At 66.7% G+C, this 57194-nt stretch carries 52 protein-coding genes and 5 tRNA genes (2 of these 57 running past the window's edge); 44 read left to right on the top strand and 13 right to left on the bottom strand.

Translation table 11 applies throughout. The features are described from left to right. The 12 genes from nuoH to ACOGI8_RS16135 all read left to right on the top strand — a co-directional run. A protein-coding gene (nuoH, locus tag ACOGI8_RS16190; protein ID WP_419854814.1) for an NADH-quinone oxidoreductase subunit NuoH crosses the window boundary here: on the top strand, window positions 1-824 show its 3' portion. It extends 229 nt beyond the left edge of the window; 824 of the gene's 1053 nt are visible here — the last part of the coding sequence; its start codon lies off the left edge, out of view; the stop codon is at window positions 822-824. Beyond that, on the top strand, window positions 825-1412 hold the full coding sequence (locus tag ACOGI8_RS16185) for a 4Fe-4S binding protein (protein WP_419854813.1): 588 nt from the start codon (window positions 825-827) through the stop codon (window positions 1410-1412). An 8-nt stretch (window positions 1413-1420) separates the two neighbouring features. Next, window positions 1421-1915 (top strand): NADH-quinone oxidoreductase subunit J, encoded by a 495-nt coding sequence (locus tag ACOGI8_RS16180; protein WP_419854812.1) that lies wholly within the window; start codon window positions 1421-1423, stop codon window positions 1913-1915. Window positions 1916-1931: 16 nt separating this feature from the next. Continuing rightward, a complete protein-coding gene (gene nuoK, locus ACOGI8_RS16175; RefSeq protein WP_419854811.1) occupies window positions 1932-2231 on the top strand; it encodes an NADH-quinone oxidoreductase subunit NuoK in 300 nt (99 codons plus the stop codon). 10 nt (window positions 2232-2241) lie between these two features. Continuing rightward, window positions 2242-4443 (top strand): NADH-quinone oxidoreductase subunit L, encoded by a 2202-nt coding sequence (nuoL, locus tag ACOGI8_RS16170; protein WP_419854810.1) that lies wholly within the window; start codon window positions 2242-2244, stop codon window positions 4441-4443. Window positions 4444-4498: 55 nt separating this feature from the next. Then, entirely contained in the window at window positions 4499-6088 is a 1590-nt protein-coding gene (locus ACOGI8_RS16165; protein WP_419854809.1) for a complex I subunit 4 family protein, read from the top strand. Between the two features lie 61 nt (window positions 6089-6149). Continuing rightward, window positions 6150-7805, top strand: a complete 1656-nt coding sequence (locus tag ACOGI8_RS16160) for an NADH-quinone oxidoreductase subunit N (RefSeq protein ID WP_419854808.1) — start codon at window positions 6150-6152, stop codon at window positions 7803-7805. A 36-nt stretch (window positions 7806-7841) separates the two neighbouring features. Further along, a complete protein-coding gene (locus ACOGI8_RS16155; protein ID WP_419854807.1) occupies window positions 7842-8852 on the top strand; it encodes an SAM-dependent methyltransferase in 1011 nt (336 codons plus the stop codon). 157 nt (window positions 8853-9009) lie between these two features. After that, window positions 9010-11013, top strand: coding sequence for an acetate--CoA ligase (acs, locus tag ACOGI8_RS16150; RefSeq protein WP_419854806.1), 2004 nt, complete (start codon window positions 9010-9012; stop codon window positions 11011-11013). Window positions 11014-11110: 97 nt separating this feature from the next. Continuing rightward, window positions 11111-11560, top strand: coding sequence for a hypothetical protein (locus ACOGI8_RS16145; RefSeq protein WP_419854805.1), 450 nt, complete (start codon window positions 11111-11113; stop codon window positions 11558-11560). A gap of 38 nt (window positions 11561-11598) precedes the next feature. Beyond that, complete coding sequence (locus ACOGI8_RS16140; protein ID WP_419854804.1) at window positions 11599-12708, top strand: hypothetical protein; 1110 nt, start codon at window positions 11599-11601, stop codon at window positions 12706-12708. A 146-nt stretch (window positions 12709-12854) separates the two neighbouring features. Further along, on the top strand, window positions 12855-13709 hold the full coding sequence (locus ACOGI8_RS16135; RefSeq protein ID WP_419854803.1) for a M48 family metalloprotease: 855 nt from the start codon (window positions 12855-12857) through the stop codon (window positions 13707-13709). 51 nt (window positions 13710-13760) lie between these two features. Here ACOGI8_RS16135 and ACOGI8_RS16130 read toward each other — a convergent pair whose 3' ends face one another. Continuing rightward, window positions 13761-14249 carry a YajQ family cyclic di-GMP-binding protein gene (locus ACOGI8_RS16130; protein ID WP_419854802.1) on the bottom strand — a complete coding sequence of 163 codons (489 nt, stop codon included), beginning with the start codon at window positions 14247-14249 and terminating at the stop codon, window positions 13761-13763. Between the two features lie 72 nt (window positions 14250-14321). On the opposite strand from ACOGI8_RS16130, the gene ACOGI8_RS16125 reads away from it, so the two are divergent. Continuing rightward, a tRNA-Tyr gene (locus tag ACOGI8_RS16125) sits at window positions 14322-14406 on the top strand. 19 nt (window positions 14407-14425) lie between these two features. On the opposite strand, the gene ACOGI8_RS16120 is transcribed toward ACOGI8_RS16125, so the two are convergent. After that, window positions 14426-15202: an SDR family NAD(P)-dependent oxidoreductase gene (locus tag ACOGI8_RS16120; protein ID WP_419854801.1), complete on the bottom strand. Its 777-nt coding sequence runs from the start codon at window positions 15200-15202 to the stop codon at window positions 14426-14428. 90 nt (window positions 15203-15292) lie between these two features. Continuing rightward, entirely contained in the window at window positions 15293-15808 is a 516-nt protein-coding gene (locus tag ACOGI8_RS16115; RefSeq protein ID WP_419854800.1) for a MaoC family dehydratase, read from the bottom strand. Window positions 15809-16000: 192 nt separating this feature from the next. Here ACOGI8_RS16115 and ACOGI8_RS16110 point away from each other — a divergent pair, with 192 nt between their 5' ends. The 3 genes from ACOGI8_RS16110 to ACOGI8_RS16100 all read left to right on the top strand — a co-directional run bounded on the left by ACOGI8_RS16110 (window position 16001) and on the right by ACOGI8_RS16100 (window position 17957). After that, entirely contained in the window at window positions 16001-16834 is an 834-nt protein-coding gene (locus ACOGI8_RS16110) for a phytanoyl-CoA dioxygenase family protein (protein ID WP_419854799.1), read from the top strand. Between the two features lie 130 nt (window positions 16835-16964). Beyond that, window positions 16965-17303, top strand: coding sequence for a hypothetical protein (locus ACOGI8_RS16105; RefSeq protein ID WP_419854798.1), 339 nt, complete (start codon window positions 16965-16967; stop codon window positions 17301-17303). 69 nt (window positions 17304-17372) lie between these two features. Further along, on the top strand, window positions 17373-17957 hold the full coding sequence (locus tag ACOGI8_RS16100; RefSeq protein WP_419854797.1) for an SRPBCC family protein: 585 nt from the start codon (window positions 17373-17375) through the stop codon (window positions 17955-17957). Between the two features lie 54 nt (window positions 17958-18011). On the opposite strand, the gene ACOGI8_RS16095 is transcribed toward ACOGI8_RS16100, so the two are convergent. Then, a complete protein-coding gene (locus ACOGI8_RS16095) occupies window positions 18012-19649 on the bottom strand; it encodes a SulP family inorganic anion transporter (RefSeq protein WP_419854796.1) in 1638 nt (545 codons plus the stop codon). Window positions 19650-19946: 297 nt separating this feature from the next. On the opposite strand from ACOGI8_RS16095, the gene ACOGI8_RS16090 reads away from it, so the two are divergent. Then, window positions 19947-20822, top strand: coding sequence for a fibronectin type III domain-containing protein (locus tag ACOGI8_RS16090; protein ID WP_419854795.1), 876 nt, complete (start codon window positions 19947-19949; stop codon window positions 20820-20822). Window positions 20823-21010: 188 nt separating this feature from the next. Here ACOGI8_RS16090 and ACOGI8_RS16085 read toward each other — a convergent pair whose 3' ends face one another. Beyond that, on the bottom strand, window positions 21011-21469 hold the full coding sequence (locus tag ACOGI8_RS16085; protein ID WP_419854794.1) for a hypothetical protein: 459 nt from the start codon (window positions 21467-21469) through the stop codon (window positions 21011-21013). Window positions 21470-21983: 514 nt separating this feature from the next. Between ACOGI8_RS16085 and ACOGI8_RS16080 the strand changes: the two genes are divergently transcribed. From ACOGI8_RS16080 to ACOGI8_RS16060, 5 genes are all read left to right on the top strand, one after another. Beyond that, on the top strand, window positions 21984-22787 hold the full coding sequence (locus tag ACOGI8_RS16080; RefSeq protein ID WP_419854793.1) for a fibronectin type III domain-containing protein: 804 nt from the start codon (window positions 21984-21986) through the stop codon (window positions 22785-22787). Window positions 22788-23006: 219 nt separating this feature from the next. Next, window positions 23007-23255: a ribbon-helix-helix domain-containing protein gene (locus ACOGI8_RS16075; RefSeq protein WP_419853891.1), complete on the top strand. Its 249-nt coding sequence runs from the start codon at window positions 23007-23009 to the stop codon at window positions 23253-23255. Next, window positions 23252-23560, top strand: a complete 309-nt coding sequence (locus ACOGI8_RS16070) for a type II toxin-antitoxin system PemK/MazF family toxin (protein ID WP_419854792.1) — start codon at window positions 23252-23254, stop codon at window positions 23558-23560. The genes ACOGI8_RS16075 and ACOGI8_RS16070 overlap by 4 nt, the downstream gene beginning before the upstream one ends. 237 nt (window positions 23561-23797) lie before the next feature. Further along, on the top strand, window positions 23798-24616 hold the full coding sequence (locus ACOGI8_RS16065) for a fibronectin type III domain-containing protein (protein ID WP_419854791.1): 819 nt from the start codon (window positions 23798-23800) through the stop codon (window positions 24614-24616). Between the two features lie 222 nt (window positions 24617-24838). Then, window positions 24839-25615, top strand: a complete 777-nt coding sequence (locus ACOGI8_RS16060; protein ID WP_419854790.1) for an enoyl-CoA hydratase-related protein — start codon at window positions 24839-24841, stop codon at window positions 25613-25615. Window positions 25616-25749: 134 nt separating this feature from the next. Here ACOGI8_RS16060 and ACOGI8_RS16055 read toward each other — a convergent pair whose 3' ends face one another. Genes ACOGI8_RS16055 through ACOGI8_RS16045 form a run of 3 tightly spaced genes read right to left on the bottom strand, consistent with a single transcriptional unit; the run spans window position 25750 to window position 28762 of the window. Next, the gene (locus ACOGI8_RS16055) at window positions 25750-27135 is read right to left on the bottom strand and encodes an FMN-binding glutamate synthase family protein (protein ID WP_419854789.1); all 1386 of its coding nucleotides are present in this window, start codon (window positions 27133-27135) and stop codon (window positions 25750-25752) included. Next, window positions 27135-27866, bottom strand: coding sequence for a hypothetical protein (locus ACOGI8_RS16050; RefSeq protein ID WP_419854788.1), 732 nt, complete (start codon window positions 27864-27866; stop codon window positions 27135-27137). The genes ACOGI8_RS16055 and ACOGI8_RS16050 overlap by 1 nt, the downstream gene beginning before the upstream one ends. Beyond that, window positions 27863-28762, bottom strand: a complete 900-nt coding sequence (locus ACOGI8_RS16045) for a hypothetical protein (protein WP_419854787.1) — start codon at window positions 28760-28762, stop codon at window positions 27863-27865. Before ACOGI8_RS16045 ends, ACOGI8_RS16050 begins: the two co-directional genes overlap by 4 nt. Before the next feature lie 191 nt (window positions 28763-28953). Here ACOGI8_RS16045 and glnT point away from each other — a divergent pair, with 191 nt between their 5' ends. The 3 genes from glnT to ACOGI8_RS16030 all read left to right on the top strand — a co-directional run bounded on the left by glnT (window position 28954) and on the right by ACOGI8_RS16030 (window position 32345). Further along, window positions 28954-30333 carry a type III glutamate--ammonia ligase gene (gene glnT, locus ACOGI8_RS16040; protein ID WP_419854786.1) on the top strand — a complete coding sequence of 460 codons (1380 nt, stop codon included), beginning with the start codon at window positions 28954-28956 and terminating at the stop codon, window positions 30331-30333. A 12-nt stretch (window positions 30334-30345) separates the two neighbouring features. Next, window positions 30346-30978 carry a cysteine dioxygenase gene (locus ACOGI8_RS16035; protein WP_419854785.1) on the top strand — a complete coding sequence of 211 codons (633 nt, stop codon included), beginning with the start codon at window positions 30346-30348 and terminating at the stop codon, window positions 30976-30978. A gap of 98 nt (window positions 30979-31076) precedes the next feature. Then, complete coding sequence (locus ACOGI8_RS16030) at window positions 31077-32345, top strand: rhodanese-like domain-containing protein (protein WP_419854784.1); 1269 nt, start codon at window positions 31077-31079, stop codon at window positions 32343-32345. Here ACOGI8_RS16030 and ACOGI8_RS16025 read toward each other — a convergent pair. Then, window positions 32342-33220 carry an LLM class F420-dependent oxidoreductase gene (locus ACOGI8_RS16025; protein WP_419854783.1) on the bottom strand — a complete coding sequence of 293 codons (879 nt, stop codon included), beginning with the start codon at window positions 33218-33220 and terminating at the stop codon, window positions 32342-32344. The genes ACOGI8_RS16030 and ACOGI8_RS16025 overlap by 4 nt on opposite strands. Window positions 33221-33426: 206 nt before the next feature. On the opposite strand from ACOGI8_RS16025, the gene ACOGI8_RS16020 reads away from it, so the two are divergent. Then, window positions 33427-34341: a 1,4-dihydroxy-2-naphthoyl-CoA synthase gene (locus ACOGI8_RS16020; protein ID WP_419854782.1), complete on the top strand. Its 915-nt coding sequence runs from the start codon at window positions 33427-33429 to the stop codon at window positions 34339-34341. A 292-nt stretch (window positions 34342-34633) separates the two neighbouring features. Next, the gene (locus ACOGI8_RS16015) at window positions 34634-34825 is read left to right on the top strand and encodes a hypothetical protein (RefSeq protein ID WP_419854781.1); all 192 of its coding nucleotides are present in this window, start codon (window positions 34634-34636) and stop codon (window positions 34823-34825) included. A 77-nt stretch (window positions 34826-34902) separates the two neighbouring features. Here the strand turns inward: ACOGI8_RS16015 and ACOGI8_RS16010 are convergent, their stop codons facing one another. Further along, entirely contained in the window at window positions 34903-36438 is a 1536-nt protein-coding gene (locus tag ACOGI8_RS16010) for an AAA family ATPase (protein ID WP_419854780.1), read from the bottom strand. Between the two features lie 764 nt (window positions 36439-37202). Beyond that, window positions 37203-37715, bottom strand: a complete 513-nt coding sequence (locus ACOGI8_RS16005; protein ID WP_419854779.1) for an N-acetyltransferase family protein — start codon at window positions 37713-37715, stop codon at window positions 37203-37205. A gap of 84 nt (window positions 37716-37799) precedes the next feature. Between ACOGI8_RS16005 and ACOGI8_RS16000 the strand changes: the two genes are divergently transcribed. Together ACOGI8_RS16000 and ACOGI8_RS15995 are read left to right on the top strand one after the other, a co-directional pair. Further along, window positions 37800-37872, top strand: a tRNA-Thr gene (locus tag ACOGI8_RS16000). Window positions 37873-37895: 23 nt separating this feature from the next. Continuing rightward, window positions 37896-37969, top strand: a tRNA-Met gene (locus ACOGI8_RS15995). Between the two features lie 102 nt (window positions 37970-38071). On the opposite strand, the gene ACOGI8_RS15990 is transcribed toward ACOGI8_RS15995, so the two are convergent. Next, on the bottom strand, window positions 38072-38947 hold the full coding sequence (locus tag ACOGI8_RS15990; protein ID WP_419854778.1) for a hypothetical protein: 876 nt from the start codon (window positions 38945-38947) through the stop codon (window positions 38072-38074). 164 nt (window positions 38948-39111) lie between these two features. On the opposite strand from ACOGI8_RS15990, the gene ACOGI8_RS15985 reads away from it, so the two are divergent. From ACOGI8_RS15985 to rpsJ, 15 genes are all read left to right on the top strand, one after another. Then, a tRNA-OTHER gene (locus ACOGI8_RS15985) sits at window positions 39112-39220 on the top strand. Window positions 39221-39344: 124 nt separating this feature from the next. Beyond that, window positions 39345-39418: transfer RNA gene (locus ACOGI8_RS15980), tRNA-Trp, on the top strand. A 100-nt stretch (window positions 39419-39518) separates the two neighbouring features. After that, window positions 39519-39821, top strand: coding sequence for a preprotein translocase subunit SecE (gene secE / locus ACOGI8_RS15975; RefSeq protein WP_419854777.1), 303 nt, complete (start codon window positions 39519-39521; stop codon window positions 39819-39821). A gap of 21 nt (window positions 39822-39842) precedes the next feature. Beyond that, window positions 39843-40613 carry a transcription termination/antitermination protein NusG gene (gene nusG / locus ACOGI8_RS15970; protein ID WP_419854776.1) on the top strand — a complete coding sequence of 257 codons (771 nt, stop codon included), beginning with the start codon at window positions 39843-39845 and terminating at the stop codon, window positions 40611-40613. A gap of 42 nt (window positions 40614-40655) precedes the next feature. Further along, window positions 40656-41111: a 50S ribosomal protein L11 gene (gene rplK / locus ACOGI8_RS15965; protein WP_419854775.1), complete on the top strand. Its 456-nt coding sequence runs from the start codon at window positions 40656-40658 to the stop codon at window positions 41109-41111. A gap of 29 nt (window positions 41112-41140) precedes the next feature. Beyond that, the gene (gene rplA, locus ACOGI8_RS15960) at window positions 41141-41827 is read left to right on the top strand and encodes a 50S ribosomal protein L1 (RefSeq protein ID WP_419854774.1); all 687 of its coding nucleotides are present in this window, start codon (window positions 41141-41143) and stop codon (window positions 41825-41827) included. A 294-nt stretch (window positions 41828-42121) separates the two neighbouring features. Then, on the top strand, window positions 42122-42823 hold the full coding sequence (rplJ, locus tag ACOGI8_RS15955) for a 50S ribosomal protein L10 (protein ID WP_419854773.1): 702 nt from the start codon (window positions 42122-42124) through the stop codon (window positions 42821-42823). Beyond that, on the top strand, window positions 42820-43212 hold the full coding sequence (gene rplL, locus ACOGI8_RS15950; protein WP_419854772.1) for a 50S ribosomal protein L7/L12: 393 nt from the start codon (window positions 42820-42822) through the stop codon (window positions 43210-43212). The genes rplJ and rplL overlap by 4 nt, the downstream gene beginning before the upstream one ends. A gap of 253 nt (window positions 43213-43465) precedes the next feature. After that, entirely contained in the window at window positions 43466-47128 is a 3663-nt protein-coding gene (locus tag ACOGI8_RS15945; RefSeq protein WP_419854771.1) for a DNA-directed RNA polymerase subunit beta, read from the top strand. A 90-nt stretch (window positions 47129-47218) separates the two neighbouring features. Continuing rightward, window positions 47219-51148, top strand: coding sequence for a DNA-directed RNA polymerase subunit beta' (locus tag ACOGI8_RS15940; protein WP_419854770.1), 3930 nt, complete (start codon window positions 47219-47221; stop codon window positions 51146-51148). A gap of 170 nt (window positions 51149-51318) precedes the next feature. Next, entirely contained in the window at window positions 51319-51690 is a 372-nt protein-coding gene (rpsL, locus tag ACOGI8_RS15935; RefSeq protein WP_419837519.1) for a 30S ribosomal protein S12, read from the top strand. A 1-nt stretch (window position 51691) separates the two neighbouring features. Continuing rightward, window positions 51692-52162 (top strand): 30S ribosomal protein S7, encoded by a 471-nt coding sequence (gene rpsG, locus ACOGI8_RS15930; RefSeq protein ID WP_323671072.1) that lies wholly within the window; start codon window positions 51692-51694, stop codon window positions 52160-52162. Window positions 52163-52229: 67 nt separating this feature from the next. Next, window positions 52230-54314, top strand: a complete 2085-nt coding sequence (gene fusA, locus ACOGI8_RS15925) for an elongation factor G (RefSeq protein ID WP_419854769.1) — start codon at window positions 52230-52232, stop codon at window positions 54312-54314. A 187-nt stretch (window positions 54315-54501) separates the two neighbouring features. Beyond that, entirely contained in the window at window positions 54502-55686 is a 1185-nt protein-coding gene (gene tuf, locus ACOGI8_RS15920) for an elongation factor Tu (RefSeq protein ID WP_419854768.1), read from the top strand. 32 nt (window positions 55687-55718) lie between these two features. Next, complete coding sequence (gene rpsJ, locus ACOGI8_RS15915) at window positions 55719-56033, top strand: 30S ribosomal protein S10 (RefSeq protein WP_323671069.1); 315 nt, start codon at window positions 55719-55721, stop codon at window positions 56031-56033. Between the two features lie 49 nt (window positions 56034-56082). On the opposite strand, the gene ACOGI8_RS15910 is transcribed toward rpsJ, so the two are convergent. Then, window positions 56083-57194 carry the final stretch of a hypothetical protein gene (locus ACOGI8_RS15910; RefSeq protein ID WP_419854767.1) on the bottom strand. 1843 nt of this gene lie beyond the right edge of the window, so 1112 of the gene's 2955 nt are visible here — the last part of the coding sequence; its start codon lies off the right edge, out of view; the stop codon is at window positions 56083-56085.

The following is a 57194-nucleotide window of genomic DNA, read 5'->3' as shown; positions in this document are numbered from 1 at the left end:
AGAAGGAAGACATCCACCCCGCCGCCGCCGATCGGCGAGTCTTCCGGGCCGCCCCGGTGGTGGTGCTGGCGTCGTCGTTCCTGCTCTTTGTGGTGCTGCCCACCGGCCCCGACGCGGTGGTGGAGAACCTCGACACGGGGATCTTCTACGCAATGGCGGTCTCGTCGCTGTCGGTGCTGGGCGTGCTGATGGCGGGCTGGGCGTCGGCCAACAAGTACGCCTTGCTCGGCGGCCTGCGGGCGGCTGGCCAGCTCATCGCATACGAGTTGCCGCTGATCCTGGCCGTCATGGGCGTGGTCATCCAGGCCGACTCGCTCAATTTGCAGGAGATCGTGCGTGCCCAGGCCGAGGGCGAGATCTTCGGCTTCGGCCTCATCGGCAACCCGTTCATCCTGACGCAGTTCATCGGCTTTCTGATCTTCATGATCTCCGCCCAGGCCGAGCTGACCCAGACGCCGTTCGACATGCCCGTGGCCGAGACCGAACTCGTCGGCGGCTTCCATGTGGAGTACACGGGCTTCCGCTTCCTGCTGTTCTTCATGGCCGAAGTGGCCACGGCGTTCGCCTTCTCGGCGCTCGCCACCGTGATGTTCCTGGGCGGTTGGTGGATCCCCGGCTTCGACTTCAACGCGCCGGTGCTCAACGTGCTCGGCCCGGTCGTGATGCTCGTGAAGATCCTGGTGGTGGCCTTCATCATCTTCTGGATCCGCTTCACCTACCCCCGCCTGCGTGAAGACCAGCTCCAGAAGTTCGCCTGGAAGGTCCTCATCCCGCTCTCGCTCGCGAACATCGTCGTGACCGGAATCTTCAAGGTGGTGCTGTAGATGCCACAACTTCCCGGACTGCTGAAAGGCCTTGGCGTGACGGCGCGCACCGCGATGCGCACGCTGTTCCCCAAGCGGGGCATGCGCACGCTCATCCCTGCTCCCCAGCAGGGCTCGGTGACCGTGCAGTACCCGCACGAGAAGGAAGCCCCGCCCGATCGGGCACGGGGCGTGATCGCCCTGCACGAGGAGAACTGCACGGCCTGCATGCTGTGCTCGCGTTCGTGCCCCGACTGGTGCATCTACATCGAGGGACACAAGGTGAAGGCCCCGCCCCGGCGGGCCGGCGGTGCGGTGCGCTCGGTCAACGTGGTCGACCGGTTCGACATCGACTACGCGCTGTGCATGTACTGCGGCATCTGCGTGGAGGTGTGCCCGTTCGACGCGCTGTTCTGGTCGCCCGAATACGAGTACTCCGAGCCGCACATCGCAGATCTGCTGCACGACCGGATCCGCCTCAGCGAGTGGATGGAGACCGTGCCGGAGTTTCTCGACTACGAGCCCGGCTCGGAGCAGAAGGTGCGCAAGGTTCCCGAATTCGGCATTGATGACTTCGCGCCCGCGCGCAAGCTCGAGGCGGGGAGCTAGGACGCCCGATGCTTGCGCAGAACATCGCCTTCGGCATCATCGCGGCCATCACCGTGGCGGCCGCGCTGGGGATGGTGACGACGCGCAACATCGTGCACGCAGCCCTGTTCCTGGTGGCTGTGCTGGGCGGTCTCGCAGCCAACTACGTGCTCCTCACCGCCGAATTCATTGCCACCACGCAGGTGCTCGTCTACATCGGCGCCGTGATGGTGCTGTTCCTGTTCGGCATCATGCTGACCCGGGCGCCGATCGGGCGAATACCCCAGATGACCGGGGCCACTTGGCCGGTTGCCGCACTGTCGGCGCTGGCCTTGGGCGGCATCACCGTGTATGCCCTCATCGACCGCTTCGGCACCGACTCGCTGGCCACCGACAACACGGTGTTCCGCACGGCTGACGTGTCCGACTCGGTCTTCTCCCAATACATCATCCCGTTCGAAGCCGTCTCGGTGCTTCTGCTGGCCGCACTGATAGGCGCCGTCGTGCTGGCGCGCAGGGACTGAGGCGGGGGTTGAGTTCATGTTGCTGAACCAGTTCCTGCTGCTCGGTGCCTTGCTGTTTGCCGTCGGCGTCTACGGCGTGCTGGCGCGCCGCAACGGCGTGATGGTGCTGATGTCGATCGAGCTGATGCTGAACGCCGTCAACCTCAACCTGGTGGCGTTCGGGCTGCAGCACGACGTGGTGTCGGGGCAGGTCTTCGCCCTGTTCATCATTGCGGTCGCAGCGGCCGAGGTCGGCGTGGGCCTGGCCATCGTGCTGCTGCTGTATCGCAACCGCAAGTCGATCGCGGTCGACGAGTTCGACCTGATGAAGGGCTGAGCGCGCGCGTATGGACTGGATTCTGGAGAACGCGTTTCTCATCCCGCTGATCCCGGCGGTCTCGTTCCTCGTCATCCTGCTGTTCGGCCGCAGCGTCATCGGCGTCGAGCGGGTCCACAAGGTGGGCATCACCGCCGTGGGCATCGTGTGGGTGCTCTCGATGATCGCGGCGGTCTCGTGGATCACCCGGGTGGAAGACAGCACTGCGTCCAAGTCCGGCGACACCGAGCACGCCCAGATCGCAGTCAACGAGGGGCTGAGCGCTTCAAGCGCCGGCGGGCTTGACGGCGAGCTGCATCTCGCTGCCGAAGACGACGGCCACGGCGGCGACGGACATGGCTACGCCACCACCAAGCCAGTCGAACCCAAGATCGAAGGCTGGTGGTCGAGCGGAGGCGCCAGCTTTGCCATTGGCACATTGGTGGACGGCCAGACGGTGCTGCTGCTGATCGTGGTGACGTCGATCTCGTTGCTGGTGCACATCTATTCCAGCGAGTACGTCAAGGGCGACCGGCGATTCGTCCATTACTACGCCTTCCTGAGCCTGTTCACCGCCTCGATGCTCTTCTTCGTCATGGCCCAGAACCTGGTCCAGATGATCGTGGGCTGGGAGCTGGTGGGCGTGTGCAGCTTCGTGCTGATCGGGCATTGGTGGGAGGAACGCCCCAACACCGACGCGGCCGTGAAGGCCTTCCTGACGAACCGTGTCGGCGACATCGGCCTGCTGGTCGGCGTCATCATCCTGTTCGGCGAGTTCGAAACGTTCAGCATTCACGACATCAACACGGAGATCGGCTTAGCGAGCCAAGGCTCAGGCCCCCACCCGGAGCACTTCGCCCTGCTGATGGCGTCGATCGCGCTGATGGCGGCGGTGTGCTCCAAGTCGGGACAGTTCCCGCTGCACACGTGGCTGCCCGACGCCATGGCCGGGCCCACCCCGGTCTCCGCGCTGATTCATGCCGCGACCATGGTCGTGGCGGGCGTGTTCATGATCGGCCGGCTGTACCCGGTGTTCTTCGAGGGATTCTCCATCGGCACCTCGTCGATCAACCTGATGGCGTTCATCGGCGGCTTCACTGCGCTGATCGGCGCCGGGCTGGCCTTCGCCCAGTGGGACATCAAGAAGGTGCTGGCCTACAGCACCGTCAGCCAGCTCGGCTACATGGTGATGGCGCTGGGCGTGGGCGCCTGGACCGCCGCCATGTTCCACCTGTTCACGCACGCCTTCTTCAAGGCCTGCCTGTTCCTGGGGGCCGGCTCGGTCAGCCACGCCGCCCACCACACCTTCGACATGCGCGAGATGGGCGGCCTGCGCAAGTACATGCCGCACACCTACAAGACGTTCGTGATCGCGACGCTGGCGCTGGCGGGCGTGTTCCCGTTCGCGGGCTTCTGGTCGAAAGACGAGATCCTGCTCGGGGCCTTAGCGGGGCAAGAGAGCTGGTACCCGCTGATGCTGATCTTCGGCTGCGTGGTGGCGCTGCTCACCGCCGCCTACATGACCCGGGTGATCTGGTACACGTTCTGGGGCGAGTACCGGGGCCATGGCCACCCGCACGAGTCGCCCAAGGTGATGACTGTGCCGTTGTGGATCCTGGCGGTCATGGCAGTGGTGGCCGGTGTGTTCAACCTGCCGACGCCGGTGATGAGGGTGTTCGGTCTCGAAGGCTTCGCGCATCTGGTGCAGACCTACGCCGAGCCCACCCACTACCTGAATGCGGTCGGGCTGTCGCACCCCGACCCGTCGTTCTGGCTGGCACTCGTGGGCCTCGGGCTGGCGCTGACCGGCATCGCCATCACGTTCATGTACTTCTGGCGCAACGCGGGGCCGCACGGGCTCACCGAGCGGAACCGCTACGCCAAGGCGGGGTACACCTTCCTCGAGCAGAAGTACTACCTCGACCACCTCTACACCGACATCGTGATCGGCTCGATCAAGAGGCCTATCGCCCGGGCCGCGAACTGGTTCAACGACAACGTGATCGACCTGGTGGTCAACCGTGCCGGCGAGGGGGCACGCGACAGCGGCCGCTGGGTGTACCGCTGGATCGACCAGGGCACCATCGACAACACCGTCAACGCGCTCGGCAGCGGTGCCGATGCGGGCGGTCAGGGTCTGCGGGTGATGCAGACCGGCAAGGTCCAGAACTACGGCTCGCTGCTGTTCGGCACAGCGGCCGTGGTCGCCATCGTCTTCGTGATCGTGCTGTGAGCAGTGAGATGACGCAGGCAAACAGACAGAGTCGTAACCGAGAGGGAGCTTCCTAGTGGACGCAACTGGATTCGAAGCTTGGGCGCTGACGCTCGCGGTGTTCCTGCCAGCCGTCGGCGCGCTCGTGATGATGGCGGTGCCGCGCGCTCGCGAACTCGAGCTGAAGACGATTGCGCTGGGTGCCTCGCTGGCGTCGCTGGCGGTCGGCGTGTACTTGCTGTTCGCCTTCGACTACGGCAGGGCGGGCGAGCTGCAGTTCGGCGTGCACAAGGGCTGGATCGACGCGATCAACGCCGACTACATCCTGGGGCTCGACGGGCTGTCGCTGCCGCTGCTGATCCTGTCGATGGTGATCATCCCGCTGTGCGTGATCTACTCGTGGGAGCACATCCCCGAGCCGGGCAACGCCAAGGCCTTCCTGATCCTGATGCTGATCCTGGCATCGGGCATGAACGGCACCTTCGTGGCGCAGGACCTCATCTTGTTCTTCGTCTTCTTCGAGGTCGTGCTGCTGCCGATGTACTTCATGATCGGCGTGTGGGGCGGCGAGAACCGTCGCTACGCCTCGCTGAAGTTCTTCCTGTTCACGCTGTTCGGCTCGGCGCTGATGATCGTGAGCTTCGTGGCGTTGTACTTCGTGGCCACGAACAAAGCCGGGACGGCGTTGAACACGTTCGACATGCAGGCGCTCGCGGATGCCGCCGGCGGCGACCTGGCCCGGGGCACCCAAGCAATCATCTTCGCGGGCCTGTTCATGGGTTTCGGCATCAAGGTGCCGATGTTCCCCTTCCACACGTGGCTGCCCGACGCGCATACCGAGGCGCCCACTGTGGGCTCGGTGATCCTGGCGGCCATCCTGCTGAAGCTCGGCACCTACGGCTTCGTGCGGATCGCCCTGCCGTTCCTGCCCGAAGGCGCCGCGGCGTGGGCGCCCTGGATCGGCCTGCTGGCGGTGATCGGCATCATCTACGGCGCCTTGGGCTGCCTGGCGCAGACCGACATGAAGCGCCTCATCGCGTTCAGCTCGGTGGCGCACATGGGCTTCGTGATGCTGGGCATTGCCACGCTCACCCCGATCGGCATCAATGCCGCAGTGTTCGGCATGGTGGCCCACGGGATCATCACCGGGATGCTGTTCTTCTTGGCCGGTTCGGTGAAGGAGCGCTACCACACGCTCGAGATCAGCCGGCTGGGCGGCCTGCTGAAATCGGCCCCACGGATGGGCTGGATTCTGGCCATCTCCGCCATGGCATCGCTCGGTCTGCCGGGCCTGGCGGGCTTCTGGGGTGAGTTCCCGGCGATCCTGTCCGCCTACGCCCCCGGTGCGGGCCTCTCTGAGGGGCTGTTCCGCACCTACATGGTGATCGCCGCCGTGGGCACGGTGTTCGCTGCCGGCTACCTGCTGTGGCTGTTCCAGCGCAGCGCGTTCGGCGAGCCCAAGCCCGAATGGGAAGGCCACACAATCGCCGATGTGAACCGCTACGAGTGGGCCGCATGGACGCCGCTCATCATCGCGATGGTGCTCTTCGGCTGGGTCCCCGGGCTGATCTTCGGCATGGTCGACGGTGTTTCCGTCGACATTGCCTGCGACATCGGCGAGGCAGTGGGGACAGTGGTCGAGGACTGCGAATGGGAGACCGGGTGAAGCGTGGCTGGGTTCGCCGGTGTGAGACGACGGTCGAGGCAGTCGTGAGGCGGTGCCGACGATGAACCTTGGTTCGATGCTCGCGTTTGTGCGGCCGGATCTTGACTGGCACGCGCTCGCGCCCGAATTGACCCTGCTCGCGGTCGGCACGCTGGTGACCGTCGCCGACATCGCGCTCGACGACAAGGCCAAGCGGATGATGCCGACGCTCGCCGGCATCGGTCTGCTGGTCACGCTCGTGCCGATCCTGACGCTGGCGGTGGACGGCGCTGAGCGACCCATGTTCGGCGGGGCCTACGTAGTCGACGACTTCTCGCTGGTGCTCAAGGCGCTGTTCATCTTGGTCGGCTACGTGGTCGTGCTCATGTCGGTCGACTATGTGCGCGAGGGCGACTACTACGAGAACGAGTACTACACGCTGCTGCTGACGTCGCTGCTGGGCATGGTGATGATGGCCAGCTCGCGAGACCTGGTGAGCGTGTTCGTGGCGCTGGAGCTGCTGTCGATCCCGGCGTACATGCTGGCTGCTTGGCGCAAGGGCGGGCCGCGGTCCAACGAGGCCGGCTTGAAGTACTACCTGATGGGGGTCTTTGCCTCGGCGGTGATGCTGTACGGCATGTCGCTGGTGTTCGGCGTGGCCGGCGACACCGATTTCGGCACCATTGCTGCCGCGCTGACGGGCGAGGGCGCAAGCCCGATCGTCATCGTGGCGATCCTGTTCGTGCTGATCGGCTTTGCCTTCAAGGTGTCGGCGGTGCCGTTCCACACCTGGGCGCCCGACACCTACGAGGGTGCCCCGACGCCGGTGACGGCGTTCCTGTCGGTGGCGTCGAAGGCAGCGGGCTTTGTGGCGCTGCTGGGACTCGTGTTTGTGGCCTTCGAGGGGGCTGCCGATGTGGTGCAGCCGTTCTTCTGGGTGCTGGCCGCGGTGACGATGACCGTCGGCAACCTGATCGCGCTGCGCCAGACGAACATCGTGCGGATGCTGGCCTACTCGGGCGTGGCGCAGGGCGGCTTCATGCTGGCGCCCTTCGCCGTGGCGTTCGAAGACGACGCCTGGCAATTGCCGGGCACCGACATCATCACGACGCCCTACTTCGCGATTGTCGTGTATGCCGTCATCTATGCCTTCATGAACTTGGGCGCGTTCAGCGTGGTGCTGGCAGTGTCGCGGCGGACCCGCTCAGGCGAGATCTCGAGCTATGGCGGGCTGTTCAGCTACGCGCCGGGCATGGCAGTGCTGATGACGCTGTTCCTGGCGGCCCTGGCCGGCATACCGCCGGCGAGCGGTTGGTTCGCCAAGTTCGTTGTCTTCTGGGCCCTCGCCGGTGCGGGTACGCCCGCCGGTTGGGTGCTCGCCGTCATCGTGGCCGTCAACGCGGTGATCGCCTTCGGCTACTACGCCCGGGTGCTGGTGCAGATGTGGTTCCAGCCGGTGCCCGAGACGGTGGCGTTGGGCGTCGATTCTGGGGGCGACGACGGCGACGAGCTCGACGTCGCCGATGCGACGGCCGAGCAGGACGAGCACGGCGATGCATGGTTGGCCACCGAGACTCGTCAGGCCACGATGGTGCGCTTCACCCCGGGGCGGATCCCGATGACCGGAGCACTGGCCGCCGCGCTGGCGATCACTGCGATCGCCACCGTGGCGTTCGGCGTTCTCCCGGGTCTGGTGAGTCACTTCGGCGACGTGGCAACATTCCACTTCGGCGGCTGAGCACTGGCCGGGTGCATGGTCCCGGCGCCCAGTCGCATGCCTGACATCCGTCGCTTCGACGAGTTCATGGATGAGGCGCTGTATGGCGCTTCGGGTTTCTACGTGCGCGGAGGACGACCGGCGGCTCAAGGCGGCGATTTTGCGACATCACCCGAGCTGGGCACGCTGTTCGCCCAGAGCATCGCCGGTTACCTGGATCGCACATGGGATGACTTGGGCCGGCCCAGTCCACTCGTAGTGGTCGAGGGCGGCGCCGGCCGCGGGACGCTGTGCCGCGATGTGCTCGCGCACGTCGAGGAGTGCAGCGACGCACTGCAGTACGTGATGGTCGAGCGCGTGGCGCGCCAGCGCGCCGAGGCGCTGGAGGCAATCGGCGAGTCCCAGCCCGTCCGCGCAGCGCCGGATCTTCCCGATGGCCCCTTCGTGGGCGTCGTGCTCGCCAACGAGCTGCTCGACAACCTGCCGTTCCGCTTGCTGGAACGCTCAGAGGCTGGCTGGCAGGAGATACATGTGGCGCCCGAAGGTTCCGCCGAAGTGCTGCGGGAGGCGCCTGCCGATGCGGCGGCGATGGCCGAGACGTTGGCGCCGGGCGCCGCACCGGGTGCGCGCGTGCCACTGCAGCTGAAAGCGGCGGTCTGGGTCCGCCGGGCGCTGCGATCGCTCGAGCGAGGCCGGCTGCTGATGTTCGACTACGGCGTGCGCCGCACTACCGAGCTGGCACAGCGTCCGCAGAGCGAGTGGCTGCGCACCTACCGGTCCCAACGCCGTGGACAGAACCCGCTGCATGCGCCAGGCACCGCAGACATCACCTGCGACGTGGCCTTCGACCAGCTGCCGCCCGGTGCGACGTTGAGCACTCAGGTCGATTGGCTTATTGGGGCCGGCATCGAGTCCATGACGGCGAAGGCGCGGGCACGCTGGCAACGAAGCCGATCCAACCCGACGGCCGACACTTTTGCCGCCCGGACGCTGCTCGACGAAGCAGCCGCGCTCACCGACCCCGGCGGCATGGGCGCCTTCTGGGCCGCCGAGTGGCGAGTCGGCTGAGCGCCGGCAACCAGCCCGCCGGCCGACCGGCACGCACGTGAGGCGTCGGACGGAGGCCCACTACTCTGCGAATCTGGCTGAGCAGGTCCGGGCTTTGCACGCGACGCTGGCCCGAGCCGCACTCGCACACCGCCTGCACGACGAGACAGGGGCACCGATGGCTGACACGAGCACCGAGGCGACGATCGAGGACTACTACGTCGAAGACCGTGTCTTCGAGCCCGCGGGCAGCTTCCGCTCGGCGGCGCTGACCGCAGACCGGTCGCTGTACGACGAGGCTGCCGCGGACCGGTTGGAGTTCTGGGCCCGCCAGGCCCGCGAGCACGTCACCTGGTTCAACGACTTCCACACCGTGCTCGAGTGGGATCTGCCGTTCGCGAAGTGGTTCTTGGGCGGCACGCTCAACGTGTCGTACAACTGCCTCGACCGCCACGTCGACGCCGGCCGCGGCGACAAGGTGGCCTACTGGTGGGAAGGCGAGCCCGGCGACACCCGCACCATCACCTATGCCGACCTGCTCGACGAGGTGTGCCAGTTCGCCAACGTGCTGAAAGGCCTTGGCGTGCAGCGGGGCGACCGTGTGTGCATCTACATGCCGATGATCCCCGAGCTGCCGGTGGCGATGCTGGCCTGCGCCCGCATCGGCGCCGCCCACTCGGTGGTGTTCGGCGGGTTCTCCGCCGACTCGCTGTCGGACCGCATCGACGACGCGTCGGCCAAGCTGCTCATCACCGCCGACGGCGGCTACCGGCGCGGCGAGCCCTTCGGCCTGAAAGACACCGCCGACGCCTCGGTCGAGGCCACCACCACTATCGAGAACGTGGTCGTCGTGCGGCGCACCGGCCAGGACGTCTCCTGGAACGACAGCGTCGACCACTGGTACCACGACCTGATGGAGGGCGCTTCGGCCGACTGCCCGCCCGAGCACATGGACTCCGAGGACCTGCTGTACCTGCTGTACACGTCTGGCACCACGGCCAAGCCCAAGGGCATCATGCACACCACCGGCGGTTACCTCACCCAAGTGGCGTTCACGCACCGCTATGTGTTCGACCTCAAGCCCGACGTCGACGTTTTCTGGTGCGCGGCCGACATCGGCTGGGTGACCGGTCACAGCTACATCGTGTACGGGCCGCTCGCCAATGGCGCCTCGTCGGTGATGTACGAGGGCACGCCCGACACTCCGCGCCCCGAATTCCGCGACGGAGACCGGGCGAGCTGGCCCAAGGACCGGCTGTGGGACATCATCGAGCGCTACGGCGTGACCCAGCTCTACACGGCCCCCACCGCCATCCGCACCTTCATGAAGTGGGGCGCGACCGAGGTCGAGCGGCACGACCTGTCCAGCCTGCGTGTGCTCGGCACGGTCGGCGAGCCCATCAACCCCGAGGCCTGGATGTGGTACCACACACACATCGGCGGGGGCACCTGCCCCATCGTGGACACGTGGTGGCAGACCGAGACCGGCGGCCACATGATCACCCCGCTGCCGGGCGTCACCACCACCAAGCCCGGCTCGGCAACCCACGCGTTGCCGGGCATCACGGTGGAGCTGGTGGACGACGCCGGCAACCCGGTCCAACGGGGCGGCGGCTACCTGACCATTACCGAGCCGTGGCCGTCGATGCTGCGGGGCATCTGGGGCGATCCCGAGCGCTACCGCGAGACCTACTGGAGCACGTACGAAGGCCGCTACTTCGCCGGCGACGGCGCCAAGCTCGACGACGACGGCTACCTGTGGCTGCTCGGCCGTGTCGACGACGTGATGAACGTCTCGGGCCACCGCATCTCCACCACCGAGGTGGAGTCGGCGCTGGTCGACCACCCGTCGGTGGCCGAGGCCGCCGTGGTAGGCGCAACCGACGCCACCACCGGCCAGGCCATCGTGGGCTACGTGATCTTGCGAGGCGGCCACGACGCCACCGATGAGCTGCGCGCCGAAGTACGCCAGCACGTCGCAACCAAGCTCGGCGCGATCGCACGGCCCAAGGCGGTAGTGCTGGTGCCGGACCTGCCCAAGACCCGCTCGGGCAAGATCATGCGCCGCCTGCTGCGCGACGTGGCCGAGGGCCGCCAGCTTGGCGACACCACCACGCTGGCCGACGCGGGCGTGGTGGAGGAGATCCGCACCCGCGCAGCCGAAGCCCCCAGCGAAGACTGAGCTGGAAATGGCGAAGGGCCCGAGGCACAGGCGAACCTTTGCCGCGTCGGTTTCCGAGGGGGACTGGCCGGCGTACTGGTGGTGGCGGGATGGGCCGGTGCCGCCGGGCGACTGCGTGATCGTCGACATCGACGGTGTGCTGGCCGATGCCGCCCACCGCCAGCATCACCTCGACGGCCCGTGGCGCGACTGGGACTCGTTCTTCGCCGACGTGGGCGACGACGACGTGCTCGACGAGGTCTTCGAGCTGCTCGTGCTGCTGAATCCCGAGCTGGTGGTGGTAGCCCTCACCTCGCGGCCGACGTGGGTGTCGGGCGCCACCCTCGACTGGCTCGTCAAGCACAAGGTCCGCTGGGATCTGCTCATCATGCGCCCGATGGGCGACTTCAGCCCGTCGCCGCTGTTCAAGGGCGAGCAGACCCAAGCGCTGCTGGAGTGCGGCTACACCCCCCGCCTCGCCATCGACGACGACATGCGCAACGTCCGCATGTACCGCGACCTCGACCTGCCGACGCTCTACATCGACAGCGGCTACCACCCCCACTAGCCCCGCCGTGATGACTGCGGACCTGACAGCATGAGCCGGTGACTCGCACAGCGCTGGTGATCGGCGGCACGGGGCCGACGGGGCCTGGCGTGGTGAACGGGCTGTTCGAGCGCGGGTATGACATCACGGTCCTGCACACCGGGCGTCACGAGGTCGACACCCTCCCGCCCGAGACCGAGGTCCCGCACATCCACACCAACCCGTTCCGCATCGCCGAGGTGGAAGAGGCCCTCGGCAACGCCACCTTCGATGTCGTGTATGCCATGTACGGCCGGCTGCGCGACCTGGCGCCGTACTTCGTCGGCCGCTGCGGGCAGTTCATCGCCGTCGGCGGGATCCCCGTCTACAAGGGCTATGCACGCCCGGCGCAGAACTGGCCACGCGGCCTGCTCACCCCGCTGCGCGAGTCGGCCGATCGAGCGGTCAACGACGCCAACGACAAGGTGGCCAAGATCGTCGCCACCGAGGACGTGCTGTTCGAGCACCACCCCGACGCCACCATCTTCCGCTACCCGCTCATCTACGGACCCGGCCAGATCAACCCCCGCGAGTGGCTGATCGTGCGGCGGATCATCGACGGCCGTCGCCGGATCATCGTGGCCGATGGCGGCCTCACGCTGCGCGCTGCGGCGTACGGCCCGAATGCCGGCCACGCCCTCACGCTGGCCGCAGATCATCCTGAGACTGCCGCCGGCAAGGCGTACAACATCAGCGACGAGCACACCCTGACAGCCCGCCAGACCATTGAGGTGATCGCGGCTGCGCTCGATGTCGAACTCGACATCGTCAACCTGCCCGGCGACCTGGCGACGCCTGCGCGTCCCTTCCTCGGGGAGGAGGAATCGCTGCACCGGTCGATGGCGCCCGACCTGATGATCGCCGAGCTCGGCTACCGCGACAAGGTCGGCGTTGTCGAGGCGGTCGGCATGACGGCCCGCGACCTGTACGACAACCCGGTCAGGCGTGGCAGCACGAAGGAGCGGCGCATGCAGGACCCCTTCGACTACGACGCCGAGGACGCCATCATCGACGCGTACCGCTCATCCATCGGCAAAGCCGCCGAACTGGCCGCGGCCTACGACCCCGACTTCCGGGGCCGCTACAGCCCTGGCTCGGACGACTGGCGCCTCGTCGACGCCAAGAACTGATCGCGCCGTCGTTGCCTCGGCCAGCCCCGCCACCGCCGTCGCCCTGTCCGGCCGGCTCCCGCGACCGCGGCCACATCAGCCGTCACTAGCCTGATTCGCGTCTGGCTCAGTCTCGGTTGAGCGTCGCGAAAGGGGCGTCGAGCACAGTGCGCAACACGTTCAAGACCACGTTTCTTCTGGCCCTGCTCGCTGGCCTGATCCTGTGGATCGGCAGTTTCTGGGGCCAGAGCGGCCTCATTCTCGCCGTCATCGTCGCCCTGGCCGTGGTGGGCGGCAGCTACTGGTTCAGCGACAAGCTGGCGATCCGCTCCGCCCGGGCTCAAGAGGTCCAGCCGCACCAGCTTCCCGACTACTGGCGGGTCATGCAGGAATTGACCGAGCTCTCGGGCCTGCCGATGCCTCGGCTGTACGTCTCGCCCGATCCGCAACCCAACGCCTTCGCCACCGGCCGCAACCCCAACAACGCCGCCGTGTGCGTCACCGAGGGGCTCATCCGCCACCTCAGCTGGTACGAGATCAGGGGTGTGCTGGCCCACGAGATGGCCCACATCCGCAACCGCGACATCCTCATCGGCTCCGTTGCGGCGGCCGTCGCAACAGCCATCACCTTCGCGGCCTACATGGCCCAGTGGGCGATGATCTTCGGCGGCGGCGGACGCGACGACGACCGCAACCCCATCGGCGAGCTGCTGCTGATCCTGCTGGCGCCGATTGCGGCGACCCTGCTGCAGATGGCCATCAGCCGCAGCCGCGAATACCAGGCCGACCGCACTGCTGCGCGCCTCATCGGCGACGGCGAACCGCTGGCCCGGGCACTCGAGAAACTCGACGTGGCCTCCAAGACGGTGCCCAGCCTGGCCGACCCGAATCAGGCCCAGATGTACATCGCCAACCCGCTGGCCAGCCGCCGGATGGGCTTCAAGGGACTGTTCACCACCCACCCGCCGATGGAGGAGCGCATCCGCCGCCTGCGAGACGGCTCCTGGCAAGAAGCGATCTGAACCTGGCCAACAGCTGTCGAACGCCGGCCGCCCGCGCGACGCGGGCCGGACTCAGTCGCGGAAGTTCTCGAACTGCAGGGGGACGTCGAAGTCGCCGGCCTTGAGTTCGGCGATGACGGCCTGCAAGTCGTCACGCTTCTTCGAATTCACCCGAAGCTGATCGCCCTGGGTCTGTGACTGCACGCCCTTGATACCGAGACCCTTGATGAACTTGTTCAGCTCGCGGGCCCGATCCGACGAGATGCCCGCCTGCAGGGCAGCCGCCTGGCGCACCGTGCCGCCTGAGGCCTCCTCGACGTTGCCGTAGTGGACGGCCTTCAGGCTGACTTGGCGGCGCACCAGCTTCTCTTCCAGCACCTGGCGCATCGCGGTGAGGCGATCTTCGGTGCTCGACCGCATGTTGATGGCGCCCTCGCCCAGCTCCACGGCACTGCCCGTGTTGCGGAAGTCGTAACGGTTGGCGATCTCACGGGATGCCTGATCCACGGCGTTGCGGATCTCCTGCATGTCCACCTTGGAGACAACGTCAAATGAAGCCATAGCCGCAAGCTAGCGAGGAAGGATGGTCCGGTTGTTGCGATGCCGCGACGCTTTAGGCTTTGCTGCTCATCTGGGTCGGTGCCCGAGCGGACAAAGGGAGCGGGCTGTAAACCCGTCGGCTTCGCCTACGGAGGTTCGAATCCTCCCCGGCCCACCAGCGCGCAGCACACTGCCCCTCAACGGCCGGCGGAGTAGCCGCCGTCGATGGGGTAGAGGCTGCCGGTGATGTAGCTGGCCTCGTCGGATGCCAGGAATGCCACCAGCGCGGCGACTTCGTGGGGCTCGCCGTAGCGCTGAGCCGGCAGGCGCTCGGCCATCGTCTTGCGGACGTCGTCGGCGTTCTCGCCGCCGATGAATGTCTCGAGTGAGCGCATCATGCGCGTCTCGATCGGCGCCGGGCAGACAGCGTTCACGCGCACCCCTGATGTGGCCAGCTCGAGCGCTGCGGACTTGGTGAGCCCGGCCACGGCGTGCTTGCTCGCCGAGTACGGCGAGATGCCTCGTGATCCGAACAGCCCGGCAACCGACGCCGTGTTCACGATGGCACCTCCGCCCCCGGCGATCATGGCCGGGACGGCGTACTTGATGCCCAGCCACACACCGCGCACGTTGACCGCGATGACCTGATCAAAATCGTCTTCGGGATAGTCGACCATCGGGTAGTAGGTGCCCTCGATGCCGGCGTTGTTGAACAGCACGTCGACGCGGCCGAAGTTGTCCATGGCCGCCTGCACATAACCAGCCACCTCGTCGGACTGGGTGACATCAGCCCCGACGGCGAGCGCCGCAGCACCTTGAGCTTCAGCTGTCGCCACCGCCGCGCCCAAGTCAGTCGTGGCCAGATCCACCGCCACAACTGTCGCCCCCTCGGACGCGAACCGTTCGCACGCCGCCAGCCCGATTCCGCCGGCCGCCCCCGTCACGATCGCCACCCGTCCCGTGAACCTGCTCATCAGTCCTCCCGCAATTCCGGCCGACAGCCCAAGAACCAGCCCGCCGCACCAGCCGCCGACCGTACTGCCGCGACAGATCCTGCGCGGGGGCTAGTCGGCGTGGCGGCAGAGGATCATGCGGGTGGGGGAGTAGACCATCACGAGGTTGCCGTGCTGGTTGAAGACCTCGTTGCGGGTGGTGACGATGCCGCGGTCGCCGCGTGAAGTAAGGCGGGCGGCGGTGACCTCGGCTACTACTTGGAGCGTGTCGCCGACGAACGTGGGGCCCTTCACCTCGACGGTGGCGCCGAGGTAGGCGACGCCGGTGCCGGCTATGGCGCCGCCGCTGATGACCAGCCCTTCCGCCAGCGACATCACCAGGCTTCCGGGCACCAGCCGCCCGCTGTAGCCGGCGCGCTCGGCGGCGGTGGCATCCAGGAACAGGCCCTCGCCGAAGCCGAACTGGGTGGCGTACACCACCAGGTCGGTTTCGGTGATGGTCCTCCGGCTGGTGCTCCAGCGTTTGCCGACCGGCTGCTCGTCGAATGTCCAGCCCCGGTGCGGCTGGGGCGGCAGCCCCGGGATGACTCCCAAATCGCCGCCGTCGTTGCCGTGATCGTCGCTCATGTTCCCGCCCTGTTTCCCGATCTCGTTCGCCTTGCGCGCGGGCCGCTCGGGCCCGGGTCTCAGTCTGTGGCCGCGAGTCTGGCAGTGCGGCGTCGCGCCGTGCCATGGCCGGCAGTGCGACCGGTGGCACTGCAGTGCATTCATCGTGTTGACTTGGCACTGTTGACGCGACGTTGGCGACAGGGGACGACGATGAGCGACACGGTTCTGGACCGACCAGCACACGACCTCGTCGATGACGACACGATCGAGCGGTTCCGCGCCGACGGCGTGGTGGCGCTGCGCAATGTGGTCGACGACGAGTGGGTGGAGCGGCTGCGCGGCGGCGTTGCCGACGAGATGGCCAACCCCAGCCCCACGGCGCACAACTACGAGTCCACCGGATTCTTCGGCTCGCTGGATCTGTGGCGCTTCCATCCGCTGTTCGAAGAATTCGTCACGCAGTCTCGGCTCGGCGAGCTGGCGGCTGCCATGTTCGGCTCGCCCATCGTGCGCGTGTACTACGACCAGCTGTTCGTCAAGGAACCCGGTTCCAGCCAGCCGGTGCCGTGGCACAACGACCAGCCGTACTGGCCCATCTCGGGTCGCCAGGTGATGTCGTTCTGGATCGCGCTCGACACCGTCGACGCCACCAACGGCCGGGTTGAGTACGTCCGTGGCTCGCATGCCTGGGACCGCTGGTTCCAGCCACGCACCTTCGCTCCGACGAACGCCCACGACTACGAACGCAATCCCGACTACGAGCTCATGCCCGACATCGAGGCCGACCGCGACAGCTACGACATCATCTCGTTCGATCTCGAACCGGGCGACGCGGTCGCCTTCTGGGCGATGATCCTGCACGGCTCGCAGGGCAACGCGGACCAGGGCCGGGCGCGTCGGGGCTACGCCGCCCGCTACATCGGCACCGACGTCCGCTACGACCCCCGCATCGGCACCGCCCAGGTGCTGCACGTGGACGGGCTCGACGCCGGCTCCACCATGGAGCTCGACCGCTACCCCGTGGTCTGGCCCCGCTCCGACTAGTTGCCAGCTGTACCCAGTATGAAGTTCATTTAAAGTGCTTTAAATAGCTTGTAAATCTGTTTACGATGTCGCTACAGTCCAGCGCACGGACACCGGGGTCCGAGATCAGACGATTTGCGAGGTCGCTACGATGGACTCTGCCGTGATTGCAGCGATTATCAGCGTGCTGGGTGCGGGCTTCTTGGCCATGCTGTTCTTCTTCATGCGCGGCATCCGGGCTGACCTCGCCGATGTGCGCGCCGAGATACGAGCCCTGCGTGGTGAGATGCAGGCTGAGTTCGCTGCGGTGCGTGCTGAGATGCGAGCCGAGTTCGCTGCGGTGCGTGGTGAGATGCAGGCTGAGTTCGCTGCGGTGCGTGCTGAGATACAGGCTGTGCGCACGGACGTTGCGACGCTGCAACAGACGGTGGCCCGTCATGAAGGCGTCCTTGGCCAGCAAGGCCGTCCGCTCGGCACGGCAACCGGGTAACCGGCCAGACCGCAGCCAGTCGGCGGCACGCCGGCTGCATCGATGCGGGCTGTGGGTCACAATGGCGGCATGGACGAAGCGACGAACGGCGCACTGACGCCTTCAGACCGAGCACTCGTGCGGCAGTACGCCGGCGACGGCTACGAGAAGATGGAGCCGATCATCGGCCGGGTCGCCGTGGCAGCCCCGCCCGCTGATGTCTGGGCGGCCATCAGCCCGGCCGGCAACCTCACCGACATCCACCCGTTCTGCGAGCGCAACGAGGTGAACGTGTGGGACGGCGCTCGCAGCCGCGACCACGTCTACTACTACAGCGGCGTCCACTACCAGCGGGAGTTCTGCGACTGGCTCGACGGCGTCGGCTACGACCTGGTGCTCGGCCCGCCGGGGGCTCGTACGGCCCTCGTGCGATGGCGCATCGCCCCCCAGGAAGGCCAGGCCGAGCGCAGCGACTTCAGCATCAAGGTGGTCGCGCTGCTGCGCGATGACGTGCCCGCCGCCGAGCGGGAGCACTACGCCGAGCACATGATCCGCCGGCCGCTGCCGTCATATCTCGACTCGGTGGTGCGCGGCACCGGCTACTTCGCGGAGACCGGCACGCCGGTCACGAAGAACCAGTTCGGCACGCATCCCATCTACTCGCCGGCCGACTGAGAGGCTCAGCCGGCAGGCGGAGCTGTGGCCGAGCGAGCGGGCTCGGCCTCCCGTTCACGACGCATCGCGCAGCCCCAGCAGGTGGCGAGCAAGCTCGCGGGCCTGATCGAGTGACTCCACTATCCGATCCCGCGGCACCCGCTGCAGGACGTCGAGCGCCTGCAGGCTCGTCGCGGGGGCGCCTTCGAGACCGAGCAGGATGACCTCGGTGTCGCTGTCGGCGGCTGTCTCGAGCAGATTCTCGACCACGAGCGCTGCGCTGTCGTCCATGTGCACTGTGTCGGTGAAGTCGATGATGACCACTTCGTGCTCGGCGATGTCCGCGCCCAAGATGTCGATGAGGCTCGTGGACGATGCCACGGTGAAGGTGCCCCGCAACGCCACCAGACCGGCCCGTGCGGAGAAGCCGTCAGCATCGGCTTCATCCGTTCCTTCGGCAAGAAAGCTCTGGTCGAGCAGCGGCACGGAGACCACGCTGTCGAGCTGCAACCGTTCGAACTGGCGCGCCGCGGACATGGCCGCCACGATCAAGCCGATCGCTACCGCGGTGATGAGGTCGAGCACCACCGTCAGCACCATCGTGATGCCCATGATCATCAGGTGCTCGCGTTGCACCCGGTGCATCCGCTTCAGGAAGCGCCAATCCACGATGTCCCAGCCGACTTTCAGCAGGATTCCCGCCAGCGCTGCGAGCGGCACCGACTCCACGTAGCCCCCGGCTCCCAGCACCAATGCCAGCAGCACCAGGGCGCGCAACGCACCCGAGACCCGGGTGCTCCCGCCGGCCCGGATGTTTACCACCGTGCCGACGGTGGCCCCCGCGCCGGGCAGCCCGCCCACCAAGCCTGCGGCGATGTTGCCCAGTCCCTGGCCGATGAGTTCTTGGTTTGGGTTGTGCCTTGTCCGGGTCATCGAGTCGGCGATCAGCGAGGTGAGGAGGCTGTCAACGGCGCCCAGCAGAGCCAGCGTGATGGCGGGCTGTACTGCGCCAGCCAGGATCCCCAGCGACAGGACAGGTTCTTCGAAGCCGGGCAGGCCGGTGGGCACCTCGCCGATGGACGGGGCGTCGCCCAAGAACAACACGCCCATCAGCGTCCCCACGGCGAGTGCAGCGAGTGTCGCCGGGAACCAGCGATGCAGCCGGCCCGGCCAGAAGATGCAGACCCCCAAGCTGACTGCGGCGATCGCCACAGCGCTCGCATTGAGGTTCACGATGGCGTCGGGCCAGGCGCGCATCACGTCGAGCGGCGCGCCGCCGGATCCTTCGATACCCAGCGCGGGCAGTGTCTGCAGGATGATGATGATGATGCCGACGCCCGACATGAATCCCGAGATCACCGAGTACGGGGTGTAGGACACGAAGCGTCCGAATCGCAGCACGCCCAGCAGCGCCTGGATGACCCCAGCCATCACGACAACCGTGAGCGCCTCCTGCAGCGTCGATGCATGTTCGGTGATGACCACCGCCATGGCCACAGCCATCGGCCCGGTGGGTCCCGAGATCTGCGAGCGAGTTCCGCCGAACACCGCCGCGAAGAAACCCAAGGCGATCGCGCCGTACAGCCCTGCCATTGCGCCGAGTCCCGAGGCCACGCCGAACGCCAGGGCGACCGGCAGACCCACCACGGCCGTGGTGACACCGCCGAAGATGTCGCCGCGCAGCGTCGAGAGGGTGTACCCCCGAGCTTGCATCTGCTGCCCCCGAGATCGACGTTTCCGCTGGTGAGCGGGTTGGCCACCTGAACACTACGCGGGCCACATGAACCACGGCCACGTCTTGTTGAAGAAGTTCAGTCGCGCTAGCGGCGAGGGGCCGCAGGAGCGGGTGGCAGTGCGTGTCGCGTAGCATGTGGTGGCCGGTGGGCCGACTGCGTGCGTTCGCGGGCAGCTCACGAGAGTTCACGGACAAATCGGAGATCGTAATGAAGCTTCTGGGAAGGCCTATTGCCGGGGGGGGGGGGGCAGGCTAGCCCTTCCCGTTGTGTCGGCGTGATTCGCCGGCGCATAGCCGCAGTGCTGGCGGTGGCGGCGCTGTTGCTGTTGCTGGCGCCTGCGTCAGTCGGTGCTCAGCAACCGGTTGAGCTGCCGCCCGCGCCGCCTACCGGGCTGCAGGTGGACGCGGCCGGGGACGGCCTCACCGTGAGTTGGCAGACAGCAGCGACCGGCAGCACCCCGACCCGCTACAACGTGAAGGTGAAGCCCGACTGCGGCCAGCCCATGCGCGAGACCGTCCCCGCAGACACGCTGACGGCGACGTTCCGCGAGGTCAAGCACTGCGACACCTACACGGTGTGGGTCCGCGCCCGCAACAGCGCAGGCACGAGCGGCAAGCTGACGACGACATGGCAGCGGCCCCAGCCGCAAGCACAGCCCCACCAGCCGCAGCCGCAGTTTGAGGTCGAGGAAGTCCGAGAGCCGCAGCCGCAGCCGCAGGCCCAGCCGCAGCAGTTTGAGGTCGAGGAGGTCGAGGAGCCTGCGATTCCGGGGGCCGAGGAAGTCCGAGAGCCAGAGGCCCAGCCGCAGCCGCAGCAGTTGGAGGTCGAGGAGGTCGAGGAGCCTGCGATTCCGGAGGGCAAGGAAGTCCGAGAGCCGGAAGCGCAGCCGCAGCAGTTGGAGGTCGAGGAGATCGAGGAACCTGCGGAACCTGCGATTCCGGAGGTCGAACCCGATCAGCCCGAAGCCCAGCCCCAGCAGGACAACACCCAGCGCAGCGGCCAACCCTGCCAAGACGAACAGTTTGCGGGGACCTACGAGATACGCGTCCCCCCGCACTTGGTCCCCAAAACCCCCAACAACCCGAATCCCGTCGGCGTATGCGTCGTCTCGGGCAACGGCGACGGTACCCACGACATCTACTGCTTCTAGAACGCTGACGGCTTCGCCGGGCTGTTCGGCGATCCACGGGGAGCGGCCCGGCGTTGCTGTCGGGCGGCGTTGCAGCGAGCTGTTCGCCAGGGTGGGTGAGCGCAGGCGCTAGAGCATCACGCCGAACAGCAGTGCGGTCAGGCCGCACAGCTCGATCTCCGTTCCCCGCAATAGGCGGGCCGGCGAGTTCACGGGCGGTCCGCGGTTCCGCCCCGCTTGCGCAGCCACCGGAGCACTCCTGCCCCGCTCATCTCGAGTTCTTCAGCGAGTGCACGGGTCGGCTGCGCCCGCGATGCAAGCAGCGCCCTGATCTCGGGCCGCCGGTCTCGGCGAGTACGCGGTGTCTCTGCGCCGAAGTCCGAGCGGGGCTGCGCCATGCGACCAAAGTCGTCGCGCAGCACCCAGATGGTCCATCGTCTGTCGTTCGTCTTGTGGACGAGTTCCGCGCTGGCGAGGCCGGCCAACTCACGAGTCGCAGTCTGGGCGTCGCAACCGGTCAATGATCGGTACTGCTGGTTGGTGACGGTGCGATTCCTGTGCAGGAAGGCAAGACCCAGTCGTTGTCGATCGGTCAGTTGTGAGGTGTCGATCGTTGACAGCCACGCCACCGCCTCGTCATCGAGCAGCCCGTGATTCTTGATCGTCATCCGGGTCCGGCAACAGCTCTCCTCTGACAATCTCCTCTGACAACTTGCCAGTTCATCTTCCAACTTGTCGGGTGACGACTCCTAACTTTCCTAACTTTCATGTGAAGGTTGTGAGATGCGGCGGCGCGGCCGACCAGCGAGATCGCCGGCCATCGCGGCGGGGTACCGACGGCCCGATCTCGAGGATCCGTTGACTCATCGTGATCCGAGGAGATTGGGCGTGCTGACAAATGCCGGTTCCGCGCGGGCGGTTCGCATCTTCTTTGACCGTTCGACGCCCCGGTTCCCGAGTTGTCTCATGGGCCGTGCCGCCCTGGGTCACCACCAGCAGACGCACCTGCCGGCGGTGCGTGTCCGGTAGCTTGTGGCGACCGGTGGGCCGGCTGCGTGCGTTCGCGGTCGGCTCACGAGAGTTCACCAAGAAATTCGGGAAATTCGGAGACTGAGATGAAGCTTCTGGGAAGGCCTATTGCCGGGGGGGGGGGGGCAGGCTAGCCCTTCCCGTTGTGTCGGCGTGATCCGCCGGCGCATAGCCGCAGCGGCTGCGGTGGCGGCGCTGTCGCTGGTGCTGACGCCGACAGCGCAAGCCGGTGCCACCGAGCCGACAGAGCTGCCGCCCGCGCCGCCTGCCGGGCTGCAGGTGGACGCCGCAGGCGACGGCCTCACCGTGAGTTGGCAGCCAGCCGCGACCGGCAGCACGCCGACCGGCTACCAAGTGCGCGTGAACCCCGACTGCGGCGGCAAGCGCAAGACCAAGACCGTCGCCGCGGACACGCTCACGGTGACGTTCGCCAAGGTCAAGCACTGCGACTACTACCGCGTATGGGTCCGCGCCCGCAACAGCGCAGGCAACAGCGACAAGCTCGAAACGCTCTGGCAGCGACCCCAACAGCAAGGCAACGAACCGGAGTACGAAGGCGGCCAAGGCACCACCACTGTCATGGAGACGGAGTTCTATGCCGCGAGAGACCTCGGTTATGCGGTCGGTTGCACAGGCTCAGGACACACGAAGTGCCCCACGAGGTTTACGCTCTCGGGGCACAGCCCGCTCAGGATCACAGCGATATACGTGCTCAAGTTCGACCACCTGCCAGGGGGCACCAATGACAACTATGGCAGCCACCAGGGCATTGTGACGATCACACTGAATGGCGACTGGCCCGATACCACAGGATGGATACTCCAAAGCGGCTCCCTTCCCAACCTGAGTTTCGACGATGCGAACGTCACCGGGCGCTACGCCACTTGGAACCACGTCACCGTATCCGACGCCGACGTCGTGTATTCCAGCATTGGGCCGATAACCAAGCCTGCTTAGCTAGAACGCTGACGGCTGCGCCGGGCTGTTCCTCGATCCACGGGGAGCGGCCCGGCGTTGCCGCCGGGCGGCGTTGCAGCGAGCGGTTCGCCAGGGCGGGTGAGCGCTGGCTCGCGGCAGGATCGGTCGGTGCATCTCGCCGTCGCGCGGTGAGGGAATCGATGCAGCTAACAGCCCGAAAGTAATGCACTGTGTAATGCGATTCGTTAGACTCAATATATGACGCAATTGGTAGCACGGATCGACGACAGCCTGCTCGCTCAGCTTGACGAGCTCGTAGCGAGCGGCGACGCACGGTCTCGTTCCGATGCGGTGCGACGAGCGCTCGAGGAGATGCTCGATCGGCGGCGGCGGCGCCAAATCGGCGAGGCCATCGTCGACGCGTACCGCCGAATACCCGAGACCGACGACGAACTGGAATGGGCGGCGCGCAGCACCCGGACGATGATCGCCGAGGAACCCTGGTGACGCCTGCTCAGTGCGACGTCTGGTGGGCGGAGAGCGAGAATGAGCGTCGGCCAGTGCTCATCGTCACCCGCAACGAGGCGATCGGAGTGCTCAACAAGCTGGTCGTCGCCCCGATCACGCGCACCGTCCGGGGCATCCCGACCGAGGTAGCGCTCGACGCAGATGACGGTCTCCCCCAACCCAGCGCAGCCTCGTTCGACAACCTTCGAGTGGTGCTCAAGTCACACTTGACGGAGCGCATCAGCGCTTTGCCCCACCGCCGCCCAGAAGTCTGCGCCGCGCTCGGCGCCATGGCGGACTGCTGACCCGCAAGGGCTAGCTGCGCCTGCTGTGTCGGGCATGTGCCGTGCGGCGGCGGGTGTCCGGTAGCTTGTGGCGACCGGTGGGCTGGCTGCAAGTGTTCGCGGTCGGCTCACGAGAGTTCTCGAAGAAATCGGAGATTGCAATGAAGCTTCTGGGAAGGCCTATTGCCGGGGGGGGGGCAGGCTAGCCCTTCCCGTTGTGTCGGCCTGATTCACTGGCGCATAGCCGCGGCGGCTGCGGTGGCAGCGCTGTCGCTGGTGCTGGCGCCGACAGCGTCAGCCGGTGCCACCGAGCCGGTCGAGTCGCCGCCCGAGCCGCCTACCGGGCTGCTGGTGGACGCGGCAGGCGACGGCATCACCGTGAGTTGGCAGGCAGCCACGACCGGCACCACGCCGACCGGCTACAAGGTGCGCGTCAACCCTGACTGCGGCGCGCGCAAGACCAAGACCGTTGCCGCGGACACGCTCACGGTGACGTTCGGCAAGGTCAAGCACTGCGACACCTACAAGGTGTGGGTCAAGGCCCAGCACAGCGCAGGCAGCAGCGACAAGCTCGCGACGACATGGCAGCGGCCCCAAGCCCAAGGACTGGACGTCGAGCCGGTCACGGAAGCCGGCCCAGCCGACCAGCCGGTGCTGATGCGCTGCTCCAAGCCGTCAGAATCCGGCTGCGTGCCCATCGCCGACGCGAGCAACGATCCAGACCTTGCTGAGGTGCTGCGCTGCTTCCAGAACCCGAGCGACTGCGAGTACGCCGAGGAAAGCGGCAACCACGGCGACGGCTGCTACGCGATTGTGCTCAATCGACACACCCACTTCCGTGCCAATAGCAGCAACACCGGAGGCTGGTACCGCACCCCGTGTTTCGGGTCTGAGGAATACAGGCGACTGTACGATGCCTCGGTACGCGCTGGCTCACGGACTCAAGCGATCAAGTGGTACCCCAACTACCCACCCGACCCCATCTGCGTGGACGGCGGTGAAGGCGGTCGCATCTATCATCCACAGACAGGCAAGCAAGTCTCGCTCTGGCGGTTCTACAACTGCCGTCCCCAATAGAACGCTGACGGCTTCGCCGGGCTGTTCCTCGATCCGCGGGCAGCGGCCCGGCATTGCTGTCGTTTCGCACCACGCGTGCCATGACTCTGCTGTCTCAGTCAGACTCAGGGGCTTGTCAGGGCAACCCGACCGATGCACCGGGGGAACCAGACGACCCGTGGATGGCCACCGATCCATGGACCTCTCAGCGCAGCGGCCGCCTGACCACTAGGTTGCCGCGGCATGGGTGAGTTTTGTTATGCGGAGCGCGACGGGCACCTGTTCGTCGTCACGATCAACCGGCCGGAGCGGATGAATGCGCTGCACCCGCCGGGCAATGCGGAGATGTCGGACCTGTTCGACGAGTTCCAGAACGACCCGGAGCTGTGGGTCGCGATCGTGACCGGGGAAGGCGACCGTGCCTTCTCGGCGGGCAACGACCTGCGGTACCAAGCCGAGGGCGGCGACCGTTCGGCGATGCCGTCGTCGGGCTTCGGCGGCCTGACCTCGCGCTGGGATCTCGACAAGCCCGTCATTGCGGCAGTGAACGGCGTGGCGATGGGCGGCGGCTTCGAGATTGCGCTGGCCTGCGACATCATCGTGGCCTCAGAGAACGCGCTGCTCGCGCTGCCCGAGCCCAAGGTGGGCCTCGCCGCGCTGGCGGGCGGCGTGCATCGACTGCCCCGCCACATCGGGCTGAAGCGCGCCATGAGCATGATGCTGACCGGCCGTCACGTGCCCGCTGCCGAGGCGAAGGAGCTGGGCATCGTCGCCGAGGTCGTCCCCCAGGGCGAGGCGCTCGCATGTGCCCGCCGCTGGGCCGAGATGGTGCTGGAGTGCTCGCCGATGTCGATCCGAGCCACCAAGCAGGCCGCCATGGTCGGTCTCAACGAGGCCAGCGTTCAGGCTGCGCATGAAGGTCGCTACGAGGCGGTGCGGGCCATGAATAACAGCGCCGACTACATCGAGGGCCCGCGGGCGTTCTCCGAGAAGCGCCCGCCCCAATGGCAGGGCCGCTAGCCCGACTGCAGCTTCTATAGTTGCGATTGCAAGTGCGTCGCCCCCAGGCGCTTCCCTGCTATGAGCGGTGTCAGGGGCGACGCACCGGCGCGTCAACCTACTGATACGGCCGAGACTCGAACCACTGAATTTGGTCAGTCGACGCCGGGCACCCAGCCGGTGCCGGCCAGTGGCACTTTGGCCATTGCCGCGGCTTCGACCGTGAGCGCGGCCAGATCCTCGGGCTCCAGGTTCAGCACATGCGACTTGCCGTTGGCGCGGGCCAGGATCTGGGTCTCGATGGTGAGCACGTGCAGGTAGTTGGCCAAGCGTCGCCCCGCCAGTACCGGATCGAGCCGGGCCGACAACTCCGGGTCCTGCGTGGTGATGCCGGCAGGATCGGTGCCGGCCTGGAAGTCTTCCCAATAGCCGGCTGAGGTGCCCAGCTCGCGGTACTCGGCCTCGTAAGCAGGGTCGTTGTCGCCGATGGCGATCAGCGCGGCCGTGCCGATCGACGCGGCATCGGCGCCCAGCGCCAGCGCCTTGGCGACGTCTGCGCCCGATCGGAAACCGCCAGCGGCAATCAGCTTCACCTCACGGCGGTGGACTCCGAGCTCGCGCAGCGCCCGCACCGCCTCGGGAATGGCAGCGATCGTCGGGATGCCGACGTGTTCGATGAACACATCCTGGGTGGCGGCCGTGCCGCCCTGCATGCCGTCCACCACCACGGCATCGGCGCCGGCCTTCACCGCCAGCGCAGTGTCGTAGTAGGGGCGGGCTGCGCCGACCTTGATATAGATCGGCACCTGCCAGTCGGTGATCTCGCGCAGCTCGCCGATCTTGATCTCGAGGTCGTCGGGGCCCGTCCAGTCCGGGTGGCGGCAGGCCGAGCGCTGGTCGATCCCGGTGGGCAGCGTGCGCATCTCGGCCACCCGCTCGGTGATCTTCTGGCCCAGCAGCATTCCGCCGCCGCCGGGCTTGGCGCCCTGGCCTACGACCACCTCGATGGCGTCGGCCATACGCAGATGGTCGGGGTTCATGCCGTAGCGCGACGGCAGGTACTGGTACACGAGCACCGACGAGTGCTCGCGTTCCTCCATCGTCATGCCGCCGTCTCCGGTGGTGGTCGAGGTTCCGGCGGCTGATGCCCCCCGGCCAAGTGCTTCTTTGGCCTGCGCCGACAGCGAGCCGAAGCTCATGCCGGCGATCGTGACTGGAATCTGCAGGCGCACCGGTCGCTCAGCGCGATCCTCGCCGATCACCACGTCGGTGCCGCACGCCTCGCGATACCCCTCCAGCGGGTAGCGCGACATGGACGCGCCGAGGAACACTAGGTCGTCCAGCGTGGGCATCCGGCGCTTGGCCCCCCAGCCGCGGATGCGGTAGATGCCAGTGTTGGCGGCCCGGCGGATCTCGGCGATCACGTTGCGGTCGAACGTGTACGACTCGCGCAGGTGCCAGTAGTCGGGGTCTGAGGTTGCGAGGGGATTGATATCACCGTCGGATGCACCCGTTGATGTCCCTATCGATCTTCCAGTCATCAGCCGGCGACCTCCTGTTGAACTGTGGCCTCGGCCGCCAGCGCGTCCACGTCGTCGATCGTGAAGTTGTAGAGGCGCCGGGCCGAGCCGTAGCGGCGGAAATCGCCGGGGTCGGCCCCGCTGGCCGCCGCCCCGGCGGCGGCAAGCAGCCTGCCCAACGTGTCGAGGTGTTCGGGACGGACCTCCTTCTCGACGCAGTCGGCGCCGAGCGACTCCACATCGCCCCGCACGAAGATCTGGGCCTCGTAGATGGAATCGCCCAAGTCGGCTGCGGCATCGCCGCAGACCACCAGATTCCCGGCTTGGGCCATGAACGCGCTCATGTGGCCGACATTGCCGCCAACCACGATGTCGACGCCCTTCATGGAGATGCCGCAGCGAGCACCTGAGTTGCCGCCCACCACCAGGAGGCCGCCGCAACCGGTGGCACCCGCTGACATGGTTGCGTTGCCGGTGATGTGCACCTCGCCCGACATGATGTTCTCGGCGAGGCCCGTGCTGGCGTTGCCTTCCACCCGCACCCTGCCCTGCTGATGCATGCCGGCGCAGTAGTAGCCCACCGAGCCCCGCACCACCACGTCGATGTCGGCGGTGATCCCGCAGGCCACCGCATGGGCTCCACGCGGGTTGATCACCTCGAATGATGCTCCGTCGGCGGCATCGTGCAGCGCCTGGTTGAGGCTTCGCCGGGTCACCTCTGCCAAGTCGAAGGTCCGAACGGCATCCCTCACGCGGCCAGGCTCCACGAGTAGATACGAGCCGGTTCCGGCTCCCAGATATCGGCGTCTGCGGCGCCGGGCAGGCGAGCGATGGCCCGGTACTCCGAGGACATGGCGACCCAGTCGTCGGTCTCTGCCACCACCGCGGGCTTGCAGGCGATGGGGTCGCGCAGGATGGCGAAGCCATCGGCCACGCCGATGGCGAAGGTGTAGAAGCCGTCGAGATCGTCGAGAGCCCCGACCAGCGCCTCGGAGATGCTGTCACCGGAGCGGATCCGCCACGACAGGTAACCGGCCGCCACCTCCGAGTCGTTCTCGGTCTGGAACGACTCGCCGTGGGCCTCCAGGAACCGTCGCAGGCGGTTGTGGTTGGACAGCGATCCGTTGTGCACCAGGCAGGTGTCGGCACCGGTGGCGAACGGGTGCGAACCGGCTGTCGTGATCGCCGACTCGGTGGCCATGCGGGTATGGGCCAATGCGTGCGTGCCGGTACGTGATGCCAGGTCGTAGCGCTCTGCCACCTGGTCGGGGTAGCCCACCGCCTTGTACAGCTCGATCTGGCTGCCGTAGGCCAGCACCGTCGCGCCGGCCACATGGTCGATGAGCCACTGGCGGGCGGCCCGGCCGTCGCCGTCAGTGGAGAACACCGCGTGGTCATGCACCGCCCGGACCGTCACCTCGGCGGCCAGCGCCGCCTCCAGGTCGGCGGCCACTGGCCCCCAGTCCACGGTCAGCCCTTCGGCCAGCACGGTGATGCGGGTTCGGTCCGGAGCGCCGGCGTCGTACACAGCGAACCCGGCGCTGTCAGGGCCGCGATCGCCCATCTCGCCCAGCATCACCTCGGTCAGCCGGCCCAGTTCGTGCCGGTGCGTTTGCGTTTTGCAGAAGAGGCCCACGATTCCGCACATGGTGTTCCCCCCGGTGGTCGAATCCGACAACCGCCCGGCCCGCACCGTAGCGCCCAGCCCCAGTCGCCCTGCAATTCAGGGCGCATCGTGTCGGGCACTGCTCGCAGTCTCGGGACCGTTGACTACTGTGCGCGGAGGTGCTTGGCGCACGCGCGGCACCCGCAGCGGGGACGAACCAGGGGGAACGCGACATGAGCGATGTCACCGACGCAACCGAGGAGATCCGAGCCCGGGCCGAGGCCGACGGCGTGGAGTTCATCTACGCCATGTTCGTGGAGATGCATGGAAAGCCGTGCGCCAAGCTGGTGCCGGTCAGCGCCCTGGACGGGCTGATGAGCGACGGGGCCGGATTCGCCGGTTTCGCCGCCGGGCCGATGGGCCAAGACCCCTCCAGCCCCGACATCCTGGCCCTGCCCGACCCGGCGTCGTACACGCAACTGCCGTGGCAGCCGAACGTGGCTGCCATGCAGTGCGATCCCACCGTGGAGGGCGAGTTGTGGCCGTATGCGCCGCGAGTGATCCTGCGCCAGGCGCTGGAGGCGGCAGCCGAGCGCAACCTGGTGCTCAAGTGCGGCGTGGAGGCCGAGTACTCGCTGGTGGTGCGCAACGAGGACGGCTCGCTGGCCGTCGCGGACGAGCGCGACAACCTGACCCTGCCGTGCTACGACGCCCGCGGCCTCACCCGGATGCTGCCGCACCTCGAAGCGGTGTCGAAGAACCTCGACGCCATGGGCTGGGGCAACTACGCCAACGATCACGAGGACGCCAACGGCCAGTACGAGCAGAACTGGCTGTACTCAGACGCCCTCACCACTGCCGACCGGCTGATCCTGTTCCGCCTGATGGTGCACACCCTGGCCCAGCGTGACGGCCGCTACGCCACATTCATGCCCAAGCCATTCGCCGACAAGACCGGCAACGGGCTGCACACCCACCTGAGCCTGTGGACTGCTGACACCGACGATCCGCTGTTCATCGGCGGCACCGCCGGAGGCGCCGACACCAAGGGCCTGGGCCTGAGCGACATGGCGTACAAGTTCGTGGGCGGGCTGCTGCGTCACGCCCGCTCGCTGGTGGCCGTGGTGTGCCCGATCGTCAACTCCTACAAGCGCATGGGTGTGGGCGCACCCACCTCCGGAGCCACGTGGGCACCGGCATATGCCGCCTACGGCGGCAACAACCGCACCCAGATGATCCGCATCCCCGAGCCCGACCGGATCGAGATCCGCCTGGGCGACGGGGCCGCCAACCCGTACCTGATGTTCGCTGCGTACCTGGCCTGCGGACTCGACGGCATCGACAACGACATCGATCCCGGCGAGCCCAATACGGACAACCTGCACGCCATGTCTGCCGACGAGGTGGCGGCGAAAGGGATTGCGGTGCTGCCGCCCACGCTGCTGCACGCAGCCGAGGAGATGGCGACCTCCGAGGTGCTTGGGGCCGGGCTGGGTGACACCGCCGAGGGCCCTTACCGCGACTACTTCGTACAAACCAAGAAGGCAGAATTCCTGGCACATCACAGCGTCGTCACCGCCGGCGAGGTCGACCAGTACCTCACCCTGTTCTGAGAGGATGAGCCCATGAGTGCATCTGACGTCGCGGAGAACAGGGCTGCAGAACGGGCCGCAGCGGTCGCGGACGCGATGGAGGACATCGCCAAGATCGATGCGCATGGCCGCGAGCACGGCGGCATCGACCGGGCCGGCATCGCCCGCATCAAGGAACGTCTGTTGGAACTGGCAACCCACGAGCACCTGTTCCCGCCGGAGGATTTCCCGGCCCCCGACGGCGAGCGCGGCTCGCACAACTACCGGCTCGCGCAGAACGACGACGGCACGCTGGCGCTGTATGTCCAGAGCGTCGCCGAGGGCACGTCGGCGCCGCCGCATGAGCACCTCACCTGGGCGGTCATCGTGGGCATGCGCGGCCAGGAGCTGAACCGCTTCTACGACCGCTGTGCAGGCGAAGGCGAGCCGCGCGTCGAGCGAGAGACCCTGGTCGAGCGCGGCACCGGCGTCGCGATGCTGGGGCACGACGTGCACTCGATCCACATCGACGGCGCCTCCACCAACTTCCACTGCTACGGCCTGGCGATGGAGAACATGACAGGTCGCCGTTACTGGAACGCCGAAGAAGGCGAGTGGCGGGTCTTCGCCGACTCGAGCAGCATCGTCGAGGCCCGCCCGGGCTATCCAGCGACGGCCGCTGCCTGAGCCACGAGGACGCGATCGGGTGGCGGCGCGTTCGCTAGGCGACGGCTGTTGGCCGAGTCGCCCCCGGTGCGGGGTGCCGCGGATGCGAAGGAAGAGTGATGGCTGACGTCCGCACGATCACAGTTGCCGAGCTGATGGAGCTGCACCGCGGACTGCTGCGCGGCGACGGCACCGAGTTGGCGGTGGTGGATGCCCGCGAGCCCACCGAGTTCACCCAGCGCCATCTGCTGTACGCCGCGAACCTGCCGCCGAGCCATGTGGGCCTCGAAGTGGCGTCACGCATCCCCCGGCTGGACACGCCGGTGGTGGTGTGCGACGACGGTGGGGGAGAGGCCGCAGCCGTTGCCTTGGAGCTCACCGTCTTGGGCTATAGCGACACGGCGGCGCTCGACGGCGGCATCGATGCGTGGGCGACCGCGGGCGGCGAGCTGTACTCGGGCATCAACGTGCCCTCCAAGCTGTTCGGCGAGCTGGTCGAGGAGCACTTCGACACACCGCACGTGACTGCGACCGAGCTGGCGGGCTGGCTGGCCGACGGTCGGGACTTGGTCGTGGTGGACTCGCGCACCCGCCGGGAGTTCAACCGCATGAGCATCCCGACCGGCCGGTCGTGCCCCGGTGGTGAGCTGGTGCGCCGGGTGGGTGACCTCGTCGACGACAGCACCACGGTGGTGGTGAATTGCGCCGGGCGGACCCGCAGCATCATGGGCGCGCAGTCGCTCCGCTCGGCCGGACTGCCCAACGCCGTCTTCGCACTGAAGGACGGCACGATGGGCTGGGAGCTGGCCGGCCTTGAGCTGGAGCATGGCCGCGACGACATGGCCCCCGAACCGAGCGAGACCGGACGGGCCTATGCCACGGCGGCCGCGCAGGCGGTGGCTGAGCGCTGCGGGGTTCGGACGGTCGACCGTGCCCACCTCGACGAGTGGCTGGCCGATGCCACGCGTACCACCTACTTCATGGACGTGCGCACGCCGGAAGAGTTCGCCGCTGGGCACTTGCGCGAGGCCACTGGCGCTCCCGGGGGTCAGCTCGTGCAGGCCACCGACGAGTATCTGGTGACCCGCGGGGCCCGGGTCGTGCTGGCCGACGGCGACGGCATCGGCGCCAGCATGACGGCCTCGTGGCTCATCCAGATGGGCTGGGATGCCTGCGTGCTGGAATCCTCTTGGCTCGACGATGCCGCGCTCCTCGAGAGTGCCAGCGACGAGACCGCAGCCGCGATCCGTTCACGCCAGCCGCCACTGCCCTACGACCCCACCGACGCTGAGGTGGCACGCGCCGCGATGGAGGCCTACCTGGTCTGGGAGGTCGCTCTGCCCGACCAGTACGCCCGCGACGACCTGGTCGAATTCCGTTTCTGCTAGAGGTCGGCGAAGCGCTCGATGGTTTCGGCCCAGGCGCTGGCGTCGTCGGGCGTGGAGATGACGGTCTGCAGACCGGCCATCGGTGACACCGGCACGGCGATCCGGCTGACGCCGCGGTGGGCCAACTCCGGAATCTCGTCGAGGTCGTTGGGCAACTGCACGGTGATCTCCAGTGCGTCGGGATCGCGGCCGTGCTCGGCGGCGGTCTGGCGGGCCAGGTCGATGAGGTCCCACGGCGCGCCACGGGCAGGGAAGTAGCCATCGCCCAGCCGCCCGGCTCGGCGGGCGGCAACCTTGGAGTCGCCGCCCACGATGATTGGCACCGAGCCGTTCACCGGCTGCGGCCGGCAATACGCCGCATCGAAGTTCACGAATTCGCCGTGGAACGTCGGCCGGTCGGCCGACCACAGTTCGCGCATCGCGGCCACGTACTCGTCGGTGCGGGGACCGCGGTCGTCGAAGTGATCGCCGACCCCGATGGCCTCGAACTCCTCGCGCATCCAGCCCACTCCGATGCCCAGCAGCACCCGTCCGCCGGACATGTGGTCGAGCGTGGCGATCTGCTTGGCACACACCACCGGGCTGTGCTGGGGCACGATCAGGATGCCGGTGCCGAAGTTGATGGTGGACGTGACGCCCACCATGTAGGCCATCCACATCAGCGGGTCGGGCAGCAACAGGTCCTCCACGCCGCCGGCCATCTTGCCGTCGGGGCTGTAGGGGTACTGCGACTGGTAGCCCGACGGGATGACCGTGTGCTCCACCGTCCATGCCGACTCGAAGCCGGCCGCCTCGCCCGCCTGCACCAACTCGGTCGCAAGCGCTGTGTCCATCGCGAACTTGCCGGTGTTGCAATACCTGAGCCCAAACTTCATGTCGCTGTCCCTTCGGTGAGCACCTGAGTCGTGGACGGTGCCCGATGATCGGCCCGCAGTCTCGCACGCACCTCCGGTCGTCATCCGACGAAGCGCAGCGGTCGCGCCCGTCAGTCAGCGTCGCTGGCTCAGCCACGTGCCCGTGGCAACCGGTGCGGCGCCTCGATCCAATACCGTGCCCCCAAACCACAGGTCTCGGAGCACCCATGCCGTTCTTGCCGCACGTCTCGGACATCTTCGACCCGTCTCGCTGGAGCGACATCGACGGGTTCGACTTCACCGACATCACGTATCACCGCAGCAACGAGCACGGCACGGTTCGCATCGCGTTCGACCGGCCCGATGTGCGCAACGCCTTCCGCCCGCACACCGTCGACGAGCTGTACCGGGCGTTGGACCACGCCCGCATGACCCCCGACGTGGGATGCATCCTGCTCACCGGCAACGGCCCCGCACCCGCCGACGGTGGCTGGGCGTTCTGTTCGGGCGGCGACCAGCGCATCCGGGGCAAGGACGGCTACCGCTACGCCGACGGCGAGACCGCGGCCGACATCGACCCGGCCCGCACCGGGCGCCTGCACATCCTCGAGTGCCAGCGGTTGATCCGCATGATGCCCAAGGTGGTGGTTTGCGTGGCGAACGGCTGGGCGGCCGGAGGCGGTCACAGCCTGCACGTGGTGTGCGACCTGACGATCGCCTCGGCGGAGCACGCTCGCTTCCGCCAGACCGACACCAATGTGGCCAGCTTCGACGGCGGTTTCGGATCGGCCTACTTGGCCCGTCAGATCGGCCAGAAGAAGGCCCGCGAGATCTTCTTCCTCGGCCGCACCTACACCGCGCAAGAACGCTTCGAGATGGGCGATGTGAACGCCGTGGTGCCCCACGCCGAGCTGGAGTCGGTGGCGCTGGAATGGGCTGGGGAGATCGTCTCCCGATCGCCGACGGCACAGCGCATGGCCAAGTTCGCGTTCAACCTGATCGACGACGGCCTTGTGGGCCAGCAGGTGTTCGCCGGCGAGGCCACCCGCTTGGCCTATGGCACCGACGAAGCCGCTGAAGGCCGCGACGCCTTCCTGGAAAAGCGCGATCCCGAATACGAGCAGTTTCCCTGGCACTTCTAGATCGCCGCCAGCGACCTCGTGTTGTCAACGCTTTGCAGAGACTCGGTCCGCTGTCTAGGTCACGCGTAGTCGTCGAAAATATCGCCAGTGTCGCCTATAGCTCTTGCCCGCTGCCGCAACGCACTACCCGAGCTTCGATTCTGCGAGCCCCGCTCTTGAATGGTCTGCGCAATGCTTCAACGTCGGCTGTCCGGTTGGCCTTCCTGCTGGCGAAGAGACCTGTGCACGAGGCACCCCGGGTGGGCTCGAACATCGCGCTCTCGTGCAGCCGATCGATTCCGGCCTGCACCTGATGCCGAGCGCCGCTGTCCATGACCTGCTTGATCTCGACGACGAGCCATTCCAAGCCGCTTGGGGTGCGCCGCAGAACGAGCAGGTCCGGTTTGGTGTCGCTTGGCCCGAAGGCTGTGCAGCTGTCGCAATCGACGACCAAGAGAGCGCCGCGGACTACGAGTCGGCATCTGTTATGGCTCAGCCGTACTGATTCAGAAGCCTGGGCATCCGCGACTCGCACGATGCACCCGCACTCAGTGTGCAGCTTGACGATGTTGGTTTTTTCGCTCAATCGAGCTGACCGACCAAGCGAGCGGAATCGTCGGCGAGGTCTTGCGCAACCTTGACGAATTCGTCTTCGGGTATGCCCCACAGAGGATCGATCTTCACCCGGTCTACCTTGACCAGCGCGCCTGGAGCGCTGCGGTCAAAACGATGCACGGCTACATCCTCCGATCTAAGGCAATCGTCTTGCAGGTAGCCGGCGGCGCGGTCGGCGGCGGCGCGTACGCTTGTCTCCTGGCGCAGAATCGCATTTGAGATCTCGTGCAGCAGGACGGAACTGTGAGTCGCGCATACGACGCGCACGCCTGCGTTCGCTAAGCGCACGAGAACGCGCGCAACTAGCCGGATCGCTTCCGGGTGCAGGTGCGACTCAGGCTCATCCACGATCAGCATGTCACCCGGAGCAAGCAGTCGTTCCATCCAGATTGACAGCGGCGCAAGGTCGGCGACCATGGAAGAAGCGTGACGAATCGAGATGCGGTGCCCGTGTTGCTCGTAGGCGAGCGTGGGCACAAGGTCCGCGTCGGGCTCGACGATGATCTTGCCCTCCATGACCTCCTCGAGCAGTGCCTTCGCCGCATCGAGCGCTGACGCATCTGGGGATTCGTCCGCGCCGAACGGGTTGGCTGGCCTGCGGCGACGCCGCAACTGACGACCCATCACATCTGCGAGCGAAGCTATGAAATCCAGCGCGACGCCGTCGAGGGAAGGATCGACGAAAGTAGGCAGGCCGAATCGCTCGCGTTCGAGTTGGATGCGCAACTTGACCACATCCGTCCACGCGTTGAGTAGCCCGGATCTGCCTGCGGGCAAGTAGTGCGTTTGGCCATCCATCTGAATGTGTTCAAGGAAGCTGCCCCAATAGCTGCCTCCGAGCCGCCAAGCGAACTCGCCGAACCGCTCATCACGATCATCGCCGCTCAACTCCTCGCTGAACAGCTGCTGCTGCATCTGCTGTAGCAGCAATCGGCGGTGGAATGCACGTTGCAGGGCGATGTCAGGCTCGACCCAATCGAGATCAAGGAGGCCAAGTTCTGGGTTGATCGAAGCGGTGGACCCGGCAGTACCGAAGAGGCATTCGTCCCCGTTTGGCAAGGCCCGGTCATGCCGCATCTCGAGGCGGAGTTGCGGGTCATCGCCCCAGGTAGCAATACCGACAAGTTCCTCGATTCCGAACGTCGCTTTCAGTCTGTCCTGAAGCGCACGCCCAGCGTCCTCAAGCGTCTCGGAGATCAATCGCGAAAGGTAACCACGCACCGATTCGGGAAGTACCACCCCGTCTCGACCATCGTTAGAGGATGAACCGATTTGCTCACGGGCAATCGCCAGCAGCCCATCACGAACCTCACTACGGAGGGATTCGGAAGTTCTTGGAAGCACATTGCTGAGCGCTTGACGGCAGGCGTAGAGGGCCTGTGATACGTACGTCTTGCCGGTGTTGTTGCGGCCGATGAGGACCGTCAGCGGACGAATCGTGACCTTGCCGTGGCCGACCGGTCCCAACTGGTCGACCACGAGTTGGAGCGATGCACTGCTCATGCTGGCTCCTCTGTGTGGCCTTGTCTACTGGTTGCTCGACTGCGGTTCACCCCGTGCCAGCGAACTCTGTGCCGAGGTTACCGGTGGCACAGGAGTTGTAACGGCTCAGTGTCGAGTCAGCGTTCTGACTTGCGCCCCGCTTCTCGCGGCACACGAGGGCTCGAGGCCGTGTTTGGCATGGGACGCAACTGGCGCTGCACCCGCGTCAGCAGCGTGGACCGGACTGCATGGAACCGGAGCTAGTTCGTTAGCCCACTGAGGTTCTCGACACAGCGCCGTTGCTGGCCGCGATGCACCTAGGTGGAGCCTTTGAAGCTCGTGAGTGTTTCTGTTGTTTCGGTGTGGGTGATCTTCAGGCACTGCCGTGCTGCCTACGCGTTCCAGCACCGCGACGCTTGCCACCTAGACGGAGCGCCGTAACCAGCGTCTTCCTCGGCGTCGCTGCGGCGGTGACGGGCCCTCGCGACCGGGCGCAGTTGCCTCTCTCGTCGTTGACTGGCCGGCTGGCGGAACTGGCGACAGAGGAACAAACTTGCTGATCTCGCGCCCAGAATCCGAGTCCGTGTAGCTGATGTACACGTGCTGGCTTCCGCAAGCTCGACACCAGTACCAAGCTCTGCCATTGGACAACTCCGCCTCCACGATCAGACCGTCGCACCAGTGGCACGAAGCCCCGGTTGACTTCCCCCGATCAGTCACGCGACCGCCCTTCTGCTGCCCGTAGCTGGCCCAAAGTACCTAGCAGGCCTCACTCGTGGGGTGACTCAGGCGGGGCGCAGGCGCTGCATGAGTGTCACGTCGAGCCAGCGCCCGAACTTGCGGCCGACTTCTCGTTCGACGCCGACGAGCTCGAAGCCGTGTTTGGCGTGCAGCGCCACCGAGGCAGCGCCAGCGTCGGCGATCCGGGCGAATACAGCGTGAAAGCCGTGCTCATCGGCGAGCGCTACCAAGTTGCCGAGCAGCAGGCTGCCCACGCCGCGCCCCTGGTGGTCGCGATGCACGTAGACGGAATCCTCGACGCTGGTGGAGTACGCGGGGCGGGTGCGGTATGGCGACAGGCAGGCCCAGCCCATCACCGTGGCGCTGGCCTCGGCGTCGGTGTTGTCTGGCACCGCCACGATGCAGGGGTAAGCACCCGAGTGGTCCCGCATCCAGGTCGCTTGCTCGGCGGGGGAGCGGGGCACCATGTCGAAGGTGGCGGTGCCGTCGGTGACCTCGCGGTTGTAGATCTTGGCGATCGCGTCGGCGTCGGCCATCGTGGCCAACCGGGTGCGCATGGCAGCGAAGCTACCGAAGGGCCGCAGATACACTCCGGACCCCACAATCGTCCGCGCACGACGGTCTCGGCGTACGCGAAACCCGCCCCGTTAGCTCAGTAGGCAGAGCACAGCCATGGTAAGGCTGGTGTCGCCGGTTCGATTCCGGCACGGGGCTCGCCGCTAGCCTGCGGCTCCCACGGCGGGATAGCTCAGTTGGTCAGAGCGCACGGCTCATAATCGTGAGGTCCTGGGTTCGAGTCCCAGTCCCGCTACTCGTAGGTATTGGTCGATAACGAGTGTGGATGTTGGCCGGAATTCGTGAAATCGGGCTGTATAGAACCGATTCGGCGCGACCTGGTGCATGCCAAATCGACTTAGCGCGCTGAGCAGTCCGGCTCTGGCACGGAGCGGACCGCTTCATTTAGTTTGACAACGGCTCGACCGAGTTCGTCTCGCTCGGCTTGCAGCGCTTCGATGCGCTCAGTCTTGGCGTCAAGGTCGCCTTGCCAGCTTTCCTCTATGCCGACGATGAGCCGGTCGATCTCGTCCTGTCGGTCTCGGTGGCCTGACAGTGTGGTGCCGTGAGCGGCGAGCAGTTCGGCGGCTCTGATGATGCCCGCAGTGTCCGCAGCGCAGTGCCTCGCCAGCACCGCCTCGGCGGTTGTACCGCACATCTCAGCGAAGCCCGCCGCAACGCTGACCGGCACCGCCTCGGGGGCGTAGGTGCTGTACATCTCGACTGCGACGCAGCGGAAGTCGTTCCCATGGCCTCCGGCGTAGATGTCGCGCCCGACGCCGACGATGTGGTGAGCGGCTTCGTGAAGCACAGCGAACAGGCTGATGTTGTCGTGTGTGCCGAGGGTGACATAGCGGCTGCCGTCCCCGTGGCGGGTGGCGCTGGCGATGCCTTGGCAAGGCTCGTCCGTCTCGGCGCAGAGATCTGGGGCGAAGTCCTCCACGATGGCTACATCGGGCATGGGCCCAGCGCCGTAGCGCGCCCAAACGCTCGCCAGCACTGCCTCAGCAGAATTGCTGTCCAGATGCCAAGGGCTCTCGTCATCCGGCAGCAAGCACCGCTCCCAGCCGTATGCGTCCCAGTCGGCTTCGAACACCGCAGCGCACTCATGCGGCGTAACGGTCGTGGGAGGCGGCTCGCTGGCCACGGCCGTCGCGGGTTCGGCCACCTGCGCAGGCGGCTCGGGAGCCGAAGTGCAGCCAGCGATCACGACGACAGCCGCCAGCAACGCCATTGCCGGCATGGTCGATCTACGCCGGCTGATCTGCATTCGGAGTGTCTAGCCGGAACTGCGACTCGGCGACGGCCAGCGTGGGGACCGCAGCGACAGTCCATCGCGTCTGACCTGGCAATTGAAACTGACTCACACCCTGTTCGACTCAGGCCGCTGTGATCTTACGCGGGATAGCTCAGTTGGTCAGAGCGCACGGCAGCGGCGGCCGCTTGCGGTCGCCGCCATCAGCGCAGCATCGTGAGGTCCTGGGTTCGAGTCCCAGTCCCGCTACCAGACTCCTCACAAGACGCCTCTGGACGCGACCCAGATCGCTGCCGGTAGCCTGTTGCGGCGGACATTCGCCAAGAAGGCCCGCACTGAGTGTCACCCGCGTATCGCACGCGATGCGCCGACGCTGAGGGCAGTAGCTCAATTTGGTAGAGCACCGGTCTCCAAAACCGGCGGTTGCGGGTTCGAGTCCCTCCTGCCCTGCGCTTCCGCCGGTTTGGACCGTCAGCCCGGCGGACCGACCATGCCCAAGCCATGAACACAAGTCCCTGAGAAATAGAGGCCGGAGACACTTCCGATGGCCATGAACCGACGCACACGCCGTCACCTGCAGCGTCAGGGCGAGATGGGGGCTGACGGCGCGCCCGCGGGACGGCGCGAGCGGCGCCAGGCAGCACCGGCATCGCCGACCAGCGAGCGAGCTGGACCAGCGCAGTTCGTGGGCGAGGTCCGCTCCGAGTTGAAGAAGGTGATCTGGCCGACACGCGCGGAGATCGTCAACTACTCGGTCGTCGTGTTCATCACCATCGTGATCCTGACGGCGATGATCGCCGGATTCGACTGGATCCTGGGTGAAGGCGTCCTCCGCCTCTTCGACGTGAACTGACAAGCATCTGAGCAGACGAACATGAGCGATCTGACCGACACTCCCGCAGAGCCCGAGACCGACCCGATGGCGACCGCACGCCGATTGCTGAGCTCCCAGACAGCAACCACCCTGATGGGTCCGGGCGCCGAGGCAGCCGAGCCAACTGACACGGCAGGCGCCGCCGATGAGGCCGGCGCCGTCGACGTGCTCACTGAGGACGAACTGCTCGCCGTTGACGAGCCGGAGGCCAAGCGGGTCTCGCCGTACGACCGGCCGGGTCGCTGGTTTGTCGTGCACACGCAGTCGGGCTACGAGAAGAAGGTGAAGCAGAACCTCGAAGCCCGGATCGGCACGTTCGACATGGAGGACCGGATTCTTGAGGTCGCCATCCCGATGGAGGACGTGATCGAGTTCAAGGGCGGCCGCAAGGTCGTCGCCAAGAAGAAGGTCTTCCCCGGCTACCTGCTGATCCGTTGCCGTCCCAGCGACGAGGCCCACCACATGATCCGCAGCACGCCGGGGGTCACCGGCTACGCGGGCCCGGGCGGCAAGCCGTCGCCCCTGCGCCGCAGGGAGGTGGAGGCGTTCCTGGCCGAGCCAGATGACGGGCCCGAGATGCCGCGCCGCACCAAGCCGTCGATGATCTTCGAGATCGACGAAGGTGTGCGCATCAAGGAAGGCCCGTTCTCCGATTTCCAGGGTCAGGTCATCGAGATCAACGAGGAGCAGCTAAAGGTGAAGGTGCTGGTGAACATCTTCGGCCGCGAGACCCCCGTCGAGCTCGACTTCGTCCAAGTCGCAAAGATCTGAGCCCCTGCGAGGGCCAAGCAGCACAGACCCGAGGAGCACCTCATGGCAGACAATCCGGCACGACCCGCGGCGGGCCGCAAGCGGGTGAGCGCGGTGGTGAAGATCCAGATCCCCGCTGGGCAGGCCTCGCCCGCGCCGCCGGTGGGCACGGCGCTCGGCCCGCACGGCGTGGCGATCATGGACTTCTGCAAGGAGTACAACTCCAAGACCGAGAGCCAGCGCGGCACGATCGTGCCAGCGGAGATCACGATCTTCGAAGACCGGTCGTTCACGTTCATCACGAAGACACCGCCGACGTCGGTGCTGCTGCGCCAAGCGGCGGGGCTGGAGAAGGCGGCCAACAACCCCGGCCGCGCGACCGTGGCGCATGTCACCGAGGCCCAGGTTGCCGAGATCGCCGCGACGAAGATGCCCGATCTCAACGCACGCGATCTTGAGAACGCCAAGCTGCAGGTGATCGGCACCGCTCGCTCGATGGGCATCGAAGTCGCCGGCTGATTCGCGGCGCGACAGAGGAGACCCAACAGATGTCAGGGAAGAAGTACGCCGAGGCGACCCGACGGTACGACCGGCAGATGATGCACGAGCCCGCCCAGGCCATCGACATGGTGCGCACGCTGGCACCGGCCAAGTTCGACGAATCGGTCGATCTGTCGGTGCGGCTCGGCGTGGACCCCCGCAAGGCCGACCAGATGGTGCGTGGCACCGTCGCGCTGCCGTCGGGCACCGGCGGCGACGTGCGCGTTGCGGTCTTCGCGCAGGGTGACGCTGCGGCGGCTGCTTCCGAAGCAGGTGCCGACGTTGTGGGCGGTGCCGATCTGGCCGAGCGCGTCGAGGCCGGATTCACCGATTTCGACGTGGCGATCGCGACGCCGGACATGATGGGCGTGGTGGGCCGGCTGGGCAAGGTGCTCGGCCCGCGTGGCCTTATGCCGAATCCCAAGTCCGGCACGGTGACGCCCGATGTGGGCAAGGCTGTCGGCGAGTTCAAGGGCGGCAAGGTCGAGTACCGCACCGACCGCTACGGCAACGTGCATCTGGCGATCGGCAAGGTGAGCTTCACCGCTGAGGACCTGAACGCCAATCTGGCAGCGGTCATGGACGAGCTGGCACGGGCGAAGCCAGCCGGTGCCAAGGGCCGCTACGTGCGCAAGATGGTGGTGTCCTCGACCATGGGCCCAGGAGTCCGCATCGACCCCACCACGTTCAACTAGCCCTCCCGCAGTTGAATAGCCGGGCGCGACCGGTAGCGTTCGGCACTTCACAACTTGCTCGCCGTAGAACTCCGGTGGCTCCGGCCTGAAATCGGCCCCGTCTGAAGCATGCTCAGGGGCTCGCCCGCCTCGGGTGAGTCGCACGGGTCGAGCCTGATGAGGCGGACGGTCTTCCTGTGCGCGTGTGCGTCGGGATGCGGTTCTGTCTGGTCTGCGGACCGGTGCCCGTTCTGGGGCCGGGAGCGATCCAACCGCCCGATCACCGCACACCCCGCAGCACAGGAGGTCTCCACCATGGCGACAGCAACGACGGCTGAGGGGCGCGTGCCGCGGGCCGACAAGGTGGCAGTGGTGGACGAGGTCCGCCAGCGATTCGCCGAGGCCGATGCGGTGCTGTTCACCGAGTACCGGGGCTTGGACGTGGCAGAGATGGCCGACCTGCGCGGCCGCCTCATCGATGCCGACTGCCGTTACAAGATCTACAAGAACACGCTCGTCCGCCGGGCACTGTCGGTTGATGCGCCGGCCGGCACGCTTGACCTGCTCTTGGGGCCCACGGCGCTCGCCTTCTGCGGCAAGGATCCGTCGGCGGCCGCTCAGGCCCTGCGCACGTTCGCAGCGGAGCACGACGCGCTGGTCATCAAGGGCGGCGTGCTGGCAGGCACGTTGCTCAGCGACGCCCAAGTGCGCGAGCTCGCCGACCTGCCGTCGCGCGATGAGCTGATGGCGCAGATGCTGGGAGCGTTCGCCGCGCCGCTCAGTGCGCTGGCGTCGATGATGAACAACTTGATCGGGGAGGTGTCGGGCCTGCTGCAAGCCCTGGCCGACAAGACACCGGACAGCCCGGCTCCCAACGCCGAGACCGCGGCTCAAGCAGACGAAGCCGATGCCAGCACGGCCGCGGCAGATTCCGCTCCTGAGGCTGAAGACGCCGAAGCAGACGACCCAGACAGCAAATCACCTGACGATCCAACAAATACGGAGAACAACCAATGAGCACGTCCACCGAAGAGATCCTCGACGCCATCGGCAACATGACGGTGCTCGAGCTGGTCGAGCTGAAGAAGGCGTTCGAAGAGCGCTTCGACGTCACCGCTGCAGCCGCTGCCCCGATGATGGTGGCCGCCGCTGCTGCCGGAGGCGACAGCGACGGCGAGGCTGCCGAAGAGGCTGCCGATGAGGTCACCGTCACGCTGACCGCGATCGGCGACAAGAAGGTGCAGGTCATCAAGGAGGTGCGCTCGCTCACCAGCCTGGGCCTCAAGGAGGCCAAGGACCTGGTGGAGGCCGCCCCGAAGCCTGTGCTCGAAGGCGTGCCGAAGGCCGACGCCGACAAGGCCAAGGAAGCCCTCGAGGCGGTCGGCGCCAGCGTCGAACTGTCCTAGGCGCGCGCACATTTCTCACCGCGCGCCGCGTGTCGCGGTTGTGGCGCCCAGCGTTGCTGGATAGCGTTGCCAAGGCCGTGGCACAGGTGGCCTCCCCATTCGCGCACCCACCAGTCCCCAGCATCGAAGCCCATCGGTGGGCTCCCTGTTTGCTGCGGACGCCTGCGACTGCGCGCGCTTCCGTCCCCTCGTCGCCTGCCGCGGGCAGTCGCCGGTGACCCATCCCGAACAACTGAACCACTAGGAGAGTCCGTTGTCGTCTCGTGTCGGCCGCGAACGCTATTCGTTCGGCAACCTCGACGAAGTCCTGGAGCTCCCGGACCTCGTGTCGATCCAGAAGGATTCCTTCCAACGATTCCTCGATGTCGGGCTCGCTGAGACCTTCTCAGACATCAGCCCCATCAGCGACTTCGGTGGGCATCTCCAGCTCGTCTTCTCGTTCGACCCCTACGACGAGGACCTGCGACCGCCGCCCAAGTTCTCCGTGGAGGAGTGCAAAGAACGCGACATGACTTACTCGGCGCCGATCTTCGTGCGCGCCGAGTTCAAGAACGCCCACACCGGCGAGGTCAAGGCCCAGACCGTGTTCATGGGCGACTTCCCGATGATGACCCCCAAGGGCACGTTCATCATCAACGGCACCGAGCGGGTGGTGGTGAGTCAGCTCGTGCGCTCGCCCGGCGTCATCTTCCAGCCCGGCGAGCGCTACCGGCTCCGCAACATGTCGAAGCACCAGCTGGTGACGGCAACCATTCATCCCTACCGCGGCGAGTGGATCGAGTTCGACGTCGAGCACAAGCCGGGCAAGGACCCCACCGCCGGCAGCCGGGTGGCCCGCAAGCGCCGCCTCAGCATCTTCTCGCTGCTGCGAGCGCTGGGCTATGGCGAAGACCGCCATCCCGGCCTGCTCGAGCGGTTCGTCGAGCACTTCGACTTCCTGGAGCCCCAGTGGGAAAAGGATCGAGACGTTGCGCCCAACCAGCAGGACTCGCTCCTCGAGCTGTACAAGCGGGTCCGCCCCGGTGAGGTGGCTACCCCCGATGCCGCGTCCAACTACTTCCAGAATGCGTTCTTCGACGAGCGCCGGTACTCGCTGTCCAAGGTCGGCCGCTACAAGCTGAACCGCAAGCTCGGGCCCGAGCTCGACCGCGTGTCTGAGCTGTTCGGCCTCGACTTCATCGACGCCGATCACCCCGACGCGCTCGAGCACCCCGAACTGATCCGTCCCGATCCCGATTCCACGGTGCTCACCCGCAGCGAAGTCCTCGCCACGGCGAGCTACCTGCTGCACTTGGCCAACGCCGAGCCCGGCTACCGGCTGGACGACCAGGATCACTTCGCCAACCGCCGCATCCGCTCTGTCGGCGAGCTGATCCAGAACCAGGTGCGCATCGGCCTCAGCCGCATGGAGCGGGTGGTGCGCGAGCGCATGACCACCCAGGACGTCGAGGCCATCACGCCGCAGACGCTGATCAACATCCGCCCCGTCGTGGCCGCCACCAAGGAGTTCTTCGGCACCAGCCAGCTCAGCCAGTTCATGGACCAGGTGAACCCGCTGTCGGGCCTCACCCATCGTCGCCGCCTGTCCGCGCTCGGCCCTGGCGGCCTGTCGCGGGAACGAGCCGGCTTCGAGGTGCGCGATGTCCACTTCAGCCACTACGGCCGCATGTGCCCCATCGAGACGCCGGAGGGTCCGAACATCGGCCTGATCGGGGCACTGGCGACTTTCGCCCGTGTCAACGAGTTCGGCTTCATCGAGTCGCCCTACCGGGTGATCAAGGACGGCAAGGCCACCACCGAGGTGCGTTACCTGACCGCGGACGAGGAAGAGGAGTTCGTGGTCGCGCAGGCCAACGCGCCGCTCAACCCCGACGGATCATTCCGCAACCCCCGCGTGCTCGTGCGCAAGAGCCCCCAGGGCGCCAGCCTGGAAGATCTTCGGCTGCAGATGGAGCGTGACACCTATTTCGCCGCAACCACCGAGATCAGCTACGTACCGGCATCGGAAGTCCAGCTCATGGACGTCTCGCCGAAGCAGATCGTGTCGGTGGCCACCGCGCTGATCCCGTTCCTCGAGCACGACGATGCCAACCGGGCGCTCATGGGCGCCAACATGCAGCGCCAGGCGGTGCCGCTGCTGCGGGCCGAGGCCCCCTACATCGGCACCGGCATCGAAGGTCTCGCCATGGCCGATGCCGCCGAGATGGTGCTTGCCGAAGTCGAAGACGACATGGGCGACCGTCAGGGCATCGGTGGCGAAGTCACCGAAGTCGCCGGCGACTGCATCGTCATCGACGGAGACGACGGCAAGCGGCACGAATTCCCGCTGCTCAAGTTCCGACGCTCCAACCAGGACACCTGCATCAACCAGCGAGCGCTCGTCCGCGTCGGCGATCGCGTGGAGCCTCAGGCCGTCATCGCGGACGGACCGTCCACCGATCACGGCGAGCTGGCGCTGGGCAAGAACCTCCTGGTGGCCTACATGGCCTGGGAGGGCTACAACTACGAGGACGCCATCATCCTGTCGGAGCGTCTGGTGAAGGACGACGTGCTCACGTCGATCCACATTCACGAGTACGAGATCGACGCCCGCGACACCAAGCTGGGTCCCGAGGAGATCACCCGGGACATCCCCAACCTGGCCGACGACATCCTCGCCGACCTCGACGAGCAGGGCATCGTGCGCATCGGTGCCGAAGTCGAGCCGGGCGCGGTGCTGGTGGGCAAGGTCACTCCCAAGGGCGAGACCGAGCTCACGCCCGAGGAACGGCTGCTGCGTGCCATCTTCGGCGAGAAGGCCCGCGAGGTGCGCGACACCTCGCTCAAGGTGCCCCACGGCGAGAACGGCGTGGTCACCGACATCCGGGTGTTCAGCCGCGACGCCGACGACGAGCTGCCGCCTGGCGTGAACCAGCTCGTGCGCGTGTACGTGGCCCAGAAGCGCAAGATCAGCGTGGGCGACAAGCTCGCCGGGCGTCACGGCAACAAGGGCGTGATCTCGAAGATCCTCCCCACCGAGGACATGCCGTACCTGGCCGACGGCACACCGGTCGACATCATCCTGAGCCCGCTGGGGGTGCCCAGCCGCATGAACGTCGGCCAGGTGCTCGAAGCCCACTTGGGCTACGCGGCGCGCTGGGGCTGGAGGGCCACCGACGCGGGCGGCAAGGAAGAGATGATCGGCAAGGAGCCGGTCAGCAACACTGCCCGCAAGACCCGCCCCACCACCGAGCCGTCGGTGTTCATCGCCACGCCGGTGTTCGACGGGGCGCGCTGGGACGAGGAGGAGGCCGCCGGGCGGCATCCCACCATCCAGCAGACGCTCGAGAACGTGCGGCCCGAGTCGGTGACCGGCGAACGCCTGATGACCCGCTCGGGCAAGACGGTGCTCTTCAACGGGCGCACCGGCGAGGCCTACGACGAGCCGATCATGGTCGGCTACAGCTACATCCTGAAGCTGGCACACCTGGTCGACGACAAGATCCACGCTCGCTCGACGGGGCCGTACTCGATGATCACCCAGCAGCCGCTGGGCGGCAAGGCGCAATTCGGCGGCCAGCGCTTCGGCGAGATGGAGGTGTGGGCCCTCGAGGCGTACGGCGCCGCCTACTGCCTGCAGGAACTGCTCACCATCAAGTCCGACGACGTGCTGGGCCGGGTGCGCGTGTACGAGGCGATCGTCAAGGGCGAGAACATCCCCGAGCCCGGCATCCCTGAGAGCTTCAAGGTGCTCATCAAGGAGATGCAGGCGCTCTGCCTCAACGTCGAGGTCATGTCGACAGCCGGGCAGCAGATCGACATCCAGGGTCTCGACGAGGACGTCTTCCGTGCCGAGGAATCGCTGGGCATCGACATCAGCCGACCCGAGCGCGGCACCGACGAAGAAGACGAGCTGCGTCGCCAGCAGCGCATGTGATCAGCGCAGCGACGCCGCACAGCCGACACAGCGCAACCGAAACATCCAGAACTCGCACTACCGATACAGACACAGGGCCGGACACAACGCATGATCGACGTCAACGACTTCTCTGACATCCGGATCGGCTTGGCGACCGCTGACGCCATCCGCACATGGTCCAACGGCGAGGTCCGCAAGCCGGAGACCATCAACTACCGCACGCTCAAGCCCGAGAAGGACGGCTTGTTCTGCGAGAAGATCTTCGGTCCCACCAAGGACTGGGAGTGCGGCTGCGGCAAGTACAAGCGTGTCCGGTTCAAGGGCATCATCTGCGAGCGCTGCGGCGTGGAAGTCACCCGTTCCAAGGTGCGCCGCGAGCGCATGGGCCACATCGAGCTGGCGGCCCCGGTGGTGCACATCTGGTACTTGCGGGGCACCCGCTCATGGCTGGCGTACTTCTTGACTGGCCTCGACCCCCGCCAGGAGCTGAAGGCCAAGGCGCTGGAGCGCGTCATCTACTTCGCTGCGAACCTGGTCACCAAGGTCGACAGCGAGAAGCTGCACGCCGACCTGCCGCGGCTCGAAGCCGAGAAGGCCGAAGAGCTCGACGTCATCGACGAGGAACTCGCCGAGCGCCGGGCGGAGCGGCTCGCCGAGCTCGAGAGCGAACTCGCTTCCTTGGAGGCCGACGACGCCAAGGAACGCGAGCTGCGGTCGGCCCAGCGCGAATCCGAGCGTGACCTCGAGGCCATCGACGAAGAGGCCAACGAGGAGAAAGACCTCGTGGAGCGCGCCTTCGCGGCGCTGCGCGACCTGCACGAGCGGATGATCGTCGACGACGAGGATCTCTGGCGCGAGCTGGAGGATCGCTACGGCCAATACTTCGAGGGCGGCATGGGCGCCGAGGCCATCGCGCAGCTCATGGCCAACATGGACTTCGACGTCGAAGAGGCCGAGTTGCGTGCCGCCATCGAGGCGTCCGACGGGCGCCGGCCACTGTCGGCCCAGCGCAAGCAGAAGGCCATCAAGCGTCTCAAGATCCTGAGCGCGTTCAACCGGCGAGACGAGCACGGGCGCCGCATCAACGACCCACGGGCGATGATTCTCGACGCCGTGCCGTGCATCCCGCCCGACCTGCGCCCGATGGTGCAGCTCGACGGCGGCCGCTTCGCGACATCTGACCTGAATGATCTCTACCGACGCGTCATCAACCGCAACAACCGGCTGAAGCGCCTGCTCGACCTGCGGGCACCCGAGATCATCGTCAACAACGAGAAGCGCATGCTGCAGGAAGCGGTCGATGCGCTGTTCGACAACGGCCGAAGGGGCCGTCCTGTGACAGGCCCCGGCAATCGGGCGCTGAAGTCGCTGTCGGACATGCTCAAGGGCAAGCAGGGTCGCTTCCGCCAGAACCTGCTCGGCAAGCGCGTGGACTACTCGGGCCGCTCGGTCATCGTTGCGGGGCCCACGCTGCGCCTGCACCAGTGCGGGCTGCCCAAGCTGATGGCGCTCGAGCTGTTCAAGCCGTTCGTTATGAAGCGGCTGGTCGACTCGGAGATCGCGCAGAACATCAAGTCGGCCAAGCGGATGGTCGAACGGCGCCGCGCCGACGTCTGGGACGTGCTCGAGGACGTCATCAAGGAGCATCCGGTGCTGCTGAACCGGGCGCCCACGCTGCACCGGTTGGGCATCCAGGCCTTCGAGCCGCTGCTCGTGGAAGGCAAGGCGATCCAGATCCATCCGCTTGTGTGCGCCGCCTTCAACGCCGACTTCGACGGCGACCAGATGGCCGTGCACCTGCCGCTGTCCTCGGAGGCGCAGGCAGAGGCACGGGTGTTGATGCTGTCGGCCAACAACCTCCTGAGCCCTGCCGACGGCCGGCCGATGACCGTGCCCAACCTGGACATGCTCATCGGCAGCTACTACCTGACCGAGGCGACAGGCGTCGACAGCGATGACAGTGCCGAGGTGCCGGTCTTCCGCCACCTGCACCAGATCGAGCAGGCGCTCGACCTCGGCCACCTCAAGCTGCACCAGCCCATCGAGTGGCGCATTGATCAGCTCAGCGACGGAAACGGCAGCTACACGCCCACGACGCCAGGCCGTGCGCTGTTCAACGCCACGCTCCCGGATGACTTCGAGTACGTGAACCGGCCCGTCCGCAAGGGCGACATGGGCCGCATCGTGCGCGCCCTGTCCGACAACTACTCCACGAGCGAGATTGCCGTCAGCCTCGACCACATCAAGGACCTCTGCTACGAGTACGCCAGCCGCTCGGGCTTGACGATCTCGGTCGACGATGTGAGCACCCCGCCCGACAAGGCCGAGATCCTCGAGCGCCACGAGGGCGAGGCGGAGCGTGTCGAGACCCAGTTCCGGCGCGGCATCATCACCGATGGCGAGCGCCGTCAGAAGGAAGTGGAGATCTGGACCGATGCCACCGACGAGGTGCGTCGCTCGCTTGAAGGCGAGATGTCTCGCACCACGTTCAACCCGATCGGCATGATGGTCGGCTCCGGCGCACGCGGGAACATGATGCAGGTGCGCCAGATCGCCGCCATCCGCGGGCTGGTCGCCAACCCTCGCGGCGACATCATCCCGCGCCCCATCAAGTCGTCGTACCGGGAGGGCTTGGCCACGCTGGAGTACTTCATCTCCACGCCAGGCGCACGCAAGGGCCTGGTCGACACGGCGCTGCGCACGGCCGACTCGGGCTACCTGACCCGCCGGCTCGTCGATGTCGCCCAGGAGCTCATCATCAACAGCGAGGATCCCTTCGACCGGCCCGGTCCGGTGAACGGGCTATGGATCGACGACGTCGTCCCCGACGGACCGGACAAGCGCACCCATCTCGACACGAGGCTGTTCAGCCGCTGCCTCGCAGCGGAAGTGACGCTCAGTGACGGCACCGTGCTCGAAGCCGGACGGCTGATCGGCGAGGACGAGCTGATCGCGCTGCGCGACGACCCCGACGTCACGCGGGTCCGTGTGCTGTCCCCGCTCACCGACGACTCCGAATTCGGCGTGTCGGCCATGGCCTACGGCGGATCGCTGGCCACCGGCAAGCTCATCGAGGTGGGCGAGGCCGTCGGCGTGATCGCCGCCCAGTCCATCGGCGAGCCCGGCACGCAGCTGACCATGAGGACGTTCCACACCGGCGGTGTCATCGGCGGCGAGAACATCGCCGGCGGTCTGCCCCGGGTGGTCGAGCTGTTCGAGGCCCGCACCCCGCGCGGCAAGGCCGTGCTGGCCCGCCGCTCAGGTGTGGTGCGCATCGGCGAGGACGACGGTCGGGGACGCCAGATCGACGTCATCGGCGATGACGGCTCCGAGGACACCTACACGGTGCCGTCCATGTCGCGGCTCGCAGTAACCGACGGGCAGGACATCCGCGCCGGCGACCCGCTCGTGGACGGTCCGCGCGACCCCAAGGAGCTCATCGAGATCCGCGGCGTGCGCGAGACCCAGCAGTACCTCGTCTCGGAGGTGCAGAAGGTGTACCGCGAGCAGGGCGTGTCGATCCATGACAAGCACATCGAGCTGATCATCCGCCAGATGACCCGCCGGGTGCTCGTCGGGGAGCAGGGCGACTCGCCGTTCCTGCCCGGTGAACAGGTCGACCAGCGGAACTACCGTGAAGCCAACCGCGAGCTGGTAGCCCAGAGCCGGCGCCCCGCCGAGGGCCGCCCGATCATCATGGGCATCACGAAGGCGTCGCTCGCGACCGAGTCGTGGCTCTCGGCTGCCTCCTTCCAGGAGACGACCCGCGTGCTGACCGAGGCGGCCATCGAGTCGCGTCGCGACAGCTTGAAGGGCCTGAAGGAGAACATCATCATCGGCAAGCTGATTCCGGCCGGCACCGGTCAGGACGTGTACCGCAATATCGACACGATTGCCCCCGAATACGAGCCGATGGAGTTCTGGTCGTCCGAGGACGCTCAGGACCCGGCTGCATGGCTGGCTTCGATCGGCGGCGATCCCGATGCCGACGAGGCAAGTCTCGACGAGAGCGTCGCCTCGTTCACCGACGCCGGCTGAGCGGTTGTCGTGCTGGGGCGCGCTGCCTAGCCTTCAAGGCCGGTTTCGGCGCGCTGCCGGGTGGGGCATTGCGCAGATCTACCCGACTCCTGCCTGTCGACCTGTCCGCTAGCAATCTGTCCCGCTGACAGCCCCGGCTCGCAGGGGTCTCCCAACTCACCGAGGTTCTGGTGCCCACGATCCAGCAGCTGGTCCGCAAGGGCCGAAAGTCCAAGCCGACGAAGGTGCGTACGCCTGCGTTGAAGGGCTCGCCCCAGCGGCGCGGGGTCTGCACGCGCGTGTACACCCACACGCCGAAGAAGCCGAACTCGGCCCTGCGCAAGGTTGCCCGTGTGCGCCTCACCAGCGGTGTCGAAGTGACCGCCTACATCCCGGGCGAGGGCCACAACCTGCAGGAGCACAGCATCGTGCTGGTGCGCGGCGGCCGGGTGAAGGACCTGCCCGGCGTCCGCTACAAGATCATCCGCGGAGCGCTGGATGCTTCGGGTGTGAATGCCCGCCAGCAGGCACGCTCGCGCTACGGCGCCAAGCGGGAGTCCTGACGTGCCCCGCCGAGGCGCAGCGCCCCGCCGCGACATCGCTCCCGACCCCGTCTACGACTCCGCGCTGGTCACCCAGTTCATCAACAAGGTGCTGCGGCGCGGCAAGCGCTCGCTGGCCGAGAGCATCGTGTACCAAGCGATGGATCTCGTCGGCGAGCGGACAGGCGGCGAGCCGCTGGAGATTCTGAAGCGGGCGGTGGACAACACCCGGCCGCAAGTCGAAGTGAAGAGCCGTCGCGTCGGCGGTGCCACGTACCAGGTGCCCGTCGAGGTGCGCCCTCGTCGCGCCACCGCGCTGGCAATTCGCTGGATCGTGGGCTTCGCCCGCGAGCGCCGCGAGCGCACCATGTCGGAACGACTCGCGAACGAGCTGATGGATGCCTCCAACGGCACCGGCTCGGCTGCCAAGCGGCGTGAAGACACGCACCGCATGGCAGAGGCCAACAAGGCCTTCGCCCACTACCGCTGGTAACAGCCCGCTGGTGAGCAGTTCGCTGGCGATCTGATCGAGATGTCTGGTCAATTGGGACAACGCTGAAATGGCTCGAACGCAACCTCTCGACCGCGTCCGCAACATCGGGATCATGGCCCACATCGACGCGGGCAAGACCACGGTGACGGAGCGGATCCTCTACTACACCGGTGTCAACTACAAGATCGGCGAGGTCCACGACGGCGCCGCCACGATGGACTGGATGGAGCAGGAGCAGGAGCGCGGCATCACCATCACCTCCGCCGCCACCACCTGCCACTGGAACGATCACGTCATCAACATCATCGATACGCCGGGCCACGTCGACTTCACCGTCGAGGTGGAGCGGTCGCTGCGGGTGCTCGACGGCGCCGTGGCAGTGTTCGACGGCGTCGCGGGCGTGGAGCCGCAGACCGAGACCGTCTGGCGGCAAGCCGACCGGTACGGCGTGCCGCGGATGTGCTTCATCAACAAGCTCGACCGCACCGGCGCCTCGTTCTTCGGCTCGCTGGCCAGCATCGAGGACCGGCTCACCCCCAACACGGCCGTCCTGCAGCTGCCGATCGGCCTCGAGGCCGACTTCGAAGGCGTGGTCGACCTGGTCGAGATGAACGCAGTGGTGTGGAAGGGCGACGACCTCGGCGCCACCTACGACATCGTCGACATTCCTGCCGATCTGGCCGATCAGGCGTCCGAGTACCGCAGCAAGCTGCTCGAACGGCTCGCCGATGTCGACGAGGACATCATGCTGGCCTACCTCGAAGGCGAAGAGGTCGACGCCGACACGATCCGGCGGGCGGTCCGGCAGGGCACGCTCGACGGCCAGATCGTGCCGGTGCTTACCGGCAGCGCGTTCAAGAACAAGGGCGTGCAGCCGCTGCTCGACGCCGTCACGATGTACCTGCCCGCACCGGTCGACATCCCGGCCATCGCGGGCAGCTCGACGAATGGCAAGGAAGATCTGGAGCGCAAGCCCAGCGACGAAGAACCGTTCTCGGCGTTGGCGTTCAAGATCATGACCGACCCTCACGTCGGCAAGCTCACCTATTTCCGGGTGTACAGCGGCACCTTCGAGCGCGGCGGCCAAGTGCTCAACACCACCACGGGCAATCGCGAGCGCATCGGGCGCATCCTGCAGATGCACGCCAACAACCGCGAAGACCGTGACGACATCGCCACCGGCGACATTGTCGCGGGCATCGGCCTGAAGAACACCCGCACGGGCGACACGCTGTGCGATTCCTCCAAGCCGATCGTGCTCGAACAGCTCGACTTCCCCGACCCGGTCGTGCACGTGGCTGTCGAACCCAAGTCCAAGGGCGACCAGGACAAGCTGGGCAAGGCGCTCACGGCGCTCAGCGAGGAAGACCCCACCTTCCAGGTCAAGACCGACGACGAGACCGGCCAGACCGTGATCTCCGGCATGGGCGAGCTGCACCTTGAGGTGCTGGTCGACCGGATGCTGCGGGAGTTCAAGGTGGACGCCTCGATCGGCAAGCCGCAGGTGGCTTACCGCGAGACGATCACCTCACCGGTCGACAAGTTCGAGTACCGCCACATCAAGCAGACCGGCGGCTCGGGCCAGTACGCGGTGGTAGTCATCAACCTGCGCCCATCGGATCCCGGCGAGGGTTACGTCTTCGAGGACCACATCCGCGGCGGCGTGATCCCGCGCGAGTACATCTCGTCGGTCGATGCCGGCTTGCAGTCGTCGCTGGAGAACGGCCCGCTAGCGGGCTTCCCGCTGGTGGACGTGGCCGTCGACCTGATCGACGGCAACCATCACGACGTCGACTCCTCGGAGATGGCATTCAAGATCGCCGGCACGATGGCCATGCGCGATGCAGCGAGGCTGGCGCGGCCAGTCCTGCTTGAGCCGGTCATGTCGGTGGAGGTCGTCACGCCCGAGCACTACATGGGCGACGTCATCGGCGACCTCAACTCGCGGCGCGGTCGGGTCGGGCAGATGGAGCTGCGCGGCGTGAACCAGGTGATCGACGCCAAGGTGCCGCTGTCGGAGATGTTCGGCTACGCCAACGACCTCCGGTCCCGCACCCAGGGCCGGGCGACCTACAGCATGCAATTCGACAACTACGAGCAGGTGCCGCGCACCATCGCCGAGGAGATCATCAAGCGCATCCGCGGCGAATGACCTGGCTGGCTGCTGGAGGGCCGCAGTCGTCTCCGGGCCGACTTTTGTGGCTGGGGGCCTATTGGAACTGGGCCACGGCATCCCTAGCCTCACACCGTTCAGAACGGTGAAGAAACAAAGAAAAACGACATCCCTGCACCTCACTCACCCCCGATAGGCGAGCAGAACCCCGAAAGGCGGGTACGACATGGCAAAAGAGCGTTTCGAGCGGACCAAGCCTCACGTCAACGTGGGCACGATGGGCCACATCGACCATGGCAAGACGACACTGACGGCTGCCATCACGCGCGTGCTGTCCGAACAGGTCGGCGGCCAGGCCACGGCCTTCGACGAGATCGACAAGGCACCCGAGGAGCGTGAGCGCGGCATCACGATCTCCATCGCGCACGTCGAGTACGAGACGGCCAACCGGCACTACGCGCACGTCGACATGCCCGGCCACGCCGACTACATCAAGAACATGATCACCGGCGCCGCCCAGGTGGACGGCGCCATCCTGGTGGTGTCCGCCGCTGACGGCCCGATGCCCCAGACGCGTGAGCACGTGCTGCTCGCCCGCCAGGTCGGCGTGCCCTACATCGTGGTCGCCCTCAACAAGGTCGACATGGTCGACGATGAGGAGCTGCTCGAGCTGGTCGAGCTCGAGGTACGCGAGCTGCTCAGCGAGTACGAGTTCCCCGGCGACGACGTGCCGGTGGTCCGCGTCTCCGCGCTGAATGCGCTGGAGGGCGACGCGGCTGCCGCCGAGCAGGTCGTCGAGCTGATGAACGCGGTCGACGAGTACGTACCCGAGCCCGAGCGCGACACCGAGCGCCCGTTTCTGATGCCGATCGAGGACGTCTTCTCGATCACTGGCCGCGGCACCGTGGTGACCGGCAAGATCGAGCAGGGCATCATCAACTCCGGTGACGAGGTCGAGATCGTGGGCATCCGCGAGACGCAGACCACCACGGTGACCGGCGTCGAGATGTTCCGCAAGATCCTCGATCAGGGCCAGGCGGGCGACAACGTCGGCCTGCTGCTGCGCGGCACCGGCAAGGACGAGGTGGAGCGCGGCCAGGTCTGCACCCGCAAGGGCGCGATCACCCCGCACACCAAGTTCGAGGCGCAGGTCTACGTGCTCACCAAGGACGAGGGCGGGCGGCACAAGCCGTTCTTCTCGAACTACCGCCCGCAGTTCTATTTCCGCACCACCGACATCACCGGTGTGGTCGAGCTGCCGTCGGGCACCGAGATGTGCATGCCGGGCGACAACACCGAGATGACCGTCGAGCTGATCAACCCGATCGCGATGGACGAGGGCTTGCGCTTCGCCATCCGTGAGGGCGGGCGCACTGTGGGCGCCGGCCGGGTCACCAAGATCGTCCAGTAACCCGGGTTTCCGGCGAACAGTCAGGCACTCAGATGGCAGCACCTCGGATCCGGATGCGGCTCAAGGCCTACGACCACGAGATCGTGGACCAGTCGGCGCAGAAGATCACCGAGACGGTGCTGCGCACCAATGCCAAGGTGCGGGGCCCGGTGCCGCTGCCGACCGAGAAGCATCGCTACACGGTTGTGCGGTCTCCCCATAAGGACAAGGACTCGCGCGAGCACTTCGAGATGCGGATCCACAAGCGCCTGATCGACGTGATCGATCCCACCGACAAGACGGTCGACTCGCTCCAGCGTCTCGACCTGCCCGCCGGCGTAGAGATCGAGCTCAAAGTCCAGCCCTAGCGCGCTATCCGCCCGCGAGCGGGCGCTGTGGGGTAGATGGGATCAGTTCCTAGGCGAGGTTCTTGAAGTCGTAGTAGCCGCGCTTGACGTAGTGATCGATGATTGCTGCGCGGTGGTCCCGGGTCTCGGTGTCGTGGGCGTTCCTCGTTGCGTCCAGTAGGGAGCGGACTGGGTCTTCCCAGCTGGCGTGGTCCCATTCGTTGGCGGCGCTGTCGAGCATCCGACGGGTGAGCCTCGTGGCTGTCGCTGGTCTGGATGTCGCGATGTTTGCGAGGCGTTCAATGGCGTCGTGTCCAAGCCATTCGGGGCTTCCGGCGGCGAGGGTGGTCTCGAGTCCGGCTAGCGACCAGTCGTCGTCAAGCTTCGAGGACACGAATGTGGGCGCAAAGGCGCTGGCCTCGAGTGGATGCTGCTCGGGGCTGTCGCCGATGGCATCGAGTCGCCAGTTCCACAAGTCACGGATGCGTCGTAGGACCTCCGCCGGGACATCGCCTTCGGTATTTCGGAGTGCCCGCCCGACGAAGTCCATGCTGTGGGCGGCCAGTGCGTCATCGGCGAAGTTGAACCAGCGCTCAAGCAGCTGCCGGGGCAGTTTGCCGCGCCAATGGAAGATGACGAGGTGTTCGGCGAGCTTTTGGTCCGCTTCATTCGAGTTGGATAGGTCTCGGTGGCCGCTGGTCGGAACTCGCTTGATCGCGGCCTCGTACTCGGTTCGCAGCAGGTCAAACACGGGGTCAAAGGGCTCGCGCCAGCAGATGTAGGTGTTCCACGCAGCATCCCGGAGGCTGACGTGTTCAGGCGACGCGGGGAATATGCGGTGGAGATGCGCGTTGACCCATCCTTCGTCGATGAGAGCGAGCCAAGGCAGGTACTCCCCGTAGACGGCACGAACCGCCACCGACGGGTCGGTCGCTGGGTTGAGATGTGCCGCAAGGAGGTCACGGACTTCGGGCATTTCGTCGAAACCGGTTTTGTTGTCGGCGCCATCATCGGCGAGTTCGCGCCGGCACCACAGCGCATAGGACATCACTGAGCGCATCGCCTTGCCCCGGTTTGTGTTCATCGAAAGCGTGAGAGGGCCCATCGTGGCGGTCCTAGATGCCACATGGGCCTCATATGCCGGCGACGGTGTGTTTGGTGGCGGGTGGGGTCCAACGATCT

Origin of the sequence: Candidatus Poriferisodalis sp. (genome assembly GCF_965204195.1) — a bacterium.
GTDB lineage: Bacteria > Actinomycetota > Acidimicrobiia > Acidimicrobiales > Poriferisodalaceae > Poriferisodalis.
This window is presented reverse-complemented; position numbering and strand designations above follow the sequence as displayed.

Bases quoted from the DNA above. Each gene is read 5' to 3' on its own strand.
- ACOGI8_RS16185 (WP_419854813.1), top strand. From the start codon at position 825: ATGCCACAACTTCCCGGACTGCTGAAAGGCCTTGGCGTGACGGCGCGC.
- ACOGI8_RS16180 (WP_419854812.1), top strand. From the start codon at position 1,421: ATGCTTGCGCAGAACATCGCCTTCGGCATCATCGCGGCCATCACCGTG.
- nuoK (WP_419854811.1), top strand. From the start codon at position 1,932: ATGTTGCTGAACCAGTTCCTGCTGCTCGGTGCCTTGCTGTTTGCCGTC.
- nuoL (WP_419854810.1), top strand. From the start codon at position 2,242: ATGGACTGGATTCTGGAGAACGCGTTTCTCATCCCGCTGATCCCGGCG.
- ACOGI8_RS16160 (WP_419854808.1), top strand. From the start codon at position 6,150: ATGAACCTTGGTTCGATGCTCGCGTTTGTGCGGCCGGATCTTGACTGG.
- ACOGI8_RS16155 (WP_419854807.1), top strand. From the start codon at position 7,842: ATGCCTGACATCCGTCGCTTCGACGAGTTCATGGATGAGGCGCTGTAT.
- acs (WP_419854806.1), top strand. From the start codon at position 9,010: ATGGCTGACACGAGCACCGAGGCGACGATCGAGGACTACTACGTCGAA.
- ACOGI8_RS16130 (WP_419854802.1), bottom strand. From the start codon at position 14,249: ATGGCTTCATTTGACGTTGTCTCCAAGGTGGACATGCAGGAGATCCGC.
- ACOGI8_RS16120 (WP_419854801.1), bottom strand. From the start codon at position 15,202: ATGAGCAGGTTCACGGGACGGGTGGCGATCGTGACGGGGGCGGCCGGC.
- ACOGI8_RS16115 (WP_419854800.1), bottom strand. From the start codon at position 15,808: ATGAGCGACGATCACGGCAACGACGGCGGCGATTTGGGAGTCATCCCG.
- ACOGI8_RS16110 (WP_419854799.1), top strand. From the start codon at position 16,001: ATGAGCGACACGGTTCTGGACCGACCAGCACACGACCTCGTCGATGAC.
- ACOGI8_RS16105 (WP_419854798.1), top strand. From the start codon at position 16,965: ATGGACTCTGCCGTGATTGCAGCGATTATCAGCGTGCTGGGTGCGGGC.
- ACOGI8_RS16100 (WP_419854797.1), top strand. From the start codon at position 17,373: ATGGACGAAGCGACGAACGGCGCACTGACGCCTTCAGACCGAGCACTC.
- ACOGI8_RS16095 (WP_419854796.1), bottom strand. From the start codon at position 19,649: ATGCAAGCTCGGGGGTACACCCTCTCGACGCTGCGCGGCGACATCTTC.
- ACOGI8_RS16085 (WP_419854794.1), bottom strand. From the start codon at position 21,469: ATGACGATCAAGAATCACGGGCTGCTCGATGACGAGGCGGTGGCGTGG.
- ACOGI8_RS16075 (WP_419853891.1), top strand. From the start codon at position 23,007: ATGACGCAATTGGTAGCACGGATCGACGACAGCCTGCTCGCTCAGCTT.
- ACOGI8_RS16060 (WP_419854790.1), top strand. From the start codon at position 24,839: ATGGGTGAGTTTTGTTATGCGGAGCGCGACGGGCACCTGTTCGTCGTC.
- ACOGI8_RS16055 (WP_419854789.1), bottom strand. From the start codon at position 27,135: ATGACTGGAAGATCGATAGGGACATCAACGGGTGCATCCGACGGTGAT.
- ACOGI8_RS16045 (WP_419854787.1), bottom strand. From the start codon at position 28,762: ATGTGCGGAATCGTGGGCCTCTTCTGCAAAACGCAAACGCACCGGCAC.
- glnT (WP_419854786.1), top strand. From the start codon at position 28,954: ATGAGCGATGTCACCGACGCAACCGAGGAGATCCGAGCCCGGGCCGAG.
- ACOGI8_RS16035 (WP_419854785.1), top strand. From the start codon at position 30,346: ATGAGTGCATCTGACGTCGCGGAGAACAGGGCTGCAGAACGGGCCGCA.
- ACOGI8_RS16030 (WP_419854784.1), top strand. From the start codon at position 31,077: ATGGCTGACGTCCGCACGATCACAGTTGCCGAGCTGATGGAGCTGCAC.
- ACOGI8_RS16025 (WP_419854783.1), bottom strand. From the start codon at position 33,220: ATGAAGTTTGGGCTCAGGTATTGCAACACCGGCAAGTTCGCGATGGAC.
- ACOGI8_RS16020 (WP_419854782.1), top strand. From the start codon at position 33,427: ATGCCGTTCTTGCCGCACGTCTCGGACATCTTCGACCCGTCTCGCTGG.
- ACOGI8_RS16015 (WP_419854781.1), top strand. From the start codon at position 34,634: ATGCCGAGCGCCGCTGTCCATGACCTGCTTGATCTCGACGACGAGCCA.
- ACOGI8_RS16010 (WP_419854780.1), bottom strand. From the start codon at position 36,438: ATGAGCAGTGCATCGCTCCAACTCGTGGTCGACCAGTTGGGACCGGTC.
- ACOGI8_RS16005 (WP_419854779.1), bottom strand. From the start codon at position 37,715: ATGCGCACCCGGTTGGCCACGATGGCCGACGCCGACGCGATCGCCAAG.
- ACOGI8_RS15990 (WP_419854778.1), bottom strand. From the start codon at position 38,947: ATGGCGTTGCTGGCGGCTGTCGTCGTGATCGCTGGCTGCACTTCGGCT.
- secE (WP_419854777.1), top strand. From the start codon at position 39,519: ATGAACCGACGCACACGCCGTCACCTGCAGCGTCAGGGCGAGATGGGG.
- nusG (WP_419854776.1), top strand. From the start codon at position 39,843: ATGAGCGATCTGACCGACACTCCCGCAGAGCCCGAGACCGACCCGATG.
- rplK (WP_419854775.1), top strand. From the start codon at position 40,656: ATGGCAGACAATCCGGCACGACCCGCGGCGGGCCGCAAGCGGGTGAGC.
- rplA (WP_419854774.1), top strand. From the start codon at position 41,141: ATGTCAGGGAAGAAGTACGCCGAGGCGACCCGACGGTACGACCGGCAG.
- rplJ (WP_419854773.1), top strand. From the start codon at position 42,122: ATGGCGACAGCAACGACGGCTGAGGGGCGCGTGCCGCGGGCCGACAAG.
- rplL (WP_419854772.1), top strand. From the start codon at position 42,820: ATGAGCACGTCCACCGAAGAGATCCTCGACGCCATCGGCAACATGACG.
- ACOGI8_RS15940 (WP_419854770.1), top strand. From the start codon at position 47,219: ATGATCGACGTCAACGACTTCTCTGACATCCGGATCGGCTTGGCGACC.
- fusA (WP_419854769.1), top strand. From the start codon at position 52,230: ATGGCTCGAACGCAACCTCTCGACCGCGTCCGCAACATCGGGATCATG.
- tuf (WP_419854768.1), top strand. From the start codon at position 54,502: ATGGCAAAAGAGCGTTTCGAGCGGACCAAGCCTCACGTCAACGTGGGC.
- rpsJ (WP_323671069.1), top strand. From the start codon at position 55,719: ATGGCAGCACCTCGGATCCGGATGCGGCTCAAGGCCTACGACCACGAG.